The sequence below is a fragment of the Ferrovibrio sp. GW821-FHT12B10 genome, from assembly GCF_058807515.1.
This window is the reverse complement of record NZ_JBXAQT010000001.1, coordinates 2,386,948-2,442,690: the sequence shown is the minus strand read 5'-3', so window position 1 is coordinate 2,442,690 and position 55,743 is coordinate 2,386,948. Positions and strand designations below refer to the sequence as shown.

General features: G+C 56.5%; 60 protein-coding genes (1 of these 60 only partly in view). 19 read left to right on the top strand and 41 right to left on the bottom strand.

From position 1 onward, the window contains the following. From AC1RRT_RS12345 to AC1RRT_RS12335, 3 genes are all read right to left on the bottom strand, one after another. A protein-coding gene (locus tag AC1RRT_RS12345; protein WP_493014102.1) for a hypothetical protein crosses the window boundary here: on the bottom strand, positions 1-435 show its 5' portion. The gene continues 270 nt to the left of window position 1, outside the view; only the first 435 of its 705 coding nucleotides appear in the window; the start codon lies at positions 433-435; its stop codon lies beyond the left edge, outside the window. 161 nt (positions 436-596) lie between these two features. After that, positions 597-1,514: a dienelactone hydrolase family protein gene (locus AC1RRT_RS12340; protein ID WP_493014101.1), complete on the bottom strand. Its 918-nt coding sequence runs from the start codon at positions 1,512-1,514 to the stop codon at positions 597-599. A gap of 74 nt (positions 1,515-1,588) precedes the next feature. Further along, on the bottom strand, positions 1,589-2,521 hold the full coding sequence (locus tag AC1RRT_RS12335; RefSeq protein WP_493014100.1) for an Ivy family c-type lysozyme inhibitor: 933 nt from the start codon (positions 2,519-2,521) through the stop codon (positions 1,589-1,591). A 141-nt stretch (positions 2,522-2,662) separates the two neighbouring features. On the opposite strand from AC1RRT_RS12335, the gene AC1RRT_RS12330 reads away from it, so the two are divergent. After that, positions 2,663-3,049 carry a helix-turn-helix domain-containing protein gene (locus AC1RRT_RS12330; RefSeq protein WP_493014099.1) on the top strand — a complete coding sequence of 129 codons (387 nt, stop codon included), beginning with the start codon at positions 2,663-2,665 and terminating at the stop codon, positions 3,047-3,049. Here AC1RRT_RS12330 and AC1RRT_RS12325 read toward each other — a convergent pair whose 3' ends face one another. The 3 genes from AC1RRT_RS12325 to AC1RRT_RS12315 form a co-directional block, all read right to left on the bottom strand. Beyond that, positions 3,050-3,397, bottom strand: coding sequence for a DUF3768 domain-containing protein (locus tag AC1RRT_RS12325; RefSeq protein ID WP_493014098.1), 348 nt, complete (start codon positions 3,395-3,397; stop codon positions 3,050-3,052). Positions 3,398-3,470: 73 nt separating this feature from the next. Next, positions 3,471-3,701 (bottom strand): hypothetical protein, encoded by a 231-nt coding sequence (locus AC1RRT_RS12320; protein WP_493014097.1) that lies wholly within the window; start codon positions 3,699-3,701, stop codon positions 3,471-3,473. A gap of 123 nt (positions 3,702-3,824) precedes the next feature. After that, positions 3,825-4,400, bottom strand: a complete 576-nt coding sequence (locus tag AC1RRT_RS12315; RefSeq protein WP_493014096.1) for a tyrosine-type recombinase/integrase — start codon at positions 4,398-4,400, stop codon at positions 3,825-3,827. Between the two features lie 648 nt (positions 4,401-5,048). Between AC1RRT_RS12315 and AC1RRT_RS12310 the strand changes: the two genes are divergently transcribed. Then, positions 5,049-5,327 carry a hypothetical protein gene (locus tag AC1RRT_RS12310; protein WP_493014095.1) on the top strand — a complete coding sequence of 93 codons (279 nt, stop codon included), beginning with the start codon at positions 5,049-5,051 and terminating at the stop codon, positions 5,325-5,327. A gap of 131 nt (positions 5,328-5,458) precedes the next feature. Here AC1RRT_RS12310 and AC1RRT_RS12305 read toward each other — a convergent pair whose 3' ends face one another. From AC1RRT_RS12305 to AC1RRT_RS12285, 5 genes are all read right to left on the bottom strand, one after another. Next, positions 5,459-5,878, bottom strand: a complete 420-nt coding sequence (locus AC1RRT_RS12305; RefSeq protein ID WP_493014094.1) for a hypothetical protein — start codon at positions 5,876-5,878, stop codon at positions 5,459-5,461. Positions 5,879-5,901: 23 nt separating this feature from the next. Next, the gene (locus AC1RRT_RS12300; protein WP_493014093.1) at positions 5,902-8,277 is read right to left on the bottom strand and encodes an AAA family ATPase; all 2,376 of its coding nucleotides are present in this window, start codon (positions 8,275-8,277) and stop codon (positions 5,902-5,904) included. Next, on the bottom strand, positions 8,258-8,470 hold the full coding sequence (locus AC1RRT_RS12295) for a hypothetical protein (protein WP_493014092.1): 213 nt from the start codon (positions 8,468-8,470) through the stop codon (positions 8,258-8,260). The genes AC1RRT_RS12300 and AC1RRT_RS12295 overlap by 20 nt, the downstream gene beginning before the upstream one ends. A 385-nt stretch (positions 8,471-8,855) precedes the next feature. Further along, on the bottom strand, positions 8,856-9,344 hold the full coding sequence (locus AC1RRT_RS12290) for a hypothetical protein (protein WP_493014091.1): 489 nt from the start codon (positions 9,342-9,344) through the stop codon (positions 8,856-8,858). 12 nt (positions 9,345-9,356) lie between these two features. After that, positions 9,357-10,532 (bottom strand): hypothetical protein, encoded by a 1,176-nt coding sequence (locus tag AC1RRT_RS12285; protein WP_493014090.1) that lies wholly within the window; start codon positions 10,530-10,532, stop codon positions 9,357-9,359. A 119-nt stretch (positions 10,533-10,651) separates the two neighbouring features. On the opposite strand from AC1RRT_RS12285, the gene AC1RRT_RS12280 reads away from it, so the two are divergent. Next, a complete protein-coding gene (locus AC1RRT_RS12280; protein WP_493014089.1) occupies positions 10,652-11,191 on the top strand; it encodes a hypothetical protein in 540 nt (179 codons plus the stop codon). Positions 11,192-11,411: 220 nt separating this feature from the next. Continuing rightward, entirely contained in the window at positions 11,412-12,143 is a 732-nt protein-coding gene (locus AC1RRT_RS12275; protein ID WP_493014088.1) for a hypothetical protein, read from the top strand. 63 nt (positions 12,144-12,206) lie between these two features. Here AC1RRT_RS12275 and AC1RRT_RS12270 read toward each other — a convergent pair whose 3' ends face one another. The 16 genes from AC1RRT_RS12270 to AC1RRT_RS12195 all read right to left on the bottom strand — a co-directional run bounded on the left by AC1RRT_RS12270 (position 12,207) and on the right by AC1RRT_RS12195 (position 27,084). Then, positions 12,207-13,043, bottom strand: a complete 837-nt coding sequence (locus tag AC1RRT_RS12270; protein WP_493014087.1) for a protein NO VEIN domain-containing protein — start codon at positions 13,041-13,043, stop codon at positions 12,207-12,209. A 5-nt stretch (positions 13,044-13,048) separates the two neighbouring features. Beyond that, entirely contained in the window at positions 13,049-14,947 is a 1,899-nt protein-coding gene (locus AC1RRT_RS12265) for an SNF2-related protein (protein WP_493014086.1), read from the bottom strand. Continuing rightward, positions 14,947-16,251, bottom strand: coding sequence for a ParB N-terminal domain-containing protein (locus AC1RRT_RS12260; protein WP_493014085.1), 1,305 nt, complete (start codon positions 16,249-16,251; stop codon positions 14,947-14,949). The genes AC1RRT_RS12265 and AC1RRT_RS12260 overlap by 1 nt, the downstream gene beginning before the upstream one ends. A gap of 9 nt (positions 16,252-16,260) precedes the next feature. After that, positions 16,261-16,722, bottom strand: coding sequence for a BglII/BstYI family type II restriction endonuclease (locus AC1RRT_RS12255; protein WP_493014084.1), 462 nt, complete (start codon positions 16,720-16,722; stop codon positions 16,261-16,263). Between the two features lie 2 nt (positions 16,723-16,724). Next, positions 16,725-17,633 carry a DNA-methyltransferase gene (locus tag AC1RRT_RS12250; RefSeq protein ID WP_493014083.1) on the bottom strand — a complete coding sequence of 303 codons (909 nt, stop codon included), beginning with the start codon at positions 17,631-17,633 and terminating at the stop codon, positions 16,725-16,727. 268 nt (positions 17,634-17,901) lie between these two features. Then, positions 17,902-18,729, bottom strand: a complete 828-nt coding sequence (locus tag AC1RRT_RS12245) for a hypothetical protein (RefSeq protein ID WP_493014082.1) — start codon at positions 18,727-18,729, stop codon at positions 17,902-17,904. Between the two features lie 214 nt (positions 18,730-18,943). Further along, positions 18,944-20,590 (bottom strand): endonuclease NucS domain-containing protein, encoded by a 1,647-nt coding sequence (locus tag AC1RRT_RS12240; RefSeq protein ID WP_493014081.1) that lies wholly within the window; start codon positions 20,588-20,590, stop codon positions 18,944-18,946. Between the two features lie 142 nt (positions 20,591-20,732). Then, positions 20,733-20,960, bottom strand: coding sequence for a hypothetical protein (locus AC1RRT_RS12235; RefSeq protein ID WP_493014080.1), 228 nt, complete (start codon positions 20,958-20,960; stop codon positions 20,733-20,735). Between the two features lie 199 nt (positions 20,961-21,159). Further along, complete coding sequence (locus AC1RRT_RS12230) at positions 21,160-21,786, bottom strand: hypothetical protein (protein WP_493014079.1); 627 nt, start codon at positions 21,784-21,786, stop codon at positions 21,160-21,162. Positions 21,787-21,883: 97 nt separating this feature from the next. Continuing rightward, the gene (locus AC1RRT_RS12225) at positions 21,884-22,450 is read right to left on the bottom strand and encodes a hypothetical protein (RefSeq protein ID WP_493014078.1); all 567 of its coding nucleotides are present in this window, start codon (positions 22,448-22,450) and stop codon (positions 21,884-21,886) included. Positions 22,451-22,551: 101 nt separating this feature from the next. Then, positions 22,552-22,740, bottom strand: a complete 189-nt coding sequence (locus AC1RRT_RS12220) for a hypothetical protein (RefSeq protein ID WP_493014077.1) — start codon at positions 22,738-22,740, stop codon at positions 22,552-22,554. A gap of 132 nt (positions 22,741-22,872) precedes the next feature. Continuing rightward, positions 22,873-23,805 (bottom strand): SRA domain-containing endonuclease, encoded by a 933-nt coding sequence (locus AC1RRT_RS12215; RefSeq protein ID WP_493014076.1) that lies wholly within the window; start codon positions 23,803-23,805, stop codon positions 22,873-22,875. 99 nt (positions 23,806-23,904) lie between these two features. Further along, positions 23,905-25,266, bottom strand: a complete 1,362-nt coding sequence (locus tag AC1RRT_RS12210) for a hypothetical protein (RefSeq protein WP_493014075.1) — start codon at positions 25,264-25,266, stop codon at positions 23,905-23,907. A gap of 39 nt (positions 25,267-25,305) precedes the next feature. Next, positions 25,306-25,560, bottom strand: a complete 255-nt coding sequence (locus AC1RRT_RS12205; protein ID WP_493014074.1) for a hypothetical protein — start codon at positions 25,558-25,560, stop codon at positions 25,306-25,308. A gap of 436 nt (positions 25,561-25,996) precedes the next feature. Further along, a complete protein-coding gene (locus AC1RRT_RS12200; protein ID WP_493014073.1) occupies positions 25,997-26,680 on the bottom strand; it encodes an RES family NAD+ phosphorylase in 684 nt (227 codons plus the stop codon). Then, positions 26,680-27,084: an MbcA/ParS/Xre antitoxin family protein gene (locus tag AC1RRT_RS12195; RefSeq protein ID WP_493014072.1), complete on the bottom strand. Its 405-nt coding sequence runs from the start codon at positions 27,082-27,084 to the stop codon at positions 26,680-26,682. Before AC1RRT_RS12195 ends, AC1RRT_RS12200 begins: the two co-directional genes overlap by 1 nt. Positions 27,085-27,455: 371 nt before the next feature. Between AC1RRT_RS12195 and AC1RRT_RS12190 the strand changes: the two genes are divergently transcribed. Beyond that, the gene (locus AC1RRT_RS12190; protein WP_493014071.1) at positions 27,456-28,454 is read left to right on the top strand and encodes a hypothetical protein; all 999 of its coding nucleotides are present in this window, start codon (positions 27,456-27,458) and stop codon (positions 28,452-28,454) included. Between the two features lie 215 nt (positions 28,455-28,669). On the opposite strand, the gene AC1RRT_RS12185 is transcribed toward AC1RRT_RS12190, so the two are convergent. From AC1RRT_RS12185 to AC1RRT_RS12125, 13 genes are all read right to left on the bottom strand, one after another. Then, positions 28,670-29,353, bottom strand: a complete 684-nt coding sequence (locus AC1RRT_RS12185; protein WP_493014070.1) for a hypothetical protein — start codon at positions 29,351-29,353, stop codon at positions 28,670-28,672. Positions 29,354-29,424: 71 nt separating this feature from the next. Further along, positions 29,425-29,772: a hypothetical protein gene (locus AC1RRT_RS12180; protein WP_493014069.1), complete on the bottom strand. Its 348-nt coding sequence runs from the start codon at positions 29,770-29,772 to the stop codon at positions 29,425-29,427. 60 nt (positions 29,773-29,832) lie between these two features. Further along, a complete protein-coding gene (locus AC1RRT_RS12175) occupies positions 29,833-30,531 on the bottom strand; it encodes a hypothetical protein (RefSeq protein ID WP_493014068.1) in 699 nt (232 codons plus the stop codon). A 4-nt stretch (positions 30,532-30,535) separates the two neighbouring features. After that, positions 30,536-31,834 (bottom strand): tyrosine-type recombinase/integrase, encoded by a 1,299-nt coding sequence (locus AC1RRT_RS12170; protein ID WP_493014067.1) that lies wholly within the window; start codon positions 31,832-31,834, stop codon positions 30,536-30,538. A gap of 211 nt (positions 31,835-32,045) precedes the next feature. Next, entirely contained in the window at positions 32,046-33,446 is a 1,401-nt protein-coding gene (locus tag AC1RRT_RS12165; protein ID WP_493014066.1) for an HlyD family type I secretion periplasmic adaptor subunit, read from the bottom strand. Beyond that, positions 33,436-35,565, bottom strand: a complete 2,130-nt coding sequence (locus tag AC1RRT_RS12160; protein ID WP_493014065.1) for a type I secretion system permease/ATPase — start codon at positions 35,563-35,565, stop codon at positions 33,436-33,438. Before AC1RRT_RS12160 ends, AC1RRT_RS12165 begins: the two co-directional genes overlap by 11 nt. Positions 35,566-35,816: 251 nt before the next feature. Continuing rightward, positions 35,817-36,491: an amino acid ABC transporter permease gene (locus AC1RRT_RS12155; RefSeq protein WP_493014064.1), complete on the bottom strand. Its 675-nt coding sequence runs from the start codon at positions 36,489-36,491 to the stop codon at positions 35,817-35,819. Position 36,492: 1 nt separating this feature from the next. Next, positions 36,493-37,173 (bottom strand): amino acid ABC transporter permease, encoded by a 681-nt coding sequence (locus AC1RRT_RS12150; protein ID WP_493014063.1) that lies wholly within the window; start codon positions 37,171-37,173, stop codon positions 36,493-36,495. Then, positions 37,173-37,922 carry an amino acid ABC transporter ATP-binding protein gene (locus tag AC1RRT_RS12145; protein ID WP_493014062.1) on the bottom strand — a complete coding sequence of 250 codons (750 nt, stop codon included), beginning with the start codon at positions 37,920-37,922 and terminating at the stop codon, positions 37,173-37,175. The genes AC1RRT_RS12150 and AC1RRT_RS12145 overlap by 1 nt, the downstream gene beginning before the upstream one ends. Positions 37,923-37,954: 32 nt before the next feature. Further along, on the bottom strand, positions 37,955-38,803 hold the full coding sequence (locus AC1RRT_RS12140; RefSeq protein ID WP_493014061.1) for a transporter substrate-binding domain-containing protein: 849 nt from the start codon (positions 38,801-38,803) through the stop codon (positions 37,955-37,957). Between the two features lie 44 nt (positions 38,804-38,847). Continuing rightward, a complete protein-coding gene (locus AC1RRT_RS12135) occupies positions 38,848-39,798 on the bottom strand; it encodes an N-carbamoyl-D-amino-acid hydrolase (RefSeq protein ID WP_493014060.1) in 951 nt (316 codons plus the stop codon). Further along, positions 39,795-41,270, bottom strand: a complete 1,476-nt coding sequence (gene hydA / locus AC1RRT_RS12130) for a dihydropyrimidinase (RefSeq protein ID WP_493014059.1) — start codon at positions 41,268-41,270, stop codon at positions 39,795-39,797. The genes AC1RRT_RS12135 and hydA overlap by 4 nt, the downstream gene beginning before the upstream one ends. A gap of 141 nt (positions 41,271-41,411) precedes the next feature. Continuing rightward, positions 41,412-42,347 (bottom strand): LysR substrate-binding domain-containing protein, encoded by a 936-nt coding sequence (locus AC1RRT_RS12125; RefSeq protein ID WP_493014058.1) that lies wholly within the window; start codon positions 42,345-42,347, stop codon positions 41,412-41,414. A gap of 167 nt (positions 42,348-42,514) precedes the next feature. Here AC1RRT_RS12125 and AC1RRT_RS12120 point away from each other — a divergent pair, with 167 nt between their 5' ends. The 12 genes from AC1RRT_RS12120 to AC1RRT_RS12065 all read left to right on the top strand — a co-directional run bounded on the left by AC1RRT_RS12120 (position 42,515) and on the right by AC1RRT_RS12065 (position 54,263). Further along, the gene (locus AC1RRT_RS12120) at positions 42,515-43,174 is read left to right on the top strand and encodes an aspartate/glutamate racemase family protein (protein ID WP_493014057.1); all 660 of its coding nucleotides are present in this window, start codon (positions 42,515-42,517) and stop codon (positions 43,172-43,174) included. 5 nt (positions 43,175-43,179) lie between these two features. Then, positions 43,180-43,818 (top strand): flavin reductase family protein, encoded by a 639-nt coding sequence (locus tag AC1RRT_RS12115; protein ID WP_493014056.1) that lies wholly within the window; start codon positions 43,180-43,182, stop codon positions 43,816-43,818. Continuing rightward, complete coding sequence (locus tag AC1RRT_RS12110) at positions 43,815-45,233, top strand: FAD-binding oxidoreductase (protein ID WP_493014055.1); 1,419 nt, start codon at positions 43,815-43,817, stop codon at positions 45,231-45,233. Before AC1RRT_RS12115 ends, AC1RRT_RS12110 begins: the two co-directional genes overlap by 4 nt. 26 nt (positions 45,234-45,259) lie before the next feature. Next, positions 45,260-46,183 carry a dihydrodipicolinate synthase family protein gene (locus AC1RRT_RS12105; protein ID WP_493014054.1) on the top strand — a complete coding sequence of 308 codons (924 nt, stop codon included), beginning with the start codon at positions 45,260-45,262 and terminating at the stop codon, positions 46,181-46,183. Further along, positions 46,183-46,968, top strand: a complete 786-nt coding sequence (locus tag AC1RRT_RS12100; RefSeq protein ID WP_493014053.1) for an SDR family oxidoreductase — start codon at positions 46,183-46,185, stop codon at positions 46,966-46,968. Before AC1RRT_RS12105 ends, AC1RRT_RS12100 begins: the two co-directional genes overlap by 1 nt. Positions 46,969-47,144: 176 nt before the next feature. Continuing rightward, positions 47,145-47,903, top strand: a complete 759-nt coding sequence (locus AC1RRT_RS12095) for a FadR/GntR family transcriptional regulator (protein ID WP_493014052.1) — start codon at positions 47,145-47,147, stop codon at positions 47,901-47,903. 60 nt (positions 47,904-47,963) lie between these two features. Further along, a complete protein-coding gene (locus AC1RRT_RS12090) occupies positions 47,964-49,268 on the top strand; it encodes an ABC transporter substrate-binding protein (protein ID WP_493014051.1) in 1,305 nt (434 codons plus the stop codon). 71 nt (positions 49,269-49,339) lie between these two features. Beyond that, positions 49,340-50,236 (top strand): branched-chain amino acid ABC transporter permease, encoded by an 897-nt coding sequence (locus tag AC1RRT_RS12085; protein ID WP_493014050.1) that lies wholly within the window; start codon positions 49,340-49,342, stop codon positions 50,234-50,236. A gap of 4 nt (positions 50,237-50,240) precedes the next feature. Next, a complete protein-coding gene (locus AC1RRT_RS12080; protein WP_493014049.1) occupies positions 50,241-51,242 on the top strand; it encodes a branched-chain amino acid ABC transporter permease in 1,002 nt (333 codons plus the stop codon). Next, complete coding sequence (locus AC1RRT_RS12075) at positions 51,239-51,991, top strand: ABC transporter ATP-binding protein (RefSeq protein WP_493014048.1); 753 nt, start codon at positions 51,239-51,241, stop codon at positions 51,989-51,991. The genes AC1RRT_RS12080 and AC1RRT_RS12075 overlap by 4 nt, the downstream gene beginning before the upstream one ends. Further along, positions 51,988-52,659, top strand: a complete 672-nt coding sequence (locus AC1RRT_RS12070; RefSeq protein ID WP_493014047.1) for an ABC transporter ATP-binding protein — start codon at positions 51,988-51,990, stop codon at positions 52,657-52,659. Before AC1RRT_RS12075 ends, AC1RRT_RS12070 begins: the two co-directional genes overlap by 4 nt. 2 nt (positions 52,660-52,661) lie before the next feature. Next, the gene (locus AC1RRT_RS12065) at positions 52,662-54,263 is read left to right on the top strand and encodes a class I adenylate-forming enzyme family protein (RefSeq protein ID WP_493014046.1); all 1,602 of its coding nucleotides are present in this window, start codon (positions 52,662-52,664) and stop codon (positions 54,261-54,263) included. 275 nt (positions 54,264-54,538) lie between these two features. Here the strand turns inward: AC1RRT_RS12065 and AC1RRT_RS12060 are convergent, their stop codons facing one another. Beyond that, entirely contained in the window at positions 54,539-54,916 is a 378-nt protein-coding gene (locus tag AC1RRT_RS12060) for a response regulator (protein ID WP_493014045.1), read from the bottom strand. Between AC1RRT_RS12060 and AC1RRT_RS12055 the strand changes: the two genes are divergently transcribed. Beyond that, positions 54,903-55,076: a hypothetical protein gene (locus AC1RRT_RS12055; protein ID WP_493014044.1), complete on the top strand. Its 174-nt coding sequence runs from the start codon at positions 54,903-54,905 to the stop codon at positions 55,074-55,076. The two genes, AC1RRT_RS12060 and AC1RRT_RS12055, sit on opposite strands and share 14 nt — an antisense overlap. Before the next feature lie 2 nt (positions 55,077-55,078). Beyond that, positions 55,079-55,743 (top strand): HAMP domain-containing protein (locus AC1RRT_RS12050; protein ID WP_493014043.1); only part of this gene is annotated, 665 nt, incomplete at its 3' end.

The following is a 55,743-nucleotide window of genomic DNA, read 5'->3' as shown; positions in this document are numbered from 1 at the left end:
GAATGGCATGCCCAATTTTTTCAGCTTCGCCGGACGCGTATAAATGTGTGTCCGACCACGGGGCCCTGCATAAGAGGGCAGCGCCCGATAGCTACCACCCGGGCCGTAATGAGTCACATAGACATCGATATCATTGGGGATTTCGAGCGAAAAAGCATCGATAAAAGCTGCGATGTCCGGCAATGCATCGGCAACCAGCTTCTCAAACAGTGCAACGTCAATGACACGGTTGGGGTCTCCAATAACGGCACGATGGACTGATGCTATAAATTCAGGCCGCTTCGTGTCTTCTGGAGAGATATCATCTTCTCGCGTGTATGGCGGTGGAAGAGATACTTCATAGTCGTGTTCACGAAAGAACGCGAGATTACCCAATGCTGAAAGGCAATATCTAATATCGGCGTTCAGATCATTTTTAAGAATGTAGTTTAACATTGTATGCCTCCCTATTCGCTATTTTAAAATTGGAGACTAGCGAAAGCGAAGGCATAGCGCCTGAAAATCTCCTGGCCGGGGTCTGAACGGAGAAATCTACTCAGTCTGATTCTACTGAGTAAATCACCCTTCCATCCAGTAGTGGCTTGGCCAGCCTGCGATCAATTGATGCGCACGTTGAGCCCAAAAGTTTTGGCCACAAAGATCTTAAAGTCTTTGAGAGATTGCGGACGAGCATCTGGATCGGGGCCGCCTTTGACGCCTTTGGTCATGCAAGACTGCCATGCCCGCTGCAGTGCTCCTGTATTCTGAGCACCACCCTTCTCGGCGACCTTCAGACCTGTTGTCAGCTCAACGATACTGCCGTCTTCTTGCTCATCCATCACGCAGTTAAAGTAATTCTCGCCTTTGGGAATATCGTAGGCGGGGAACGCGCTATCAAAGCTGTGCATCGCGAATGGATATGCGACGAACTGGACGAGGCTTTGGTCTTTATTCATGTCGCGAATTTTGTTGGCCAGGCGCAGGCAGGTCTTAGGATTTACCCAGGTGTCGTCTTCGCCAACCATCACCAACATCGGCGCGCCAGTGCTTCCCACATCATAGGATTGGTTGACGCAGCCGGGGTAGAAAGCCACATGCAGCGCAAAGCGCGGGCCGTTGGGAGACAGCCAATCGGCCATTGCCTTGTACGAGGACTGCATCGCTGCAGTGCCGCCCTTGGAAAAGCCGACGACACCGATACGCCGCTTATCGACTTTTGGGTGCTTAGAGAGGAATTCCAAGACGCGGAAGGCATCGAGCATCATCTCGATATGCGAGACCTGAGACTGGTCGGCGACCGTGTCCTTAACGCCGCGATTGATGAAGGAGTTGGGGATGGCATAGCCAACGCCCATCTTCACCATATGAGCACCGTAGTAGTTATAATCCATGGTGCGCGTTACGCCGCCAGAACCATGCACTGTGACGATCACCGGGAACGGCCCCTCCCCGTCTGGCAACAACAGATCGAATGGTGTCTTTACGGGCCGATTTTGGTGTAACGCATCGACTTCATGGCGCTCGGTAGCTGCCACAGCCGACCCTGCAAGCAGTGTTACTAAGGCGCACGCGATTAAAGACCTCATCGAGACCTCCTCTGTCTATTTTTTTAGAACTTGCTCTGCCAGCTGTTGAAATTGGCTGTGAGCGCCGGCGTGGGTCGGAACTCGCCCTGGATGCCAGCGTCTTGAACATCGCCATCGTGGTAACTGACCGCGATTAGGGCGCCTGACTTGATGTCAAAGGCGAAGTAGCTTTCGTAATCACCGCAAGATTGCGGGGCACAGCCTGAGCCGACCAGATAACGCTCGTCGATCAGCTCGGTCTGACTGGCCACTTCGAGGCCGGCAATAAAGCCCCGGTATTTGTCGGCGAAGCTCGCCCCATAGACCTCCCGAACCTGGCGGTCAGTTATGACGTCATAGGGGTGTTTACCGATTAGCCCGGTCCATTGGACGCCTTGAGGCATCGCCGCTTGCTGGCGAGTGGACTGGACTGCCTGCACTGGCACATCCCGATCGACCACCTCGAAGGTGAGCATGAACTGGCCATTTGGCCGCGGCTCCATGCCATAGCGGACTATCATCGCATCAGTATTGTTGAGTGTAAGGCCAGCCTCGCACTGTCGGGTCTTGTCCACCTGCCCTTTGTCGCTGGTCTGGCCGACCTCGACGACACTCAGATGCATCTGCCGAGCGAACTGGGCGTTGTTGAAGGCTGCCGTTAGAGCAGTCTTGGCATCAGAGCTATTACAGGCGGGAAGACCGGCACGGTACTCATTGCCGAACAGTTTCAGGCCCAACCCAAGCACATGCGGTGCAACAAGCCAGATCAGGATAGCGACAGCCCCAGTCTGGACCGCCTTTTCCCAGACAGGCACTACAGCCACCTGCCCTTTGCGGTGCTTCTTGTAGAGGGTCTGCAGCCACAGCATGAGCAGGCCGAGCGGAGGCAGGAGCACGGATAGAACCGCGACAAACCACAGCCGCTGGCGCAATCTGACTGCTGCCCAATCGGGCATTTCGAGATCCTCGTTTTTCATATTTTCCCCTTCAGGCGCTTAGCAAACGCTCTCGATTCGGCCCTTTAAGTCGTACAGTCAGCCATTATACGAATCTATCATTCGTATTTATTGGCAAGTCAACGCCAATTACGGCTTAATAGGCCGTAGTACGCATACCTCATGCCGGTTGAAAACATCGGTATGAGAGAACAAGACCTTTTGATTCAGCTAGGCCGCCGCATTAAGACCCTGCGGAAGGGCGCCGGACTTTCCCAAGAGCAACTGGGCGATAAGGTCGGGCTTACGTATGAGTCCGTATCCAAGTTAGAACGCGGATTGAATTTCACCGGCCTTGGCACTCTGTTTCAAATCAGTAAGGCGCTGGATTGCGGTCTCCAGGACTTATTTAGTTGGGCGCCACAAAAGAAATTATCCGCTGACGAAGAACAGTTAGAGCGCGCAATTGAAAGGCTTCGCTCACTGCATCAATCCGATGAAGCTCCTTCGGCTGATGATATCGAAGAGCTGATCAGACTTATCAATCGCAAGAAGCGTAAAAAATCGTAATCAGTACTCCTCTGCCCGCATAAGCGTGAGCACCCTAGTGGTGACAGCGGGATTAGCCGGGTCTTCTGACCCGCCCTCCAGCTCTCGATCGTAGTAATCAATCTTCCAAAACAGCTTCACACTGCCAGCATGGACGGTGCCAAAGTCATGCTCGCCGTAAGGGTCATTATCTTCGCTGAACTCATCATAGCCGGCGACCTCTTGAAGGATCTGAGCCAGGGCGGCCGGCCCTAAGGCCCTTACTCCACCGGTCATCACAAAGCGGCCACCAATACCGGTCCTGCGGAATCGATCATTCAGCTCCCGAATCTTGACCACGCGCTCGTTCTCCTGCTGTTCATCGGACATGGTTTTCCAATCCCGCCAGATGCCTCTGGCAGGTCCTCTTTTGTTGGATTGTTGGTTGAGTTAGGTGGGCGCCTCAGGTACCCGGGAGAGCCCGCCAGTTGCGGTAGGCTTGGACGGCAAACTCGAGCTTGTTGACGGCGTCGGCGATGTCGCCGGCTTCCCAAGTGACGATCACGACGTCGGCCTCATCGGCCATCCAGTCGGCATAGTCTTCGATCGCAGCGGGGAGGAAGGTCCGTAAGCCCAATCGCTCGCCCAGAGACCGCTCGGGCTGTTCAGGGTCACCCGGAATCAGGTCAGTCATAGAAAGTCTCCTTTTCTGTGGACGCAGATATGCAATCGCCCCGATCTCGGGGCGCTGGGTCGTCTCAGGTTGTTGGATAGAGCCGCCTAGGCGGCCAGGTACTCAGACCCTACAGGAGGGCCACTAGACGACGCTTGGCAGCCCCGTCGCCTTCGATATACGCCTGGGTCTGCTCGATGGAGCGGTGGCCGGCGAGCTGCTGGACATCCCGGAGGCTGCCACCGGCCTTGAAGACCAGTTAGCTGCCCGGGTGATGAAGGTTCGACGCCCCGAGTGGGATGAGCAGCCCTCAAAGCCCAGAGTGCCGTAGAAGGCATAGAACCAGTTCACGACACTGCTGGCCCGCATACCCCCGCCCCGCTCAGACCGGATCACTGGCCCTTCAGGCATCCCCCGCCTGCCCCGCTCTCGCGGCATAATCTTCAGGAGGGCCTTCTGGATGTCTTTATGCATGGGAATGGTCCGGCCCGACCGCTTCTTGGCCGCCCAGTCATACAGCTCGATCCGATCAGCAAGACACCCATCGGCCGTCAGCACCATTTCCCAGGTCAGATTGGCAATCTCGCCAGCCCGCATTCCGGCCTTCACCGACAGAAGCAACATGGCCTGATCCCTTTGTGGAAATCGTCCATGCGCAGCCGCCTTCATCGCCCGGGTCAATTGGGCGTCACTGAGTATTTTTGCTTGTTTGCCTGCCATTTGGCTGTCCTTTCTACGAGCCGAATCACTCGCATAAGTAGTATGCCACAAGTCAAACCAAACGTCAATAGTTTATATTTATCAGTATTTTATGCCATAATTGGCCATGCGGCCGATTCGTGAAAACTTGGCAAAATCTTCAAAAATACCCGTATTGCGGGTTGCGTCGAACTGACCATGCGGCTCGTGCGCCAGCTGACTCCTTATGGCTGCGGCGTGGCCTCTGTGGCCATGCTGGCCGGGGTTAGCTACTGGACGGCCTGTAAGGCGATCTTTGGGCCTGAGCCGCCTGGCCGTCACAGCACGCATACAGCCGATCTTAGGCGCGGCCTAAGGCGGCTTGGTGTCACGTTGGCACCTCGCCTCATCCCTCTCGCCGGCAGGCCGCTATCAGCCTTGGCGGCCAATGCCGTCTTGAAGGTCAATCCGCGCCGAGATGGTTGGCATTGGGTGGCCTGGGATGCTGAGCGCCAACGGATTATCGACCCGCGCCAACCGCCCTATCAGCGATATCGGATCATATCTTATCTCGAGATTTCTCGGTGAACGGGATGCCGACAGGCCGCGAGGCCGGTTTGAAGTGTTCCTTGGGCCCCGTAAAAGCTCCCACCATACTAATCATCTGTGCAGCTAGCTTGAGGTGCACAGATGACCAAGCAATCCACTAAAGGACCAACGAAGCGCCAGGCAAGCCCTCGCTTACCCAAGCGGTTCAGAATTGCCGCTCACAGAAACCGGCAAGAGCTCGAGCAAGCTATCCATGACAGCTTTTATCGAGATCAGATCGACATGGACTGGGGAACTGTCTCGCGCATGGTCGTGGGGCTTTGCGGCCAGGTTGGCTTCAAGGAAGCGACCAAACTGCTTCTCTATCTGGCCGAAAGGACCCACCAAGGGTGGTTTGGGTCAACAGGCTATGACGAATGAACGCCTGTACTCATGAGAGATCGTCAGGTATCTACTGAGTTATGTTTTTAATAGTCATTTTGGTCGCGGCCGCGCATTATCCGCCCATAGCTCAGTGTCGCCATCGTACCGGTACCTAACTTCCGTTTCGATCATCGGATATGAACCAAATCTGCTTTCTTTTCACCAAGCTCCAGCCGGAATATATGCTGATAAAAGAATTTTCGCTTCAACCGGACCAGCACCTCTTCGTCAAAGCGTCTAGGCTCGTTATTCCAGAAACCTTTCATTTCGATTGCCACTAAATTCGGTCCTTCTCGCTTTCCTCTCGTATGAATAATAATATCCGGGACAATTCTTAAACCGTCCAAATCCCGCTTAGGATCAAATCCAGGCCCCTCTCTGTTATACTCTGCGTCAACATCCCAGCCGGAAAAGAGTGGCTTCAGATAGCTAGACAGATGAGTGGCGATAGTTCTTTCATGAGCATGCTGGGTGATCAAAGCGTGCTCATGCAGATAAAGCCCTTCGCAAGCACTGGCGATTTTTTGCTCTACTTCGCCCAGTTCCATTAGCATGTCATTTTTACCATGGCTTATTTTGCTGAATAGCGGAGGCAATCTTTCTCACATGCCCAATCATCATTCGATTGCTTGGATATTAGCGTATTGCACTTCGAACAATTCGCTGCGGCATACAGTCCTGCTAAATTGCTAGAAAATGCCCGAACCTCTGGCTCTGTCACCGGACTTTCCGAAGCGTTGTCGTGCGCCCCGCATTCATTTCGCACCCAAGCACTCGATTCCAAATCAGAAATCAACTGAGCGTTTGCTGCTGCGAACCCCTTATGTTTTTTAAGTTTTCTGCATAACGCTGGCCACATACTGCCTATATCGTGCTTTCGCTCGAAGCGGGCCGGGATAGCCACTTGCAGCCGCTCAGTCAGCCGCTTTAGAAGCCACTCAAAAAACCGACCGCCGGTACTAGACAAATCTACAGTCCGGCGACCTGAATGTGCCGCCACATTAACTATTACATCAAGGTCTGTTGAAGGATCTGAAAGTATAGGGCCGCGTGACAAATCCCAATCACTGATCGATATGTATTGGTAGTTGCTGGAACCAAATTCGCGCCTGAGCACGTCGTAAAATAGGCGATCATGCGTTGTGATCACTAACTGATGATCCGAGAACTCTTCTTTCAGAAGCTTCGCTATTCTTCCTCTATGTGCGGCATCAACTGAATGCATTACATCATCCAAGATTAGAATTTTAAATCTGCCTTCCTTCTCAGCTTCTTGTTTTCTCAGGGCAAGAAAATAACAAAGCCCCAGCGTATCTAAGTGCGATTCACTTAAATGCAAAAGCGGATGCTCCTGCGCCCCGTTGAAACCGGTCGTTATACCTACTGAGCCCTGACCGACCTGGCGCACTTCTAGCTTCGAAGTTGCAATACCCTCGCCCGGGTGAATCGCCTCATATAGTTTATTCGCTATGCCGGTAACACCGTTTAAAGCAGCCTGTACTGCCTGCTTTCTCGCTTCTACAGCATGACCGTAGACCTTATTTGCGATCGCTTGTTGCTCCGATACAATCTTGTATTGAGCTCTAGCCGCCTCCAGCTTTGGTAGATCAGCGATTATCCCCTCAGCTTGGCTCACCGCCGTTACTAGATGATTGCGACGCGTGCCACCGCCCTCCGCCTCTATTGCTGAAGTAACTCGGTCTATAATTGCGTCGTGAGATTGGATAGTCGCATCGATGCGACTCGATATGGCCTGCAGATCTGCGAGCGATGGCATAGGAATTTTAATCGCGGCAGACAAATCAGATAGCACTGCCTGCAGCTCTCCATAAACCTGGGGTGCCCCCTCTCCCATTACGGACTGCCAAAGACTGAAAAGCGCATTAACATCGGCAAGGAGCGGCTCAAGAGCTGCAGACAACGCATTCTTACGTTCATCAATTAGAACTCTAATCTGCAGGATTCTCTCGTCAGCTTTGATACGTTCATCAATCTTATGAACTAGCAGTTCACGCTCGATGGGCTGCTCACATAAGGGGCAGTTATCGAGCGATCCCTTGGCTATTGCTTGACGCCCCGCCACCAGAAGGTCGACAAGCACATCTTGCGTGCGACTTGCTATCTCCGCTTCAAGTTCACGTGCGGCGCCAATAAGCGACTTCACAAAGCCCGCTAAGTTCGTTGCCACACCCATTCTGCGGATATGCTGCTGTAGACCTCCTAGCGCACTCAGTCTTTCGGCCTTATCTTTACCACCAAGTTCAGCGTCGATCTGACTCTTCCGCTGCATTACATCACCTGATGTTGCGCAAATCGGGAGAGATACCTGCGCCAGAGTTTCATTCAATGCAGCAAGCAATCGTTCCTTATTGATCCCATCAGTTGCCTGCATGCTAAAAATCTGGCGCAAGCGTTGACTCTGAGTTCGCTCGTCTGTGCTAGCTATTGTTTTTCGTGTTTCCAGACCATCGGCCAATGCGCGGAGAGCGTTTTCTATAGAGACAAATTCCCCAAGATTGAAGAACGGCTCAAGAAGATCGTATCGGTTTCGAGGTACGGCATTTATGAAACTCAAGAGCATATGTCGCCGCAGCACAAAGCTCGACTTTGTCGCCAACTCCATCCATGCGGCTACGGGTGCATCCACCTTCCCAATAGGTGTACTTGATGAAAGAGAATTTATGGTCCCCGAGGCATTGAGATCAATAACTATGGCCGGAGCACCGTCGCGAACATGTGGGGCCGCAACTTCCCAACTTACCCCTTGTCTATTCTCTGGGTACAAAGAGGACTTCCTGGTCAATACATATTCGAGAGCATCCACAATGGAACTTTTACCCACTCCATTTGTCCCATAGATCACGAGCCCCCCCTCTCCGATTGAAAGATCGGGCCATGACTGGGGAATACCCCGCACACTTTTTGCTTTAAGTGTTTGGAGTTTCATTTTTCTGAACTCCTACTGCAGCAAGGGTTGCCTTAAAGGCCTTTAGTTGAGATGGGTTTCTGCCATCCAAGTCCTGAAGCAGGACAGCTTTCAGATCAGTGGCAATGTTGGGGTCAGCCTCAATCCGGGCCCGAAATTTCTTGAGGGCGATGACTGCAGGCGGTTCAAAATTACGTTCTGGTATTTCGGCCATCGGGCTATGAATCCTCATTTAGGATTCATCTTACGCGAGAGTCTTAGGAATGGAACGCCAACAATTCCGATCGGAAACAACCAAGTCAACTACACCAGAGTATCTAGACTTTTAACCCCCTTCCGATCCTACAGATTGGCCGATCCTGCGCACTATCAGTAATATGAAATCAAAGTTTGAATACAATCGCATGACGAAGCCTGAATATTAGATTTCAAGCAAATCGCTGATATCACTAGCTATAGGCGTCTATATGAGAACCACAGCCAGTAGATTTGTCTTCTTCAGGTTCCGCGGAGGTAAAAACCCCGACTTAACAAAAAGATACTCTTTCTCCGCCACGGCGAACTCTGCCCTGGGAAATAACTCCGCCATCTCATCGCTGTTATGAGAAAACTCTTACAACCAAATCCAATAATCTTTCCTGCATCATATCCTTATTTATGTCCTCCAGTTTTGCATCACCTATTGGACCAGATTGCCCACCTTTACTCGGCCCAATGGTACTCAGATGAAAACAAAACCGCTTTGCCTGCTTGTCGCATCTAACAGAGAGGTGTGGATACTCATATAGGGGATGTCCGCTACGCCCGAGTAATATGGTGAACTGAATCGCGGCGGGCAGAACTCTCTTATCCCGCCCATCTGGCCGTTCAGGCTCGAATGTCACTCGGCAATCGTACCCCCGCTTCTGCACGTGTTGTGAGATTTCCTCCATAGCCGGCAGCATAGTATCTCGAGCCACACGTTCAAATTCCTCAAGAAAAACCGCAGCATTATCTTCAGCTTGTTTTCGCCGTTCGTCCGCGATCTTCTTCGCCGCATCCACCTTATTAAAGACAGAATGTAGCTGCTCCTCCAATGCCTTCTTCATATATCCCTCTCGCTATTCTCTGCGGTTCAAAACGCCACGCATACACTGCTTGATAGCTTGATCAAGCTCGCGCATCCCTCGGATATGCAGATCAGTTACAGCAGCAGGTAAAACGATCTTCTTTTCATTGAGATCCTTGTCTATCCATTCGAATCCCCTTTCTACCGGCGAGAATTCCAACTCCGATGACAAAGGGTTGTCGCGATCGGCCAACCAACGGCCCATGTGCTTCAAATTAGATTCTGAGAAGAAAACGACCATCGATCTGATAGTTTTTTGCGCCTCTTCAAGTTCGCGCAACGCGATACTACCTTCACGAACAAATTTTCTAATATTTCGTACAAGCGTGGCATCCCCTCGCGGAGCGCGGCCATAGTCCTTAAGAGAGCTCGATATTTCACGAAGCTTTTTTTGTGCGCTCTGAATTCTTATCAAGGGTTCGGTATTCTCGGGCAGCAGCCATTGCGTACCGTTCAAAGTACCAACGGTCATCGTCACATACTGCATTGGGATATTTTGGTCAGCCCGATCGGCAGACCGATTAAATCGAGCCCAATCCTCAACCAAACGTTCGACATTTAAGCGCGATTCACCCAGGCGAATGCTGCGGTAGAGCTCGTGGAGAACGAGGTGAAATTTTCTAGATATTTCACTTCGCAGTTGGCGGCAGATATCGAGCGTCTGCCAGTCAGCCATCACGATGCGGTCGACAGCCTCGGATAGGGCTTGTGCTGCAACAATCGCCTCCGGCGCCACGCGTCGATAAAAGTCATCCCATATCCGGTTACTATACTGCTCGAAACCAGTTTTGATGACATGGTCGTCGAGGTGGTGTTCTTTGCAATCTTCACCGACAAGCCGCAACTTCCCGTCATCACATAAAATGACCCATCCTTCGTAGAATTTGTCTGCGTGATGGCAAAACGGGCAATCGTAGAGCTTGTCGCCGTTCTTGCGCTTATGGGTTCGCGCGAGAGGGATAATCGAACGGATGTAGCTATTGCTTGGCCTCGGCACCCAGGTTGCCTCGAGGGGAAGTTCTTCCGGTGATCGGCCAGCCTGGAGAAACTCTCTGACTAGGCTCTCCAGCTCCGCGACCATCGTTGCTGATGGCGCAACTCCAGGGGCGATCTGCGCGAGGATCACCTTTATGGGATGTATAGAGTCTGTATCAAGTACAAACATCATACACATATACATACTATATGTTGCTATGATGGGTCAATCACATCCATAAATATGGTATTCTATTCGGCAATGGAAAATAGTTATGAAATTACAAATACTTATTATGATGCCCGACCCCCGTGGCGGCCACCCTGCTGGCCAGTTGGGCTTCGCTTAACCAGGAATCTAGCTACACATCACCTTCGGGACACCTCATGCCTGAGCACGCCCAGCAATACTTCCCCAAATTCGTTGAACCCACCGTTGAAGAATTCCTTCGAGATCCAAGTGATGAGCGCTTAGCAACTCTTGCCTGCCTCATGCTTCAAAGCATGGCGGATCACTATTTTCATTCAGCGCCGAAGCCGGCTGATGGCCAAAGAACGCCTGAAGATTTTCGTATTGCCTTGGGTAAGTCTAACTTCGCGTATCGAACGGTGATGGATATCGCAAACGCAACAAAGCATTTCGCCCGCAAGAAATACGGCCTCGATTTCTCCGCCATTCAATCGAACGATATACACTGCGGCAACCTAAGATGCGGCTGGCCCATTAATGGCCAGTACGTCATGGTTGAGACTGGCACAGATGCTGAGTGGCTTGTTAGCCAACTCGTGGAAGCATCGATGGAGATGTGGCGATCAAAGCTCAACCTGCCGGCGGGTGCTACCCCAACCTAATCATCCGCCATACCCACCAGTAGATTTTCCCCGATGACCCTCCGGGGAAGTGTAACTCACCTCGATATTTTAGCCGATCTAAGCCGGCGTTAGTCTAGGTCAGGCAGATCTAAGCAGTCCCCTGCCGATGCGGAGAAAACCCTACTTAAAAATTGCAAAATATCGATTCTCTATTTAAATCTAGATTAATTTTTTTTCCGCCACCGCCTTACGTAAGACAATGACTGATAAAGCAGAAGAAGATAAAGAACGTGGAAATTTGCGAAGCGATTTTATCAAGCGGCTATTTGCAGTAGCGATAAGCGTAGGCTTTGCATCTGCATTAATTTCTATGAACTGGATTACGGCTGGGTCATGGCCGAGTGAGAAAGAATGGCAACAAGTCGCGATGCTTTGTGTCGGCCTTGTTGCGACAATATTAAGTTGGGATGGGTACTTACTTTCAATCAGAACGAAACCGCTACTGGATCATCCGAGATTTCTGATCGATATATTTTTGGTGTTTGTGTACTTGTTTCTACTTCTTTCAGCGAAGCAGCCAGTGTTTTTCTCCCCCACACTGGCCCTAATTTTTACCCTATATCTTGTTTGGGATATACTCACGATACGTCTTTACTATTCACAATATACGGCTATTGCGACGACCAAGCCGGCCGCATCTCTCGAGGAAATTTTCACCGTTTATCTTGCATCATTCAAAAGCGCTCCAGAAACTAGCGGCAGCCCAGCTGTAACAGTCCTTTGGTGGATATACTTCTTGTCCCTCGCCTTCATAGGCCGATCAAGCACAAGCGCCCCAGACGTATACATTATCTGTATCCTTACAGCGACCGGACTAGCATTCTTCAGATACGACAAGTCGCAAGCGAAATCGCGTAAATTTAATGCTCTGATGCGGGCTGCTTTAATCGCGATACTGCTAGCAGCTGCATTTTGGCATTTCCGATTTTGAATTTCTTACGACGTTTACTGAACGGAGTGCACCTGAGCTTAAACGCCCACTATTGTCTGCCTCCTAATTCTCCACACCTCCAGAGCGAAGTAATTTAAAAGACACGTCGACACTTCTCCAAGAGCCACCCCCCTGATTCATTGGCATATGCTCAACCATAGAAGGGGCTCTCCGCTCGAAAAAGCTCTTCGTCCGCATATCCCAGAAATGGAAGCAAAACATATCTTGCGCCCGCAAAGCGGCCGCCCATTCGTTTCGGGAAATTGTCGCAACGGGTGGATTAGCAGTAGATGACTTAACTTCAATCATTTTCTTGGTGGTTCGGCCTTCAACCAAGTCATATGAAAGTATGTCGTGGCCCGCAGTGTTATCGTCGATGGCTATCCAGTAAGGCTGCTCAGAAATACCCAACGCTTTAACCCTGTTGCATTCATATTCGTATGAGAGCCTCTCAGCTTCCCTTCCTTGGGAATGCATCTGTTCGCTTTTCGACGCGAAGAAGAAATTTGCGAGCTTATCCCACCACGCAACGACATCACTGGAGTTCGCGTCGCCCATTAAGCCGGCCGATCTGAAGCATTGCAGTTCGTCTCGCCCCAGACCGTTCGAAACATGCTTTCGACCAAGTCGGAATAAGCCGCACCAATCTGGACGGTGATGCAATATCAGAAATGAGAGTGTTTCTCTGTAACCGATCTCGGGATTGGAAAAATTCACCTCACCAGGAAGAAGCTCGTGGATTTCCAGTCCCGCTTCGTAGTCGACATTAAGGTAGTCAGCATCAACTCTCTTAATGAGATTAACTATGTCAGTGGTTCCGACATTTGGATTTTCTGTGCCATAACGGCGTATTGCCTCTACAGCATTGAAAGCGCCCATCGTCAGGTGCCGAGCGTTCATGCTGACTACTCGGATGAGCTTTCGTCGTAAGGAATTTTACCTTCAAGCTCTGCAATTAGATCGATAACGTCTTGTTCGTCCGTTTGATAATCAATTGGATCGGTAGCATTTTCTTCGTCGAAAGCAATCTCGTGTAGATCTTCGTCATTTAGTAGCTGCTGGAGCGCTCTTAATTTGGAAGCCAGGCGCCGACTTACTGAATAATCAATTGAACCCAGACCTGCAGGAACCCGGCTTTGGAAAATATGAATATTCGTAGTTACGTCGGGCGAGAGGCCAAGCCGGTGAATTCTATCCACAGATTGCAGGTAGTGCGTCGTCACGTAGCTTCGGTCAAGATAAAGTGCGTTATGGCATGCGTGATGAAGACTTATTCCCTCGCCGGCCGCGGCTGGGTTGGCGATTAATACCTGGCAGGAATCGTCAATATGGAACTTGCGAATGCGGCCTTCTCGAGTAGAGTCATCACTCTCGGCACCCGACGGCACCTCCCCGTAAAGAGATACTGGATTTAAGTCCGCCAGCTGTATTTCCATTTGCTGAATAGTGTCGGTGAATATCGTCCATATGACGGCCTTCTCACCGTCAGCCGCGAGAGTTCTCGCCATCTGCCCAACCGCCAACATCTTTGACGACGGACCTTCGCTAATCACTTGATCTACAATGCCTGATTCAGCAGTGGCTAACTTCGGGGCAATTGATCTCAGAGCAAGGATGGGATTGGATGAAAGCTGAAGCAATCGCATGACCGATCGCTTTGCTTTAGCCAAATCCATCGCTCGTCTAGTCGAAGCGCCACTAAAATCGCGGAGAAATTCGCTTCTGACCAGCCCATATAACGCCAGCTGCCCCTTCGCCATGTCTACGTGATGAAAATGACGTATGGGATCTGGGAGAGACAGTTGCCGCTTTGTTGTTCTTACGTAGAGATTCCCCAGAACTTCGCGCGGCGACTTACCTTGATCTAATGCAGCGTCAAAGCCGGCACCCGGCCACAAGAAGCTCAACTGCGCCTTCAAATCGTCTGGCGACTGGGGCATTGGCGTACCGGTCAATATGTCGCGACGCGCAGCAAGCGAAGCGACGTTGAGCAGATAAGCACCCCTTTGCGATTTATACCCAGCCTTCATACGATGCGCTTCATCCAGCACCAAGTGCACGGAATTTGTCGCCAAGTAGGCAGATATAATGTCAGGTATTTCGATCAGCAGGTCGTAGTTAATTACGAAACGCCGGCCACCGCTGGCTAATGCAGCTCGTATCTTATCTTTGCGACCAGATAAAATGACGAAAGGCTCCAAGCTGGAAGCAGGCGCATCGTCCTTGAAGCATTCCTCAATAACTTGCGACCAGGCCCCGAAAGCGGCTTTCGGACAGACGACCAGCAGATGCTGTCCGGGTTTGGCAACGAGGATATGCAAAGCCATGGTGACCGTGGTTTTGCCCGCTCCGGGAACAGAAAAATTTGCTCCATTCTCCAACGAGGTGAGATGGAGCAAATTGTCCATTTGAAATGGCTTCAACGTGCGGCGCGTGAATCCCGCAGCCTTAAGTTTCTCTTCCGCATCATGGCGTGAAAAGGCAGGCGTCGGATGCTTCGCAGATTCTCGCGCAACACGGTATTGGCGGGCGAATTCAGCGACCTTCTCTTTTGCACTTTCATCTGGCTTGAAGCGAAAATTCAATGACCGCTGCAGGGGCCCAAATTCACGCAGTAATGACAGAGCGGACGACCAAGAGAGCTTTATAGTACTAGGGGAAAAGACGTACGGCTCGCCAATCCCAAGCGCAAACTGCTGTATACGCTCCCATATACTGAGCGCAGCCGCTTCCCCATTAAACGAAAAAATAGCCGCTATTTCCGCAGGATCGTAAGAAATTCCGATGTGAGCGGGGTCGTCCATCACAACTTCTTGCCACGCTGATATGGCTGAAGTTTCGTAAGTATTGAGTTCGCTGAATTAAGTATCTCGTTTAGCTGCTTTTCAATCGCGCCGTACGTTGAAGGGGCTGCTGTCGTAAGGTCTATTTCAGCTAGCCGACTATTCGCTTCACGTAGGCGCAGCAATGCACTACGTCCGACATCTTCCGTTTTGTTTGACGCCAGAATGTCTTTACATACCGAGATAACCTCGTCTCGAATTTCATCCCGCCTTGCCACATTATCCAGTTCAGCAATCAAAGGCGCGTAACTAGTCTCTAGTTCATCACCAATATCAAATTCCAGAAGCTCAGCCGCGGCACTACTCGGCTTCTGTGTCAGCGGGATGGCAAGCCGGGTAGAAATTCGCTTGAGAGTGGCCTGAGCCTGGTCACCAAATGTGGCATTAAATGCGTAAACACGCTGTCCCAATGCTTCGCTATTCTGAATTAGGAACCAAGCGACACGCCTGCTCGCTTCTAGAAATTCGCCGCTCTTACCTTGAAGTTTTTTTGGAAGATCATAGAAAAACTGCTCATGATCTCGCACTCGACCGTAGTCTTTGGGTGATTTCAGCCAATCAGCCAGGTAAATATTCGCCTCATTCAAGGCCGCCAACGCAGCCTTAACGTCTTTAGGACGAATTCGCATTAACTTTGCAACTCGACCTTCATCCTTATTATGAGTGACTAGGCGTTGCACCATTAAACATTCGTCGATCCAGTCATAGTCTAACTTGGTCTCAGGCCGCATCTGCAGTCTAACTTCAATTTCGACTATCTGATCGGGCGTCAAATGCGGCAATACCGCACACTCAACGCTCTCATAGTGAGCGAAGTCAGCTGAATTTTTTGCATACAATTCGCGCATCGCCGCCAAACGACGATTGCCGTTCACAACAATGCCGCGAGGCGTAATCATAATTGGCTCGCGCTGCGCTTCTTCCTCTAAAACCTCCGCTATAGGAGTGATTGAGGTTGTCCCTTGTTGCGCAAAATCCCATAGAATCTTGTGCTGCTTTTGTTGCACCGTCTCATTTTCTTCTCCAGATGAGAAGTAATTTGCCGGTAAGCCCTCCCGGGTGATCTCTGCCAACTGCTCAGTCTGTGTTCGGCCGTTTGAAAGCCTGTACACCGGGAGTGCCAATGGGATCCTTATTACAGGAAGCTCTGTCGGCGTACCTTCAAAGACGTCATAAGTTTGAAATTTTCTAAGCGGTGTCTCGCTTTGCCGTTTAATAATTTGCTCTCGCTCATGCGGCGGCAAAATTTGAATATTATATTGCATAAAATGACCTCACTCGAATGCCACGAGCAATAATGGCGTCGTAATGATGCGATCGAATAGGCGAATTTCACCCCACAGCCGATCAGCATTGGCGACATTACTAGCTATTAAGTCGGCGGCTTGCTTTGACGGCACTGCGAGTGCGGCGGCACCAATCCGCCGCGTCTGATAGAGATATTCAAGCTTCATTAAATCATAGATGGCTCGACTGATGTTGCCGGTTTGAATTTGGAAGGCTACATCGCGGAAGGTTCCGGTGACCGTGATGTCGTGCTCGGGATTAATGCGGACATCATACGCCCAGCCAGCATTTGTCAGTTCATGCTGTAAGTGAGTTCTTACGCGTGAAGTGCAGCCAGGCTCAATGACGATGCTTGGCACCTCGAAGAGATCTGTTACCCAGTCAAATAGATCGCGCCGCTGCCATTCAGCGTCGCCGTGATGCAGAGAGTATGTTGCAGATAGCTTCACTATCAGCCCGCAATTGGTGGCTGGTAGATCGGCTTATTCATGGGGCGCGTCCGCAATAATCCTTCTTGTAAAGCGCTGATGCGCTCTTTTGCTATGTCAACGTATTCGGGGACAATGTCGCACCCGTAAGCATCTCGTCCATTCTTCAAAGCTGCGACCGCAGATGACCCAACGCCCAAATATGGATCGAGCACAGCATCCCCTTCGTTTGTCAGCGCAAGTACCAAGCGCTCAACCAAGCTTACGGGGAACTGACAAGGGTGGTCCGTCTTCTCAACATGGTTCGCTTTGACATTTGGTATGTCCCAGACGTCAGACGGATTCTTTCCTAATGGATTGCTAGACTTTTGCCCCTTCTTCGGCCCCTTAAAATGCTTCTTATTCGGATACTTTGACGGGATGCGAATGGGATCTAAATTGAAGGTATAGTCGTCAGACTTTGTAAACCAGAGGATTGTCTCGTACCTGCCAGACAGCCTGCGCTGGCAATGCAAGCCGTGACCAAAAGTCCATATAATCCGGTTCCGCAGCTGAAAGCGCTGCTTCTTGAACAAGTCGTAAAGCAATATATCCAACGGGAAGACTTCACCGTCGTGTATGTAATTTCCGACTTGCCAGCAAATTGAGCCGCCCGGCTTCAAAACGCGCTTTGCCTCGGCAATTGTCGTCGCCTGAGCCTCTAAATATGCGTCTATCGAAGTCCTTTTTTCATACGCCTTGCCGATATTGTAGGGCGGCGAAGTCACAATGAGCTGCATGCTTTCGCCAGGCAGCGACCTCATAAAATCAATGTTGTCACTGCAGCGGATTACGGCTTTCGGATTGGCATCCTTAGCTTGCCGTGATTTGAACTCAACGACATTCCCCTTTGAAAGGGGGTTCGACTGCCGATTTGCCTTTAACTTTCGCATCTTTGCTCACCCGTAGAATGAGTAAATTCTAGGAGCCTCCTCCGATTCGGCGCAACCCAGAAGTTGTAAATTCGTTGGAATTTCGCAAAAAAGAGGCGCTATCCGGATAATAACTCGCGCCTTACGCCGATGCTGTCCGGCGGCTCTGACTCAGTAGAATTTACCGGCCCTGGGACGCAGTAGATTTTCCATTTTACATGCTGGCCAATAGATTGCGCGGGTTACCCCCTCCTCGGCAGATTGCCGAACGCCCGTGGCTGATCTTTAGCTACCTCAAGCGGGGCACCAATAATTGTCTCCCGACATAGCGGAACGCGTTCAGCGCCTCAGGAATAGGTAGGCGAATTGAATGAGGGTTTGGACGATACAAAGTCAAAAATTTAATGTAGTAGCCCGGCCTATCGACCATCATGCGAGCCAACTGCCCCCAACCACTAGGTTGTAAATTTCCAACTAGTGCTCGACGTGTGGCGTTTACAGCAATATCTGCCAATTCGAGGCCAGGTTCTGCATCAGCGCTAAACCGAAAAGACTCATTCATTATCATCTTAGTGTCAGTTGTAGTCATGCTGGGATCGGCTCCCAGAAATTCCACCTGAAACGCGTCGGGTGTCGCATCAAAACGGTAGAAGTGCGTGTAGTCCCCTCCTTCAATTAGAGGAAACGGATTCTTCTTAGATTTTTCGGCAAGCGCCGCTACGACCAGTCCTCGCCACCAAGATTCAGACTTCGTGATTGTGAAATCCTTGGCATCAACGCACCAATGAAAATTTTGCAGTTCTTTTGGATTTCTTTGCGAGAAGTACCCTGTTGATTGAACAAGGGTTTCGTAGATCAATTCAAATATCATCACGGTCTGAACATATAGCGGCGATGACATCTGCTCCAATTGAGCGCGACGAGCAACTAAATCTCGGACTAGCTCTGGCGGATGCCGCTCCGTGAGGCCTTCTGTAAGTTTACCTATCTGAAGTTTTCGATGGTACTCAATCTCAGTATCCGTATGTTCTCCAAGATTGATAGCCACTGCTTCAAATAACGCACCGTTCTTAAATAAAATATCTAGAACTTTGGCGACTTGAGATTCATCGAGCATACTCCCCTTAACTTCCATTCGCCGTTTAGGAAAATGAGCTCGCAAATGAGCGTATTTCGACGATATTCTATCAAATGTGCCGTCGGGAATTATTAGTGCGCCTACTAGAGAGATTGTGCTCTTAAAGGGTGTTGCCTGGAACGCGCCAGATTCATCAATAAATATGCGCATACACAGTGCCATCGACCGCCAGGTTATTTTTTAGTAGGCGCCGTCACTTCAGCCGCCCTCTCTCCAATGATCCCCGCTTCAACTTGCTGCTGATGTAATCCAAATCATTTGTCGAGAGCGGCGTATAAACTACGTCTTCGCCGTCTGGGCTCGTACGTATCTCACCATACTCCTCTAAGGCAGCGCGTACAGATTCAGCATAGGCGGGGTTTTTCGCAGCAAACTCTGCAAGCGCATTAACCTTCGGACTAGTTCCATTCCAATCTGAACGTGGCGCTGATATTTGCCCGACTTCACCGTCTCCGGCAAGCCATAACAGGCACGGGTAAAACCCATGGCGCACTAGAACCCCAGGTTCTGGCTCATATTTGGTTCGCTGATACAAGACGAAGTGCGCAATTCTCGAAGAGCCATATGCATATTCTATCTCACCAATGGGATCACTTGGGCATGTCAGTTGATCCCAGCTCATATAGCCAATGCCAGTCAGCGCTATTTTTCCATTCGGAGCACGACATTCCAGGCGCATATATGAAAGTTGAAACCCTCCATCCTTAGATGCTTGAATCAAACGGCCAAAGAAGTTTGGCGCACGCCCCGCTGATACGGAAACCTCACTGCCATTATGGCTCTCAGCGAATTCGAAGAACGACACTGCGCCCTCCTCCCATTCCGGGCAAAACGAGATAAATTCCATAAACTCCTGTTTAACCGCTACGTACCGCATGCGATGGGATACTGCGGCAGACAAAATCACCTCATAGCGATTTACTTCTGCTACATCGGCTAATGTCTTCACCCCGCCGAGCATCTCTCGGAACCAATCCGCATCCATTACGACGCCAACTTCCTCCTTTCCAACGCTTACTAGCTCCACAACCTCGTATGATTTAAAAATATTCTCGCACTTCTCAGGCGTCGCCCAGGTGCGCAGGTGATGCTCTGCTATCGTTAAATCATTATGGCCTTCTGTAAGCCACTGCACTGCGGCTTCCTCAGGTTCCCAACCCGGCCACATGCCCACATAGTTCTGGTCAATCTGAATTGCATTTTGGAGGTCTTCGAGCCCCTCAAGGCTCAATCTCCAGACAGAAATAATCGATTTAAACTCGTCCCTGTCAGACGTTTTTTTTCTTAAGCACAGCGCCGCTGCTTCAAACTGACGAAGCATCCCACCTTTTCTACGCATAACATTAATATGCTCGAGCTGATTGGCGCCGCTTGAGTATGACAAAATCCTAGAAGTGGGTGAGAAGCTTCGCTCAAATGACACCTTGGTAGGCCGCTTCTCATGCAGTTCGACCAGCCCTTCCGAAGTATACTCAACCTCAAAGCCCTGAACTTTGTAACTTACTTCGCTCACAAAAAACGAGAATGCCTCAAGCAGTTCATGCCATGCTTCGGACACTACGATGCAGCGAATTTCTGCTGGTGAGGCGTTTCCCGTACTTTGGAGTAATACGATATATTTTGATAATTCATGCAGTGTCTGCCGGGCTGCGACGTCAGAGCGCTTTACCTCGATCACGACGATATTGTCGAATCTATCCCTAGCTAGAATATCTAAGCGGCCACTGGCGCCAATTCGCGACCTCAAAGATGCTTCGTTGGCAATTTTTACAAGACCATCCTCAATGAAGGAAAGATTATCACTGAGGTAGTCACGAAGCTCTGCTTCATTCTTAAACATTCCCCCCCCTATCTTTCCGCTACTTACGCAACGCTACTTCATGAATTTTGGAGAACTAGAATTCGTCAGTCACCATCAGTAGATTTTCCCTGATTGATCCTCGGTTATGAAAACCAGAGCATCACTCACATTCTCTGCTCTATCAGCGTAGTTTGCGGGCGTATCTTTTCTTCACTACCCGGCTGATGAAACTATTCAATCCGATACCAGCGGCTGCAAGTCGTTTCATTTCGGCAATATCTGCATGGCCCGCACTTTGATTATTATAAAGGTACGCAGAACCATCTCCGAACTCGACTTCTATGAAGTCCGGCCCGATCTCATAAAATGTGACGTTGGATTGGCCGCTTAAATTTCGATAGCGCTGCATACCCCCTCCAGTTGTTAAGAGCCAATCTCCTGGCTCAGTGCCCGCCCTAGCAAGCTAACAACGAAGGCCAATTGCACAACTGGAAACAACAATCATCATGCATACATCCGCAATCAACACTCAGTACAAAACCAACTCAGTAGATAAATCAGCAATTCGCTCCGTTAGGAGCTTAACTGGTCCGCCTCGGACCGCTTGACTATTTGACCTTACCATCGCCGCGACTCTTTGCCTCGGTCCTTTCACGAGACAACTGATAAAGCGCCTCGCATATTCCCAAAACGAGGGGGACCGCAATCAGTAACAAGCCAACGAACATAATTTTGACTCTATCCAGATTCCGAAATGGAGTGGTTTCATTGGCTAATTTCATAGCCCCGTTAATACTGGCGATCTGAGGTTTAATTCTTTCTATGACTGGATCAAGTTGAGGATTCTTTTGCCAATTCTCAGGTACACGCAATTCTACACCGGTGCGAATGTCCCCCAGCACAAAGTGGTTATCTAGGTTTCTAAAATCAAAACAGTTATTTTTAAGTTCTTGGGAAGAGAGATCTCCTGAGCATGCAATCGAACGGTTATAGGTCATATAAATTTTCAGATCGAAAAACTCCTGCATAGCGAAGTCTTTTCCACTGTCATTAAATTCACGAATGGTTTTCTCATAAGAAATGAAGGCCAGGAACAAACCTATTAGACCCAGACTGGCAGAGGTCAATTTTGCTTTGCGCCACCAGAGTGACTCTCTTTGACCATCTCTGAAGGCCTTCCGCCCTAAGTAGTAGAGAAGGCCGAGCAGAAATACGATTAGAATGACAAAAGTCACTCCTGCTATCTCATTTGATGTTATCTGCATTTGGTTTCAGTATTTATAGAGGCCATCAAGATCAACAATCTGCTGCATTCCAAATAAGGCAATGGCTTCATCGCTTTTCCAAAAACAGAAAATGCTCTCGATCTGGCTTTCCCTTGTCGCCGAGAACGGCCTCACATACTTCTCCCAATCTATATCCGGCCATCGATATATGTTTTCGATACGCCGATTCGCAGACTACTGCCTTTGATAATGCTTGCTCGTGCTTCATTACCCCATAGATTTCTGATAGCGGCGCCCAAAGCTGCATTGCAGCATACAGCCAGAAGACAAACTGGATAAGAACCAGAAATATTGGCGTAAGCTTCGCCCGCTTCGGATTTTTTCTTTCAAAATTATACTTCTTCTTTTCGTCCCCATGCTCACGAAGCACGGCAGCAGTAATATGCATGAATAGATAAGCGACGAATAAGCTGACAGAAGCATATAAAGCGCCGCGAGCACATATGCCGATAATTGTCGTGTAGAATTCTAGTAGGCCTGGCGCTTCACCAGCATTCCCCATTCCAGATAAACAAGCGACGGCAACACCGGAAAAACCAAAGAGTACATATTTGTTGGTAGTAAAAAGGCCTTTCCACGCCACACTCCAACCACTTGTCATAAGATCGTTCATTACATGTCCTTACTTTGCACGACCAAATTCTAATCATGATCTATGTAGCCGGTGAATTTTGCCGTCTCGCCCGCTATGTCTGAATGCATGATCTCTAGTTCCTATGCCTTTGTTTCAGTTGTGGCATCTACCGCGCGCATCACACGCAGCCACACACGCTGTATATCGAGATCACCAGACGCGAAGTACCGATCAGCCATCTTCGACGCCTCAATCACAGCCATATCGCCATGCCGCTCGATCATGATGCCGGCGCTCTCCCAGATGTCCCGCTCTGTATTCTCAGACATCTGTAATTTCGGCAGAGTAGATTTTACTTGTTTGCTCCGCACCAGTAGATCGCCCGTCTTTGATCCTGCCGAGTAGATCGCCCATCTTTCCTACTAAGAGCAGCTTTTTAAGCCGCCAGCGCAGACGAGCAGTTAGACCCAAATGCGCTGCTGAATGTCTTCGCCCTCTTGCCGCACTTCATGCACAAACTCCGCCCCGTCTGGGAAGATGAGCTGCATGCCATAGCACAACACATAGTCGACCAAGTCTTGCCGCGGCCGCTCAGGCAGCAGCACCGCGCCGGTGGCGTTGTCGATGAAGCGTGAGTAGTCGAGCAGCTGAGCCAAGGCCATACGAATGGCGCCACGCTCAACCGTGCCCTTTGCTTCGACAAGGAGGCGGAGGCTTGGAAAATAAACATCAGTGAAGAGCGGCTTTGCCTCGCCAGGGGGCAGTATCTGGTATCTCTGCGCCAAATGGCCTCGTGCGGCATAGTAATCCGAAAACCTCTGGACGAGCTTGGCCTCACGGCGCTCCGCCTCATATGGCTTGCGCGATGGCTCGACAACGGCCTTCTCAGTGTGAGATTCCTCGATCGAGACCAGCTTTAGAATATTCGGCGCGCCTGGCGTGATAGACACCACCGGCGAGGCAACAGTCTTCGGCCGCAGCCGAAAGACGATGACTTTACGGACTGGCCCTCCACCAGTTTCCGGCGCATCCGCCGTGTAGAATGGCCGCTTCTCGTCAATCTCGAACTCATCGACATATTCGACTGTACCGCGCGCACCAAAGAACAGGCGAAGAACTCGGCCTTCCTTCTTATGGTTGAGTATCGACGCATTGCCGAACTTCATGACTTGATCGCCACGCTGCCCCATCCCCGTGTAATGGAAGCAGCCATCCCCGTCCCAACGATCTATGTAGCCATGCGGCTCACCCGTCTCTGGATCACTAAATATGAAGATCGTATTGGACGTCGTAGACGGCGAAATGCCGCCCTGCCGGCTGCCGCCATACTGCTCATGCAGCAGCGTCCGCTTAATCTTGTCGCCTGGTGCATAAATCCAGATATTATCCGACACAGTTACCTCAAATAGACAGTTCGAGTCATTTCTTTCAGATTGGAGACAGACTCTACTTGAGAGATCGATACCGATTTCTATGGCCAGTAGAAAATTGGCCTAGTCAGCCTCGAACACCACGCTCTCCAACGGCTCAAGATCACTCAGTGGGGCGATGATTGAGCCGTCACCGAATGAGAAGCCGTTAAAGTCTTGGTCATCATAAAGCCTCTGCAGGCCCTTATTGCCGAGCAATTCTCGCCTCAGAGCCCGCTCAACGCTGCTTGTTCTGATGCCGACAAAAATGAACTGCTCTTTGAGTTCATCTGGCAGCCGCCGCGTCGCGGCAATGGTTTCGTTCAATGGCAGATCAACGCGGCCTTTTATGCCAAATACAGAGCCGACATACTCACCCTCTGTCGCATTCACTCTCACCACTTCGACCGGCATCACCGACCTTAGAATGGCCTCGTCGAGATGGTGCTGAGACCAAGTGCTACTGAGCTCGATATAGCGTCGATACTCTCGCTCTACTGACTTGCGATATCTCGTCGCTAGAGTTGATTTTAAACCAACATCCGACCCTGGCACCCAGACCCGCTCTTCCCCGCCAGGCTGCGAATAGGCCCTATCTGTCAGTATCGTCTCCGCTTTAGACAAATTTTGAGAGACTTCATTTGTACTGAGCGGCTTCAACGGGTTAGCCCGAACCCCGAGATCTGGCAATCCGAGGCCAGATAGCAAGCTCGCAACATGCGCACTTTGCACATCCAACGATGCCTGCTCTCTCTCGTCGCCCGTCGCTTGGTACCCCGGCGTATCGGGGTCAACGACACGAAACAAACTTCTGGTATTGATCCCTTTGGTCTCGTTGGTCCATTTAGAAAGGATCGCGTATCCTTTGACGCTATGCGGCTCCATATTTCCTGCCGCATTTCTACGCCACACAACCGTGTTCGCAATCTGCCCTAGCGCCGTCTGCAGCGGTCGCGGCAGAGTGAGCAGATTTCCATTTCCCTCCCTATGACGCCCCTTAGCCTCGACGATGACGACTTCGCCGCCATCCATATCGGCCTCGCTTTTTGCGCAGATCCAGTCGGCAATTTCCCCAGCTCCCAGGCGTAAGACCGCCAAATTGTTGGTGACCTGGTCATAGCCGCGCTGCAGCGCGTGAAATTCGGTGTACCCCTTAGCTTCCATATAGGCTCTGGCGAAGAAACGCCCAAACAAGCCTGACCACGCCGTACGCATTTCCCAGCCGACGCCCGGCCCGTTACTTTTCCATCTCAGAGGATCACCATTTCCACCGAGCAGCAGAGACCGAATGATTGCTGACATATGGGCGCCAGACCCACATGTCTGTATGAGCTCCTTCATGCCGACGGCACCAACCAAGCCAAGGTCAAACGAATATGCCGGCTGACCGTGATTGAGGCGCGTCGGCGCACCGATATTTGGATCGGTTTGCAGCAAATACTGCATTCTTCTCACGACTCACCCCCGATTTGACGCATATTCACCTTAGTTCATATGCTTTTTCTCTACGTCGTTTACGTTGGCGATCGCATGCACAACGCGCATCCACGTACGCTGCATGTCAATATCCCCAATCTCAAGATAGTGATCAGCCATCTTTGATGCCTCAATCGCCGCCATGTCGCCATGCCGAGCAATCAATATCCCTGCGCTCTCCCAGATGTCCCGCTCAGTGTTCTCAGACATCTTCAGCGTCGGCTCAGTAGATTTGGCTCGCTTCACTCTGATACGACCGCTCATTGGCCGTTTCTCCGGCGCCATGCGCGCACCATTTCATCATTAATGTCAGTTTTGTAGCAAAGCGGCGCGGCGCCACCCGGCTTCGAGTAGGCGCTCCGTTTCCCACAGTTCGCGCCATTACGCGTCGAGTTGTATGGACATGGGCAGCTACCGCTATAACTGCCGATCGAGTCTTGAATCATGCGATCGCGCACCTGATCATCCGTCAGATTTGATCGCGCAAGAGTCCCTTCGGCAGTCCAAATGGACACGCCTAAAGTGGCGAGCACCAATGCGATGCGCAGCACGAGTTCCCCCGAGACCTACCTACCCCGAAGCGATGCTAGCACAGGCTTTTTAGGCGATGACACATGTTTGGCTCATGCCGCAGCGACACCACAGCGGCCGTGAATACGCATACATTATTATGCTTTGTGCTGAGATTCAGACCGAAGTATTAAGCCTCCGGCATGACTCGCTTCTCGTAGACAAGGGAAATGGCTTGGCCGTCCCAGATGTAACAAAGGTGCCGCTCCTGGCGGACATTGGAGAGGCCCGTCGTGCGAAAAGCGGCAATGCACTCGCCGCCATCATGCCGAACACTGCTAAAGGCCATGCCATTTGATCCTGCGGCACGTAATTCTGCCGCAAGCTGCTGACCACTCGCATAATTGGAGGCGTGATAGACGAGCGGCAGATCTGCCTGCTGGCCTCGAATATCGTGATAGTCAGCGTCAGCATCGACGAGATACACGCGCATATCTAGCTCCATACGAGACTCCTTGGTCGCCCGCATGAATTCTTCGCGATGATATTTCGTCTCGGCGATGGCCGTCTCAAGCTCTTTAGCCGCGTAATACACGCCGTATGAGCCATCAGTGAAGCGGCTACCATCTGGGTTCAGATGCGTAAAGGCGGCCATAATGATGCTTGAGCCCGGCCCACCGACCCGTTCCTCAGGCGGCACAAGCTGAAGGTCGCCAACCTCGTCGCGAAGACGGGGATTGGTCATATTTTCCAGCTCGATAACCGCGTCCCAGTCGGCAGGATCTGCGACGCGTTCAAAAAGCTGAATCGGGGGAAAGCGGCTTGGAATTATGCGCCAGCTTGGCTTCCAGCTGATGCGGCATACGCCTGCCATTACGACCAGCCACCCCGCTGAGCGTCCACATACTGGCGCACCACGAATAGATCAGCCACCTGGCCAGACAGCATACGATCGAGCGCAGAGCGGCCGCCAAAGGTTGGGGCGGCATTGGGACGCTTTACCCAAGCATCAGCCGCTTTCTCGTCCGGCAACAGGATCTGCAGGGCTTTGTAGATGCCGAGGATGTAGGAGATTCGCTCCAGCGTATCCTTCGACAGGGTTACGTCGGGATCCTTTTTCCAGTTGAAAAAGGTCGAGCGGGTCGTTTGTCCGAGCAGCGTCATTTGCTGCTCAGCAGAAAGATCCCAAGCCTCCGCGATCCTGAAGAAGGTACGCAGGGCGGGACCAGATAGACCCTTTCGATTGAGCTGGGGGACAGCAATTGCCGGCCTCTCCATATCAGCCTCCTCACGTGACAGTATGGAATAAAATAGTATTGATTTGTACTTTTATCAATAGAATGTCTTATATCGGACTATATACCTATCCTTATTTATCAATAAGTTAAGGCCGATACTTAGAGTGAAGTCGCTGATGGGTGCAAAACCGGTTTAAAGCCCGCCTGGAGCGCTGCGAGCGTTGAAGGCGGTGTCAGGAGCTGGGCGCCCGCCAGAGCCTCAGAACAGGCCGCGTAGCCCGCTGCCGTCCATCGCAACAGCTGAGCACCCAACACCAAATAAGCTATGGGCCCCTTAGCGACCATGCAGCCATCAGGCAAACCCTCTGGCGGCGGGTGCAGCCGCTTACCACGGCCATCCAGGCGCTCGGCATGAAGGACCCGGTCCATATCGCCCGCATATGGCCTCCGCCACCCATATCCCTCCCCCCAGGCGTCCCTGAATTCGATCGCTCGCCGCCGTTGGCAGTAGAAACACGGCCTATGGCCGGCAGCCAAAGCCGTAGCCTCATCCAAGAAGAAAAGCTCAGTCCAGCTGCGCCCGCCCATGACTATTCGGCGCCGGCCCTTGAATTCGCAGAGGCAAATAATCCAGGCCCGCGTCGTCCAACGTCGATTGAGCAAGGTCCGGCTGGCAGGGTCATGGATGATCCCGCGGTTGCCAGTGAAGAGGCCACGCTCTGGGATGGCGACGATATCGCCAAATGGCGTCACACGATTCTGAAGCGGCATACCATGGCCAAATTCTTGGCGCAAAAACGCACCCTCTCCTGCATTTCCAAAACTGTAAAGGAAAGCAGCTGCGATTTCGCGGCTAAACAGGAGGATAATATGTTTGATGAAGAATACGAGGCACGTTGTCGTATCGCAAAATATCGGGCACGACGGGCGTTCATTTTATGGGTTAAGCAGATGAAGCTCCCGTGGTGGATCACGCTGAACACAAATCGCGACACCAATATCGAAGGCGTAAAGCGCAACATTGGCCATTTTCTTGCGCATGTTGATCGCTACTGCATTGGCAATCTCTACAGAAACCACCCCAAGAGAAGGACATTTCTTATCGGGCATATCGAAGACGGAACCTATTGGCATTGCCACGCTGGCATACGGCTGCCTGAGGAACTGAGAGTTCCCAAGAAGGAAATCGAAGTCATTCTGGGCGAATGCTGGAGACAAGTTGTTGCAAGCGGCAACATTCATCTTCGCTTCCCCCCGAAACCGAAAGACCGATACCAAGTTACCCGCTACTCAACAAAGCGATTTCGCGAAGCAGATTTCGAGGACCGGTTGGTCACTTCAACTATGTTTTGGCCGGATAAAGGCGGCCCAAACAGCAAGAAGAAAAATAAAACTGTACTAATGAAGTAAGAAGCCATCGCGTCGGCGCGAAGGATGCCAACCACTTCAGTGGGCCTGCCCCGTAGGCAACTGGCATCAGGACAGCAGAGGAATCTGCATTATGAAGACTTTAATATTGTTCTTCAGCTTCACGAACTTCAGAAACGATAAGATCACGAGATAGTTCTGAGCGGCGAAGCCGCGAAGAAAGAGCGCCGTTGCAAAACGGCGCTCTTTTACATGTCTTACTTAGATGGCTTCTTCTTCTTTGAGAACGCCACAACGGCACGCTGTTTTTTGACAGTCAGAAGTCGAACTTGCAGGCTGTGCTTCTGTGGATCTGCCGTTACGACAGCCAACATGCGGCGACGGCGCGTTAATCCTTGATACCGCTTCCTGGCAGAATCTGAGAACACTAGCTTTACGGCTTTGGTCGTTGAGTTCTTTTGATTCATGCGACGACCTAAAGACTCTATGGTCTCGGCGCCAGACAGTAGCTTCTTCCGCATCACAGCTGGAGAAAACCCAGCAATGATGGCGCCCCGCATCGCCTTGGCGTATTCAGAAACTCTTGTCGAATCGTCCGTCATGTACAGGCGAACAGCTCTGTGAGCGATCGACGTTGTGTCCCGGAATACAATCTTTTTCTCTTCGCACGCCGCAAGAATCGCCGACTTAACATCAGCCGTCTTTTCCGCAGCAAGCATAATCAAGTAACACTGACAAATCGCTTCGTAGAGAAGTGATTTCGAGCGGCGGTCAAATTTCCGGTACGCCTTTGCTCCAGAAGCAATGTCCAACGCAGCTACATTTAGGCTGAAATCATCAGGCACATGCGAAACAAGCCGCTTCAGGTTTTGCCGTTCGATGACATCGAGGTTTCGCTCCTGATCAGCGGGATCACGATACTCTTTCAGTGGATTAGACATTTTTGAGTCTCCATAACATGAGTGGGTGTCAGATTGAGGGCGCATGGAGATTCTCGAGCCGCACTACTAGATCACGGCTTTTTACTGATACGGCGGCCAAAGCGGGCGGGCTTGGAATTTTCCACCGCCTCTGGATCGCCATTTTCGGTAGAGTGCTGATCCCGGCCATTCATGACCGGATCCGTAGTCTTACGCGGACCCGCCGGCTGGTAATCGGGCAGCTCCTCAAGCCAGACGACCAATTCCCAAACCGGAATAATCGTCCGCCCTTGAAGCTTCTTTGCCTTTAGATTACCTGCCGCCAGGGCCTCGTAGACCAAGGACCGGCCACAATCGACGACATCAGCTGTGTGGCTGACCGAATAGCCTAAGTGGCCATTCGTCAGGGTCGCTATAATTTGAGCTCGTAAAACCGACATGACACTCCCTCGTTTCTGACACAACGAGGAGTGCACGAAGCTGAATTACCTGGAAATCCCTCACGAATTACCGAAAATACCCGAATTTCGTGACTCTTCCTGACGCCTTTTATAGTCACGAAATTCGACACGAATTTGGTTCTCGACTGTCATGGGCGCTAGTTTCAGATCCAACGACGGATGCGTCTGCTTAAACCATTTCACCAAATGATTGGCTTCTGCCTTTACAGAGCTCTCTAATTCATGCGCACCGCAACGGCGCGAGAATTCAGCCATGTAAAGCTTCTTGGCACCCGGTCGGCCACGTCCAGGTTTTTCACCAACTTTTTCTTCTGTTCCTGGATCGAATATCAGCAGCCCTGAGTAACGAACCTGCCGACCCTCTTTAGCTTTTGCTTTATGAAAATCGATTTTTAGCTTCTGCCAAAGGCTCTTTGGTATTGTTACTTCAGAGTTCTTTCCCTCTGGCACACCAGTAGCTTTTAGAGTTCCTGCAAATAACTTCTTTCGCAGTATCTCTTCTTTGGTGCTCACAATTTTCATGGCCGCCGAGAGCCGCTCCACCAATGCCTCATTGTTAGCAGCCTTCGCCCGGCGCAGCGCGGCCCTTACCAATGCAATACGGCGCGAGGGTGGGATCTTTCGCTTACCTGCAAGCCCTAGCTCGGCAATGGCGTCCACTTCTCCCCGCCACTCACTGTATTCATCGGGCGTCAATTCTTCCATTAACGCTTCATCTAACATCCACCAGTCCGTCACTGCCCTACCCCTTAGATATTAACCTCAGCGGCGCTTGTGACTGCGTTGTCTCATTGGCGCCAAATCTCGGCGCCGTCTGCCGCAGGACTGACCTTACATAGTCATTTGCCAGATGCCCATAATGCTGCTCGACCATGCGGGTGTCGCGGTGGCCGAGATTCTGGGCAACCACCATAAGAGGGGCACCGGCCATAATGGTCAGGCTGGCCCAGGTGTGCCGAAGCTCATGGAAGGTAAATTCAGTTTCGATCCCCGCTCGTGCCAGAGCCGCTTTGAATGCTCGTGCATGCAGATCGCGGCGCCAAGACGAGCCGTCCATTTTCCGCAGGAGCTGATCAGTGGGCGTCCGGCCGACGGATTGCTGATCAAAGAATGCTGCGGCCTCATCATTCAAAATGATGTGCCTAGACTTGCCACTCTTGCTGTCCCGAATAAGCAGGGTTCCGGGGGTGCGGACATAATCGCGCACCTCCAAAGCACAGAGCTCGCCATAGCGAGCACCCGTCAGCAGAGCGGCCTGCACAAGCTCGCGCAGCCCTGGCCCGCAGGTATTAAGGAGCCGCTGGGCCTCTTCCACACTCAAGAAGCGAGAGCGTTGGCGCTCGACCCCTGGGAAGGGCTGTACGCGGCTCCAGGCGTCGTTATGCGCAATCAAGCCATCTCGCCAGGCCAGATTGAGTGCTGCCTTTAGAATTGTAAGCTGCCGGTTGGCCCGAAGCTGGCGTTTGCGGCGCGCCTCACCTGCGCTTGGATCTTCTTCCCGATAGCGGATCTTCGCCCCTCGACGCGCCCTGAGCCGCGGCGGCTCTTTGGCGATGCCTTCGTGCCAGGACCGGATCATAGTGGTCGTCAAATCAACACAATCGGCCTTGCCAAGCTGCGAGACGATGTAAGCATTGGAGTACACTTGGACATGACGATGCGATTTTCTACGCACCTTCATGTATTCCAAATATCGCTCCATGACATGAGCAACAGTCAGTTTACCTGTCCATGGCATATCACTGCCACGCGCTGACGTCGTTTTAATCCATGCCTGGGCTTTGGTCTGAGCCTGCTCAAAGCTCAGTGACGCATTGCCATCGGCATCAAGACTGTCATCGGCCGCGCCGAGTGCACGATGTAGCTGCTTGCCTAGCCGATCGCGAAAACGCGCAATCCAAGTGCCGTTGTCGGAGTTGGTTCGGCGATAGCCGAGATAGCAACCTTTCGCGATCTTGAGCCAATGCGGCTCAGTGCGAATGATGAGCTTACGGCGCGCTTCACGCGTATCGATCCGACTGCCACGAACGAGGCGAGCCATGATGTTCTCCGGTCGGTTTTGGCACTGAAAAAATACGAAAAAACCATGTGCAGATGGTCCCGTATTGTACCAAACGCCCTAGAGATAAGTCATTGATTTTAATACGTCTGTAGGCGTCCGCAGACGTCCGGTAGTAAGCTTCCCAAGCTTACGACGGGGGTTCGATTCCCCTCACCCGCTCCAGCTCCCCCATATTCAGCTGACGACCGTCTCACCGCTCGCGCAAGGTCTCATGCCTGTAGCGCGTGATCGGCGACAGTACGTAATCGATGATGCGGCGACGATCCGTCTTGATTTCAGCCGACAGCGCCATACCGGCGCCCAGCTCGATCTGCCGGCCTTCGATATCGATCGTGTTTTTCCCAAGCTCGATCCGCGCCGGATAGATCAGGCCACGCTTTTCGTCCTGCACCGCATCGCGCGATACCGAAATCACACGCCCCGGCAGGGTGCCGTATTTGGTGAACAGGAAGGTTTCGAGCTTGATCGATGCCTCCTGTGATGGCACGACAAAGCCGATATCGCGATTGAGCAGCATGACCTCTGCTTCAAGCGTCGCGGTTTCGGGCACGATCACCATCAGTCCCTGCGCCGGAGTGACGACACCGCCCAGCGTGTTTATGGCCAACTGCTGCACCACACCATCGATAGGCGCCGTCAGCGACTGCAGGTCGCGCCGCTGCGACGCCTTCAGCAGTTCTTCCTCCAGCACCGCAATGCGACGCCGCGCATCGGTATGCTGGCCCAGGATCTGCTTGGCGTATTCAGACCCCATCTGCGCACGTTGCTTGCGCAAACTGACCAATGTCGACTGATTCTGCTCGCGGCGATGATGCAACCCCTGCAGATCCTGCTGCAGCTCGACCAGCTGCTGCTGCAGCTCGAGGGCCGTCAGGCGTGAGCCGTAGCCTTTTTCCGCCAGCGATGCACGCGCCTCGACCCGCTCTTTCAGCAGCGGCATAGATTGCACGGCGCGGGCGATGCTGGCCTCGATCGCCTTGCCTTCGGCCTGCGTCTTACTGACTTCGGCCTCCAACGCCGCCAGCCGTGACAGATGCTCTTCCACCTGGCTGAGCAGCAGGGTGCGGTTCATCACCACCAGGCTGGCCGGCACACCCGGCGGAATCTTGTAGTATGTCAGCGGGTCTTCCGGATGGATCGCCGCCTCCAGACGCGCCGCCTCGATCTCAGTCGATGCCAGTTCAGCGGCCGCACGCCGCACATCCGCGTCAGTGCTGGTCGCGTCCAACTCGATCAGGATGTCGCCCGCCTTGACCCGCTTGCCATCCTGCACATGGATGGCCCTGACCACGCCGGTCTCCAGCGGCTGGATGATCTTGATCTTCCCGGTGGGCACGGTCTTGCCTTCGGCGACGGCGACGACGTCAAGCTCGCCGATGAAGGACCAGACCAGCCCCAGGATCAGAAAGGCTGCCAGGGCCCAGAATGTCAGCCGCACGGTCGGTGAGGCTGGCGTCTCGAGCACCTCGATGGCCGCCGGCATGAATTCGGTTTCGTCCCGCCCGCGCGACACCTGCGGACCACGCTTCTTCTCGTCCGCCAGGGCGGCTTTCACGATCGAAAAGGCATGGCGGATCGCCTCAAACGACATGGAGTCCTCCCGCCTGCTGACGCATCATGCTGGCAAACCGTCCGCTCTGGCGCATCAGCTGGTCCGGCGTGCCGTCCTCGACGATCTGCCCCTGCTCGATCGTGATGATGCGATGGGCATTGCGGACGGCAGACAGGCGATGCGCGATGATCAGCACCGTGCGTCCGTGACAGATCTTTTCCATGTTGTCCTGGATCGCCGCTTCCGATTCGACGTCGAGCGCGCTTGTGGCCTCGTCGAAAATCAGGATGCGGGGATTGCCGATCAGCGCACGCGCAATGGCGATGCGCTGACGCTGTCCGCCCGATAGTGTCGCACCGCGTTCACCCACCACCATGTCATAGCCCTGCGGCAGCGACATGATGAAGTCATGCGCGCCGGCTAGCTGCGCGGCGGCAATGACGCGATCCAGTGGCGCGCCGGGATCGGCGAGTGCTATATTCTCGCGTATCGTGCCGGTGAACAGCGTATTTTCCTGCAGCACGACGCCGATCATGCGCCGCAGCGACGACGGGTCAATGAGCGACAGGTCAAGATCATCGACCGAAACCTTGCCGGCTTCAGGCACATACAGCCGTTGGGCGAGCTTGGTCACCGTGCTCTTACCCGACCCCGATGGTCCGACAATACCGACCACCTGCCCCGCCTCGATGGTGAGCGAGAAATTGCGCAGGACTTCGGCGCCGTCCGTGCGATACCGGAAGGTCACTCGGTCGAAGGCGATGCGGCCTTTCAGCACCGGCAGCGACTGACGGCCGGCACTCACGCTGGTCTCGGTGCGCGTGTTCAGGATATCGCCGAGCCGCTCGATCGATAGCCGGGCCTGCTGGAAATCCTGCCATAGCTGGGCGATGCGCAGGATCGGGCCACTGACACGGCCAGACAGCATATTAAAGGCCACCAGTTCGCCCACCGTCAGATGCCCATCGATCACCAGTCGCGCGCCGAACCACAGGGTCAGCGCCAGCAGGATCTTGTTGATCCACTGGGCAATCTGGCTGGCGATATTGGACAGATTGCCGACGCGGAAGGCCGAGCGCACATAGGCCGCCAGCAGCTCTTCCCATTTACGCTGCATCTGCGGCTCAACCGCCATTGCCTTTACGGTCTCGATGCCGGAAATGCGCTCGACTAGGAAGGCCTGGTTCTCTGCTCCGCGCGCGAACTTGTCATCCAGCCGTGTCTTCAGGACCGGCGTCACGAACAGCGACAGCGCGATATAAAATGGAATCGCGCCGATCGTGATCCAGGTCAGGAATGGGCTGTAGAGAAACATCACGAAGATGAAGACCCCGGTGAAGACCAGGTCGACGACGACGGTGATGGTCGATCCGGTGAGGAAGTTCCGGATATTCTCGAGCTCGCGGACGCGCGCCACGCTGTCTCCGACCCGCCGCGCCTGGAAATAGGCGAGCGGCAGGCCCATCACATGGCCGAACAGCTTGGACCCAAGCTCGAGGTCGATGCGATTGGTGGTATGGGAGAACAGATACGATCGCGTCGCGCCGAAGATGGCCTCGAAGGTGGCAATGGCGACCAGGCCAAAGACCAGCACGTCGAGCGTCGACAGCGACCGGTGCACCAGGACCTTGTCGATCACCACCTGGAACATCAGCGGCGACACCAACGCCAGAACCTGGATGAAAAAGGAGCCGAACAGGACCTCGCCGAACAGCCGGCGGTATTTGACAATGGCGGGAATGAACCAGGTGACGTCGAAACGCCGCTGGCTGCCGGCCAGATCGGCCCGGGTCGCCACCAGGAGAAGGCCGCCATCCCACAGCGCCTCGAAATCCTGGCGGGATATGGATTGCGGACGGCCATCCGGCGCCTTGACCACCAGCGCCGCTTCCTGGCCTGGCTCGTTGCGCACGGCGGCCAGCACGATGAAGCGGCCATCCTTGCAGCAGGCGATGGCCGGCAGCGGCGTCGATGCGAGCCGCGCCCAGTCGGATTTTATCTTGCGGATCTTGAGATCGAGCCGCTTGCCGGCGCGCAGCAGGTCCGTCGCGTCGATCGGCGCGTTCGGCCGTCCGTACTGGTGCCTGAGCTGATCAAGATCGCTCGGGCGCCCCAAGACCCGCATCACGACGCTGAGGCAGTAGAGTCCCGTATCCACTCCGCCGCCAACCCCTGGCTCTTCCTGAACCATCAGGCTTACCCCACCCCGTCACAACCGTTCACAACCCCGTGGGATTGTTTCATATCCCAGAAGCTGCAGGGCCGCCATTATTAAGCGCGGAGCCATGAATAAATAACACTAATACGGGCGGGTTATGGGGATGCAACCCTACAATGGCTAGTAGTGGAGTTTCCGGGACAGCCAGGGACACACATCTGGTGGATGATGATGCCCATCCAGGTCGACGCTTACCGAGACATCATGTTCTTGTGTTCGAGTCGGCTAAGCCAGCGCACCAGCGGCCAGAGGATGGCGAGGTAGATCAGCGCCGCCAGCACGATGGGCGACGGATTGTAGAGCAGCGACTGGGCATCACGCGCCACCCGCAGCAATTCAGGTAGCGCGACCACGCTGGCCAGCGTGGTCAGCTTCACCACTTCGATGCTGTTGCCGATCAAGTCGGGCAGCACATTGCGCACCGCCTGCGGCACCACGACATGCATCAGGGCCTGCAGGCGCGTCAGGCCGGTGGAGCGCGCCGCCTCCATCTGGCCTTGCGGCACACTGAGCAGGCCGGCGCGGAAGATTTCGCCGTAATAGCTGGAATTGTTCAGCAGGAAACCGAGCGCCACCGCCAGCAGCTTTGGCATGTCGATGCCGAGGAAGGGGAAGCCGAAATAGATGAAGATCAGCAGAACCAGCGGCGGCAAGGCACGGAAGACATCGACATAGACGGCGACGAGGATGCGCACCAGGCGGCTTTCGCTCTGGGTGGCGATCAGCGCCACTGCCAGGCCGCCGACCAAGCCAAGCGGGATCACCAGCAATGACAGGCCGACAGTGGTCAGCAGACCCTGCAGCAGGAAGGGCAGCACCTGCTGGAAGATCTCGATATTGAAGAAGTTGCGCAGGAGGGCGTCCATGTCACACCCGCCACTGCCAGCGGCGCTCCAGGCGCCGCGCGCCCAGGATCACCGGGATAAAGATCACCAGATAGGCACCCGCCGCCATGGTCAGCGGCGTCGGATTGCCGGCATTGCTGGTGGCCGAATGAGCATTGTTCAGCACCTCGCTGAGCGCCACCACCGAACCGAGCGCGACATTCTTGCTGATCGCAATCACACGATTGGTCAGCGGCGGCACCGCCACGCGGAAAGCCTGCGGCAGGATCACGTCGGTCATGGTCTGCCACCAGGTCAGACCGGTCGACCGCGCCGCTTCCGACTGGCCGCGTGGGAGGCTGAGGATGCCACCCCAGATGCATTCCTCGGCATAGGCCGCCAGCACCAGCGACAGCGCGAGCCAGGTGGCGGTGAAGGCCGACATGGACAGGCCGATCAGCGGAAAGGCGAAGAAGAAAATGATGATGATGACCAGCGGCGGCAGCGCTCGCATGATGTCGACGAAAGCGATGATCGGCAGCGACAGCCACGGGCGCTGCATGGCGCGCAGGATGGCAAGCCCCAGGCCGAAGACCAGCCCGGTGACCGAGACCGCGATGCCGACGCCGGCGGTGACGCCCATGCCGACCAGGATATCCGGCCAGTAGCGCGCCGCGACATCGGCGTTAAAAAAGGTGTGCAGGAAACGGTCAAGGCCATTCATTATTCGCTGCCGCCGGTATAGCGCGCGAGAAACGCCTTGGTGCGGTCATGCTGCGGCGCGCCGAAGACATCGGCCGGCGCACCCTGTTCCACGATCACGCCGGCATCCATGAAGATGACCCGGTCGGCGGCGGCGCGGGCAAAACCCATCTCGTGGGTCACCACCAACATGGTCATGCCGGCTTCGCGCAATTGCCGCATCACTTTCAGCACCTCGCCCACGGTTTCCGGGTCCAACGCGCTGGTCGGTTCGTCGAACAGCATCAGCTTGGGCTGCAGCACCACGGCGCGGGCGATGCCCACGCGCTGCTGCTGGCCACCAGATAGCTGGCCCGGATGCACATGCGCCTTGTCGGCGAGGCCGACGCGCTCCAACGCCGCCATCCCGAGATCATTGGCTTCGCTGCGTGATTTTCCCTGCACCTTGCGCAGAGCCAGCGTCACATTGCCCAGCGCGGTGAGGTGCGGATAGAGATTGAACTGCTGGAACACCATGCCGATATGCTGGCGCACCGTGTTGATATCGACCTCAGGACGGGTGATGTCGATGCCATCGACCACTACCTGCCCACTTGTCGATTCCTCCAGCCGGTTGCAGCAGCGCAGCATGCTGCTCTTGCCCGAACCGGAGGGACCGATGACGCAAACCAACTCGCCCGGCCAGACCCGCAGGTCGATGCCGCGCAACACGTCGAGGGAGCCGTAGGCTTTATGCAGGCCTACGAGCTCCAGGATCGGCGAAGGACTCATAACCTCTGACAGCTTTTAAATTGCAGCAGGGCTTACGAGCATTTCAGGGTGACAGGTGTGGCGTCGTAGCCATCCATGCCCGGCACGCCATGGCCCGGCGCGATCACCACGGCCGCCGCATCCGGACCCGGCTTGAAGCCGAACCACTTTTCGGCGGTCTTGGCGACGAACCCGTCCTTCTTCATGCATTTCAGCGCCATCGAGGCAGCATCGCGGCCAGCCTTGTCATCGCCGCGGAAAGCCAGGCCCCAGACCAGACCGGTGGTGATGGTATAGCTGGTCTTCACTTCGGGATTCTGCTTGGCAGCCCAAGCCGACACCGTGTTGCCGCCAAGATTGGCATCGGCACGGCCGGCCTGCACGGCCTGCACGGCATCGGAATTGCTGCCATACACATCATACTTGAAGCCGTATTTCTCGGCGTTATCGCGCGTCCAGGTCTCATAGGCCGAGCCCTTGTTGACTGCGATGGTCTTGCCCTTCAGGTCTTCCAGCGCCTTGATGCCGGGCGCCGACTTCTTTTCCACGAAGGTGAAGTCGGTGTTGAGATAGCCCTCAGTGAACAGCATCGTCTTGGCGCGTTCCGCCGTCACAGTCACCGGCGCCAGCACGAAATCGTATTTCTTGGCGTTCAGGCCAGGCACCAAGCCAGAGAATTCCGTGCCCTCGATCTCGATCTTCTTGCCCAGACGCTTGGCCAGTTCCTCGCCTAGCTCGATGTTGAAACCCTGCAGGCCGCCGCCCAGCTTGACCATCGCATGCGGGGCGAAGGTGGCATCGACGCCGGTCTTCAGCACCTGCGCCATGGCCGGCAGGCTCATGGTCGTCAGCGCCAGCGTGGCTGCAGCCACCAGACCCAGGTTCAGCTTTACATATGTCATGACAACCCCCTGTTATGAAGATGGATGGAACGTGAAGCGAAAACTCAGTCGGGCGCCTGGCCCAGCGGCGCGCCAGCGCCAGTGCGCTCGACGATCAGACCGTAATGCTCCGGCCGCCGGTGCTTGGCGAAATTGAACACGTGCTCGCGGAAGGTCTCGCCCAGCGCGAGATCGATATTGGCGAAAATCAGTTCATCCGCCTCGCCCTGGGACTGCGCCACGATCTCGCCGGTTGGCGCGACGATGGCCGAGCCGCCGATCATATGGAAGCCGTCCTCCGAACCGCATTTGGCGGCGGCGGCGACCCAGAGGCCGTTCTGGTAGGCATTGCCCTGCAGCGACAGCAAGTGATGAAACATGCGCAGATGTGGCGGTTCGCTCCAGTGGATGTTCCAGCTCGGCGTGTTGTAACCCAGCGCCACAATCTCGGCGCTCTGCAGCCCCATGACGCGATAGGTCTCAGCCCAGCGGCGGTCGTTACAGATACACATGCCGATGCGCACGCCCTGGGTGGTCCAGACCTTGAAGCCTTCGTTACCGACCTCGAAGAACTTCTTCTCCAGATGCTGGAACGGCGCCTGCGGCTTATGATCGGAATGGCCTGGCAGATGGATTTTGCGATAGCGGCCGACGATCTTCGCATTCTCGTCGGTGAGTATGGCGGTGTTGAAGCGGCGGCCATCCGGCGTCAGCTCCGCATAGCCGAGATAGAAGCCGATCTTCAGCTCGGCCGCCAGGTCGAAGAGCGGCCTGGTTTCCGGCCCCGGCATGCTGCGCTCAAAGAAACGTTCGACGGCCTCGTCCTCGGTCATCCAGTAGCGCGGGAAAAAAGTCGTCAGCGCCAGTTCGGGGAAGACGACGAATTTCGCGCCGCGACTATCCGCCTCGTGCAGCAGCGCGATCAGGCGCTTGACCACGGCGGCGCGGCTGTCAGCCAAATGGATGGGGCCAAGCTGGGCGACTGCAAGGCCAAAAGGACGCTTCAGGCCGCTCATGCCGGACCTCCCATGCCCACCAGGCTGCGCAGCATCTGGCGCGCCACGGCGGCCGAGATGCCGGTCGGGTTGGCCAGCATGTCGGAGGGTTTGCGCTTGAGGAACCGACCCGAACCGCGTTCGGCATTCAACGTGTTGTTCTCCACCACCACACGGCCACGGCTGATGACGATTTCCGGCCAGCCCTTCAGCTGGCGACCTTCATAGGGCGTGTAGCCGACATTGTCGTGCAGCATCGACGCGGTAACCGTGACCTCCCGCCCCGGGTTCCAGATGCCGATATCGGCATCGGCGCCAACGGCGATGGCGCCCTTGCGACCGGCAAGACCGTACATCGCGGCATGATTGGTGGCGGTCAACGCCACGAATTCCTGGATGGTGATGCGACCGGCCATGAAACCCTCGGAGAACAGCAGCGGCAGGCGCAGTTCAAGGCCCGGCACGCCATTGGCCATTTCCTTGAAGGTGGTGGCGTCGCCCTTGGGCAGCTTGCCGCTCTTATCGAAACGATACGGCGCATGATCGGAGGAATACGTCAGCAGCGTGCCGTCCTTCATGCCAGCCCAGACCGCCTCCTGCGATTCCTTGTCGCGCGGCGGCGGCGAACAGCAGAACATCGCGCCGTCCAGTCCGTTGCGATCCAGGTCTTCGGCCGTCAGGAACAGGTATTGCGGGCAGGTCTCGGCATAGACCGCCGCGCCGCGCGCCTTGGCGTTGCGGATGGTGTGAATCGCCTCCTGGCCGGAGACATGCACGATCAGCAGCGGCACGCCCAGCAGGCGCGACAGCGCGATGGCGCGGTTGGTCGCCTCGCTCTCGGCAATCGGGTCATGCGCCACGGCATGGTATTTCGGCGCGGTATGGCCCTGCTCCAGCAGGCGATGCGCCAGCCAGCGGATCATGTCGTGGTTTTCGGCATGCACCATGACCAGCGCCTGCTCGCGCGCGGCCACAGCCAGCACGTCGAGCAGCTGATGATCGTCCAGCCGCAGCTTGTCATAGGTCATGTAGACCTTGAGCGAGGTGATCCCATCGCGGATCGCCTGCGGCAGATCGGTGTTCAGCGCGGCATCGTCGGGGTTGGCGAGAATGAGATGGAAACCGTAATCGATCACCGCCTTCTCGCGCGCCAGCCGGCTGTAATCAGCCACCACCGCGGGAATCTTCATGTCGCGATGCTGCGCGGCGAATGGAATGATGGTGGTGGTGCCGCCGAAAGCGGCCGAGACCGTGGCCGAATAGAAATCGTCGGCGCACATGACGCCCATGCCCGACAGCTGCTCGACATGGCAGTGGCTGTCGATGCCGCCGGGCAGAACCCAGCGACCACCGGCATCAATCTCGCGCTTGCCCGGACCGAGGCGTTTTCCCACGGCGGCGATGATGCCGTCGCGCACTGCAACATCGGCTTCGAATACGTCGCTTGCGGTGGCGACGCGGCCGTTGCGCACCACCAGATCGAAATCGCCCATGCGCCCCACTTAAAAGCTGGACAAAACAGCACTCAGTGCCTGTCGGCGGGGAAATTCTCGCAATGCAGCACCAGAATGTCGCATGCCGGTTTGTCATCCGCCCTTAACACGATGTTAAGGGGCGCGACTGGCGTTCAGCCGTCAATGCCGCAGCGTTCCTTCCGGTACCTCGTCCTGCAGGGAAAAGCCGTTCACAGCCATCAGCTTGCGCAGGATTTTCACGAAGGTCTGCGCAAGTTGCGACATCGGTTCGAACCGCAGGAATGCCAAGTTGGCCATCAGTACCGGCGCATCCGTCACCGGCCGCGACACCAGATGACCGTTTGGCCAGTTGTGCAGCGAGAATTCGTCCACCAGCGCCACGCCGGCGCCCGCTGTCGCCAGCGCACAGGCGCTTTGCGGCGAACCGACTTCGATGGTGACCTTGAGCGGCAGTCCGGCGCGATGGAACATCTGCGCCACCATGCGACCATAGGGCGTCTCCGGATCGTAGCCGATCAGCGGATAGACCTGCAGATCAGCCAAAGTCAGCTCGGTTTTCTGCGCCAGCGGATGGTTCTCGGGGCAGACGCAGCAGACCCGGCTCTGGCCCAGCGCCTTGGTCTCCAGATTGGGATGATCGATCGGCGTGCTGATCACGCCGATATCGGCCTGGTGGTTCAGCAGGCGGTCCTGCAGCGGCGCATAATTGAGGAAATTGAAGGTGACCTTGGCATCGGTGTATTGCCCGCAGAGCGTGGCGATTGCCTGTGGAATCAGCACATGGCCGATACTTGGGCTCGACACGATGTGCAGCACGCCCTGGCGCCGTTCAGCCAGGGAATGCGCGACTTCGTTGACCCGCTGCACGCCGTGGTAGACATGATCGACCTCGCGGAACAGGCGTTTCGCCTCAGGGGTTGCATAAAGCCGGCCCTTGATCCGCTCGAACAGCGGAAAACCCACCCGCGTCTCGGTATAAGACAGCAGGCGGCTGACGGCTGGCTGCGAGACATGCAGGACTTTCGAGGCCCCGCTGATCGAGCCTGTGCTCATCACGGCGCGAAACACTTCGATCTGTCGAAGATTCAAGGACATGGCGGCCTCCCCGGCCCGATTTTTCTTATGGTCATCGCATGATGCACCAAAATCAGCCCCGCCCATAACATCGCGTTAAGGGCAGCCGACAAATACGCAAGGACCATGCCACCCACAGGAGCCGCAGACCGGCATAGACTGTCTTCCGACTTCTGCGGGGCAAGGCCATGACATCCAGCATCATCGTCATCAATCCGAACTCGAACGAAACAGTCACCGCCGGTATCGATGCGGCGATGGAGCCGCTGCGCATTGCTGGCGGCCCAGCCATCCGCACCCTGACGCTGAAAGAAGGCCCGCCCGGCATCCAGACCCAGCGCGACGTCGAATCTGTCACCCTGCCGTTGGCGAAACTCGCACAATCGCTGGAAGCCGAAGCCAGCGCCTTCGTCATCGCCTGCTTCAGCGATCCCGGTCTGCATGTGGTGCGTGAAGCCGTGAAGAAGCCGGTGCTGGGTATCGCCGAATGCGGCGTGCTGACCGCGCTGACCATGGGGCACAGCTTTGGCGTCATCGCCATCCTCGACGGTTCGATCCCGCGTCACCTGCGGCTGTGGGGCGCCATGGGCGTGACCGACCGGCTCGCCGGTGAACTTGCCATCGGCCTGACCGTGGCCGAACTGGCCGAGCGCGACCGCACGCTGAAGCGCATGATCGAAACCGGCAAACGCCTCCGCGACGAACGGCAGGCCAACACCATTGTCATGGGCTGCGCCGGCATGGCGGTGTTCCGCGAACCGTTGCAGGATGCGCTTGGCCTCCCGGTGATCGAGCCGACCCAGGCCGCTGCCACAATGGCGCTGGGCCGCGTGCGCCTGGGCTGGTAACCGGCATGGATATCGCCGCCGCCGACCTCTCGCCCGACCGCATCTACAAGCTGCTGGTCAGCACGGTGATGCCGCGCCCGATCGCGCTGGTCTCGACTCTGAATGCCGATGGCGGCACCAATGCCGCGCCGTTCAGTTTCTTCAACGTGTTCAGCAATGCACCGCCGCTGCTGGTGATCGGCATCGAAGGCAGCAAGCGCGAAGACGGCAAGCCGCACAAGGATACGGCGCGCAACATTATCGAACGCGGCGAATTCGTGGTGAACCTGGTCAGCCATGCGATTGCCGAAGCCATGGTCGCCACCGCCATCGATTTCCCCGAAGGCATGAGCGAGTTCGAGGCCGCCGGCTTCACCCCGCGGGCATCGAAGCAGATCGCGACGCCAGGCATCGCGGAATCGCCCGTCAGTTTCGAATGCCGGCTCTTCAGTACCCAGGCCTTGCCTTTTAATCGCAGCCTGGTGACCGGCGAGATCCTGCATCTGCACATCGCCGACGCCGCCATCGACGACAAGCTGCATGTCGATGCCGACGCCCTCGACCTGGTCGGCCGCATGCATGGCGCTGGCTGGTACACCCGCACCCGCGACCGGTTCGAGATTCCGCGCATGAGCGTGGCCGAATGGCAGGCGAAGCGCAAATGAGCGGCACGGCTTTGCTCGACCAGCTGGCCGGCATTGTCGGTGCGCCCCATGTGCTGACCGAAGCCTCGACCCAGGAAGCCTATGTGGTCGACTGGATGAAGAAATATCGTGGCCGCGCGCTGGCCGTGGTACGGCCGGCCAATACGGCGGAAGTCGCCGCCGTGCTGCGCTGCTGCAACGAGGCGCGCGTCTCCGTGATCCCGCAAGGCGGCAATACCGGCATGGCCGGCGGCGCCACACCCGATGACAGCGGCCGGCAGGTGATCCTCAGCCTCGGCCGCCTGAATGCGATCCGCGAGATCGATCCCGTCGGCAACACGATCACTGTCGAGGCCGGCTGCATCCTCGCCACCGTCCAGGCAGCGGCACGCGAGGCCGGGCGTTTCTTCCCCTTGAGCCTGGGCGCCGAGGGGAGCTGCACCATAGGCGGCAACCTGGCCACCAATGCCGGCGGCATCGCCGTGCTGCGCTATGGCAACACCCGTGAACTGGCGCTGGGCCTGGAGGTCGTGCTGGCCGATGGCCGCATCTGGGACGGCCTGCGGGCATTGCGCAAGGATAATACCGGCTACGACCTGCGCGACCTGTTCATCGGATCTGAAGGCACGCTGGGCGTGATCACGGCCGCCGTGCTGAAGCTGCATGCCGCCCCAGTCGTGCGCACCACCGCCATGGTCGCGCTCCCCGATCAGGATGCGGCGCTGAAGCTATTGTCGCGCCTGCATGGCCGCGCCGGCGACCGCCTCACCGCCTTCGAGTTCATGACCCGCAATTGCCTGGAACTGGTGCTGCGGCACGTGGCCGGCACCGTAGCGCCCTTTGCCCCGCTCCCGCCGGCCATCGTGCTGGCCGAGCTCAGCGATACCGACACGGATGCCGACATGGCCACTCTGCTGGAGAGCATCCTGGCCGATGCCATCGCCGCACAGGAGGCCGACGATGCCGTGATCGCCCAGAGCGGCGAACAGGCCAAGGCGCTGTGGCGCCTGCGTGAAGGCATCTCGGAGGCACAGGTCCGTGCTGGCAAGACCATCAAGCATGACATTGCCCTCCCCATCGGCCAGCTCACGGCCTTCATGCGCGACTGCGAAGCCGCCATCGAGGCCGCCATCCCCGGCCTCAGCTTCCTGGTCTTCGGCCATCTGGGCGACGGCAACCTGCATTACAACCTGCAGCGCGCCGCCCATATGACGGATGACGCTTTCTATGCCCTCACCGGGCGGCTGAACGCGGTGGTGCATGATCTGGTCAACCGCTATCGCGGCAGCATCAGTGCCGAACATGGCGTCGGCCAGCTGCGTCGCGACGAGCTGCCGCGCTACAAGCCCGCCGTGGCCATGCAGATGATGCACGACTTGAAATCCCTGTTCGACAGCAACCGCATTCTCAATCCGGGCAAACTGCTCCAATCATAACCGCTCGCTGCTTATGAGGTCTCTCAATGGCTAAACTCGACGAAACCGCCAAGGGCGTCTACATCATCTCGGTCACCCCTTTCACCGACAACGGGGCGCTCGACCTGGATAGCACCGACCGCATGGTCGATTTCTACATGGACCAGGGCGTCACCGGTTTCACCCTGCTCGGCATGATGGGCGAAGCCCCCAAGCTGACATTGGCTGAATCACGCAGTTTCGTGCAGCGCGTGCTCAAGCGCCTGAACGGGAAGGTGCCGGTGGTGGTGGGCGCCTCCAGCCCCGGCTTCGCCTCCATGGCCGAGCTGACCAAGGCCGTGATGGACGACGGCGCTGCCGGCGTGATGATCGCGCCGCCCGGCATGCTCAAGACCGACGACCAGATCGTCACCTATTACGAGAATGCCGTGGAAGCCATCGGCAGCGCCGTGCCCTTCGTGGTGCAGGACTTTCCACAGACAACCAACGTGCATATGGCGCCGGCGGTAATCGCCCGCATCATCAAGGCGCTGCCCTCCTGCGTCATGCTGAAGCATGAAGACTGGCCGGGCCTGGCCAAGCTGAGCGCGCTGCGCGCCATGAAGGACTTGCGCCGGGTGAGCATCCTGGTCGGCAATGGTGGCCTGTTCCTGCCCGAGGAGATGGAGCGCGGCGCCGATGGCGCCATGACCGGCTTCGCCTTCCCGGAAATGATGGTCCAGGTGGTCAAAGCCTATCAGGAGGGCAAGCCCGGTCGCGCCCGCGACATCTTCGACGCCTATCTGCCGCTCGCCCGCTACGAGCAGCAGCCCGGGCCCGGGCTGGCGATCCGTAAATATGTGCTTCAGAAGCGCGGCGTGATTGCCTCGGCGAGCCTGCGCAAACCCGGCCCGAAGCTGAGCCCTGTTGAGGTCGCTGAGATCGAGGGCATGATCGCGCGCCAGGACAAGCGTCTGAAGGAGATCGGCTGATGGATCTGGGACTCACCGGCAAGCGCGCCCTGGTGCTGGGCGCCAGCAGGGGCCTCGGTGGCGCCGTTGCCCGCTGCCTCGCCCGCGAAGGCGCTACTGTCGTGGCGGCTGCGCGCAGCATCGACGACACCAAAGCCTGGATCGCCAGGGAAACGCCGGATGTGGCTGCGCGCCTGAGTGCGCACCCGCTCGATCTTGGTGACCGTACGTCGGTCGACGCACTGGCCGATGCCATGCTCAAGAACGGCGGCGTCGACATCCTGGTCAACAACAGCGGTGGACCGCCGCCGGGTGCTGCGGCTGATATACCGCTTGAACTGTGGCAAACACAGTTCGCCGCAATGGCCGGCCATATCTTCCACCTGACCGGCAGGCTGCTGCCAGTCATGCTGGAGCGCGGCTGGGGCCGCGTCATCACCATCGCATCGTCGGGCATCGAGCAGCCGATCGCCAATCTGGCGCTGTCCAATGGCCTGCGCATGGCCATTCTGGGCTGGTCGAAGACACTGGCAGCCGAAGTGGCCGCCAAAGGCGTCACCGTCAACATGGTGCTGCCCGGCCGCATCCATACCGACCGCGTCGATCAGCTCGATCAGGCTGCGGCGACGCGACAGGGCAAAAGCCGTGACGACATCGCCAAAGCTTCACAGGCGACGATTCCGGCGGGCCGTTATGGCCGACCAGAGGAATTCGCCGATGCCGTTGCCTTCATAGCCAGCGCACGCGCCAGCTATATCACTGGCACCAAGCTGCGCGTCGATGGCGGCATGATCCGCGGCATCTGAGGTCGAAGTAACGGCGTTTCCCTTCAGCCGCGCCATATTATCTGCATCATGCGCGCAGCAGTTATCCACAGTGCAGTTGCGAGTAGAGTCTCGCAATGCAGCACGCATGACTCCGCTTGACTCGCTTTGCCTCCAACACCCATCGTTCGGTTGTTGGACAATTGGGCAGGCAGAGTGTGACTTTCACCAAGCTGGACATTATGCCGGCCTACAAAATGGTCTCGCGCACCATCGAGCAGCATATTCTCGAGGGCCGGCTGCGGCCCGGCGACCGTCTGCCCAGCGAACCCGACCTCGCCGCGCAGTTCGGCATCAACCGCGCCACCGTGCGCGAAGGCATCCGCCAGCTCGAGCAGGAAGGCTATCTGCAGCGCGCCGCCGGACGGCGGCTCTTTGTCTCACTCCCGGGTTATAACGACCTTGCGCCGCGCGCCTCCCGCGCCTTGGCGCTGCAGCGCGTGAGCTTCCGCGAATTATGGGACGTTGCCGTGCTGCTGGAGCCGAAAGCGGCCCGATATGCCGCCACCATGGCGAATGAAACCGATATCGCGGCTCTGGAAGAGAATGTGGTCGCGACGGAAAACGCTGTCGCCGCCAACCAGCCCTTCACACAGCTCGACACCGAATTCCACGCCATGGTGGCGCGGATTTCCGGCAACCGCGTGTTGGAGCTGTCGCGCGAAGCCGTCGGTCTGCTGTTCTACCCGACACTGAACGCCCTGCTGCCCTACCTACCCCAGGCCGGGCACCGCAATGTGGTGGGCCACCGCAAGATTCTGGAAGCCATCCGCCGCCATGACGCCGACGAGGCCGAGCTGTGGATGCACAAGCAGATGATCGACTTCCGTCGCGGCTACGAGCTGGCCGGACTGGACATGGATGCTCCTGTTGCATGGACGGAGCATGCGCGTAGCGGGGAGGCGCCCACGCAGTAGCAGTCGTCGCCACATATTGCCTTTGTCAGAACAATAAAATCCAATCAGGAGGAAACCATCATGACCAAGGGTACGTCCAGACGCGTAATGACCGCCGGCGCCATACTGGCCGCCGGACTGTTTGCCGCCGGTGCCGCGCAGGCGCAGCAGACCTTCAAGATCGGCATTGTCACCTTCCTGTCCGGCCAGGCCGCCGAAAGCTTTGGCGTGCCGGCCTGGAACGGCGGCAAGGTGCTGATCGATGAGCTCAACAAAGGCGCGGCTCCGGCGCCGTATAACAAGGTCGGCTTCGGCGGCCTGAAGATCGAACCTGTTGTCATCGACGAGAATGGCGGCGCCACCAAGCAAGTGCAGGAGTTGCGCAACCTCTATCAGCGCGACAATGTCGACCTGGTGATCGGCTATGTCGGCTCGGGCGACTGCCTGGCCGTCGCGCCGGCGGCCGAGGAATTGAAGCGCCTGCTGGTGCTCTACGATTGCGGCACGCCGCGCATCTTCGAGGATGCGAAATACGAATACGTGTTCCGCACGGCCGCCACCGGCACCATGGATAACGTGGCGCTGGCCCGCTACCTGAAGAACAGCAACGCCAAGATCGACAAGTTCAGCCTGATCAACCAGGACTACGCCTGGGGCCATGATTCGCGTTCCGATTTTATCGGTGCACTGGCGACCATCTATCCTGACGCCAAGATGGAGGCCGATTTGCTGCCGGCTTTCGGCGCCGGCCAGTATGGCACCGAGGTCTCGGCGCTGATGCGCACGACCTCGAATGTCGTGCATTCCTCGCTCTGGGGCGGTGACCTGCAGGCCTTCATCCTGCAGAGCGCGCCGCGCGGCCTGTTCAAGAAGGCGACCGTGGTGCTTTCTGCGGCCGATCACGCCATCCCGCCGCTGGGCGACAAGATGCCGGAAGGCGCAATCATCGGCGCCCGCGGCGCCTATGGCCTGATGGCGCCGAAATCGGCGCTGAACGACTGGTTCTGGAAGATCTATCAGGCCGAATACAAGGTCTATCCGGTGCAGGCGCCCTATCGCATGGTGCAGTCGATCCTTGGCGTGAAGAGCGCCATCGAGAAGGCGATGGACAAGAATGGCGGCAAGAAGCCGACCACCGAGGAAATCGCCGCCGCGCTCACCAACCATGAATGGGACTCGCCCGGCGGCCGCATCCGCATGGCGAATGGCAATGGCCATCAGGCGATCCAGGACATCGCCATCGGCAAGACCAAGTGGAATGCTTCGACCAAGTCGATGGAACTGGTCGACATCCAGCGCTTCCCGGCCGAATGCGTCAATCCGCCGCCCGGCGTGAAGGGCCAGGACTGGCTCAAGGGCGGCATGCAGGGCGCCAAGTGCAACTGACCTAACCCAACCGGTGCAGGCCGGCAGCGGTTCAACCCGCTGCCGGCCGTCATCGACCGACAGGACGTTCCATGGACCTGCTGCTTACCATCGTGATCGACGGTGCGATCTATGCCTCATGGCTGTTCATCGTCGCCCTCGGCCTGACGCTGATTTTCGGCGTACTGAAAATTCTCAACATCGCCCATGGCAGCTTCTACGCCATCGGCGCCTACGCCGCCGCCAGCATCGTGGGGCTGTTTGCTGCGCAGAAATACGCGCCGGCCTTTTCGCTGGTCGCGCTGCTGCTGGCCGCCGTGGCGGTCGCCATCATCGTCGGGCCGCTGCTCGAGCGCCTGCTGCTGCGCCGCTTCTATGGCCGTGACGAGGTGCTGCTGGTGCTGGTCACCTATGCGCTGTTCCTGATCCTGGAGGACGTCGCCAAGCTGATCTGGGGCGTCAACCCCTATTACGTCACCGAGCCCTACAGCCTGTTTGGCGATGTCAGCCTCGGCAGCCTTTTCTATGTCGGCTACGACCTCGCCATCGTGGCGGTCGCGCTGATCTGCGGCATCGGCGTCTGGTACGGCCTGAACCGCACCGTGCTGGGCAAGATCGTGCTGGCCGTCATCCACAACGATGAAATTGCCGCCAGCATGGGCATCAACATCAGCCGGGTCTATCTCGGAGCCTTCAGCTTCGGTGTCTTCCTCGCAGCGCTCGGCGGCGCCTTCACCGCGCCGATGATCTCGGTGCAGCCGGGCATCAGCGTCGGCGTCATCATCGTCAGCTTCGCCGTGGTCATCATCGGCGGCCTGGGCAGCATCGGCGGCGCCGCCATCGGCGCGCTGATCGTCGGCCTCGCCCGTTCGGCCGCCGTGCATATGTGGCCGGCCGCCGAACTGTTCAGCATCTACATGGTGATGGCCGCCGTGCTGATCTTCCGCCCCGAAGGCCTGTTCCAACGTGTTGTCGCCCGCAGGATCTGAACCCATGTCGCGCACCCTGCAATCCACTCTTCTGTATGCCGCCGGACTGGCGGTTCTTCTGCTGGCCGGCATCGTGCTGCCCAACTGGCTGCTGTTCCTGCTCACCATGGCTGCCAGCCATGGCGTAGTCGGCCTGGGCCTGATCGTGATGATGCGCGGCGGCGTGGTCTCCTTCGGCCAGGGCCTGGTCTTTGCCATCGGCGGCTATGTCGCCGGACTGGCCTATACGCGCTACGGCGTCACCGATGCGCTGGCCTTGGTCGTGCTGGGGAGCCTGGTCTCGGCGCTGGCCGGCGCCATCGCCGGACCGCTGCTGGCGCGCTATCGCAGCATCTTCTTCGCCATGCTGACGCTGGCACTGTCGATGGTGCTCTATGGCGTGCTGGTCAAATCCTCCAGTGTCGGCGGGTCGGATGGCTTCAACCTGCCCCGCCCCAGTTTGCTCGGCCTGACGGTCAACGAGACCAATGCCGACTACATCTTCTTCGCGCTCAGCGCCACCGTGGCCACCATCCTGACCTTCCTGGTCACCATCTACTGCCGCTCGAGCCGCGGGCTGCTGTCGCTGGCGATCCGTGACAACGAATTGCGGGTGGAATATCTCGGCACCTCGGTGCGCAGTGCCATGGCGGTCAACTTCATCATCGCGGCGGCGCTCGGCGGCACCGGTGGCGCGCTGACTGTGATCGCGCTCGGCCATATCGACCCGAACTTCTCCTACTGGACCACCTCGGGCGAATTCGTCTTCATGGCGATCCTCGCCGGCCATGCCAGCGCACCGGCGGTGTTCCTCGCCTCGCTGCTGCTGGAACTGGTGCGATCCTTTTCCAACAAATATTTCCCCGACACCTGGCAACTGGCGCTCGGTCTCTTCCTCTTGCTGATCATCCTGTTCCTGCCCAAGGGTGTCGGTTCGCTCTGGGCCCGACCAGAACGGCTGCCGCACCGGGCTGCCGAGAAGGCGCAGGCGGCGGCCCGCCGCAATGCCACGGAGGCCGCGGAATGAGCCAGTATGTTCTGCAGGCCGAAAACCTCGGTAAGACCTTCGGTGCGCTGGTGGCGGCCGAAAATCTGTCTCTGGCCATACCCGCCGGGCAGCGCGTCTGCCTGATCGGCAGCAATGGCGCCGGCAAGACCACCTTCGTCAACATGGTCACCGGCTATATCAAGCCCAGCAGTGGCAGCATCAAGCTGGACGGCCAGGAGATCACCGGCCTCGGCCCGCGCCAGATCGCCCAGCGCGGCGTCTGCCGCTCGTTCCAGATTCCACAGCTCTGCCTCGAACTCAGCGCCGCCGAGAATATCCTGGTGGCACTGACCGTGGCGCGAAAAGGCGCGCTGTCCTTCTGGCGCGGCGCTTACGATGCCTACCTCTGCGACGAGGCCATCAATATGCTGGAGCGCTTCGGCCTCGCCGGCCATGCCGAACGGCCGGTATCCGAACTGCCCGGCGGCGTGCGCAAGCTGCTGGATATCGCCATGGCGCTCTGCCGCGATCCCCGCCTGATCCTGCTGGACGAACCGACCAGCGGCGTCAGTGTGGATGAGAAATTCAGTATGATGGACACGGTACTGCGCGCCATGGACGGCAACCAACTGACAACGCTGTTCGTGGAGCACGACATGGACATCGTCTCGGCCTATGCCAGCCGCGTGGTCGCCTTCTACAGCGGCCGCATCATCGCCGATGGTGTGCCGGCCGAGGTCCTGGTCGATCCCGATGTACGCCGCTATGTGACGGGGAATGCAAAATGACCCAATCCCCGCTTCTTTCGATTGAAAACCTGCAGGTTTCGATCCAAGCCATCGGCGTGTTGCGCGGTTTTTCACTCGACATGGCGGCCAGCCAGATGATCGGCCTGATCGGCCGCAACGGCGCCGGCAAGACCACCCTGCTGCGCAGCATCATGGGGCACCTTCCCGTCGATGGCGGCGATATCCGGTTCAATGGCGCCAGCCTGAAGAAGCAGGAGCGCCATGCCCGCGCCGCGCTGGGCATCGGCTATATGCCGGAAGACCGCCGGCTGATCCCCGATCTCACCGTGGAGGAGAATATCCTCCTGCCGGTCTGGGTTTCGAAGACGCTGAAGAAAGCCGAACGACTGGATTTCGTATACGGCGTGCTGCCCGAACTGGCCGAGATGAAAGACCGCCGCGCCCTGCTGCTCAGCGGCGGCCAGCAAAAACTGGTGGCGCTGGCCCGCGCCTTGACCGTTGGCACGAAGCTGCTGCTGCTGGACGAACCTTTCGAGGGTGTGGCTCCGGCGCTATCGGAACGGCTGTCGGATGTGATCGCCGGCCTGCGCGGCACGGACCTCTCCGTGCTGATCGCCCAGTCTGAGCTCAACCACACGCAATCGCTGTTCGACCGCGAATATGTCATCGAGCGCGGCGCCAACGCAGCGGCACATAAGGCAGCTTAAACATGGCCTGGCAGCTTGCCCCCTCCATTGCCATTCGCAACGAAGCGCATTTCGGCGACCGCGTGACGCGCTGTTTCGTCGACCGCGCCGCTCATAGCTACGATATCTTCGCCCGTACAGTGCAGCAGTATCCTGATAACGAGGCGCTGGTGGCCGGCGATATCCGGCTGACCTACCGCCAGCTCGCAGACGAATCGCGGATCGTTGCCGCAGGTTTAGCCAAGGCCGGCATCCGGCCCGGCGACCGCGTCGGCATGTTGCTGGGCAATCGCGTGGAATTCGTCACGACCTTACTGGCCACGCTGCAGCTCGGCGCGATCTGCGTGCCGCTCGGCACGCGACTCCAGACGCCGGAAATCGCCTACATTCTTGATCATGCCGGCGCGTCAGTACTGGTGCATGAGGCCGATCTGGCCGACCGCCTGCCCACGGCAGCAGAGCTCCCCAAGCTGCGGCAACGCTATGCCGTCGGCGGCGCGGCACAGGGCTCACAGTCTTTCGAGACGCTGCGCCAACATGGCAAGGCCTCAGACATGCCCTCGCCTGCTGAGGAAGACACCGCTGTCATCCTTTACACCTCAGGCACCACCGGGCGGCCGAAAGGCGCCATGCTGGCCCATATAAACGTGGTGCATTCGGCGCTGCATTTTCAGTATTGCATGGCGCTCACACCGACCGACCGCTCGCTGCTGGCAGTACCGGCCAGTCATGTCACCGGACTGATTGCGATCATCGTGACGGCCTGGCAGGGCGGTGGCGCAGTGATCATGGTGTCGGAATTCAAGGCACGCGACTTCCTGCCACTCGCTGCAAAAGAAAAACTGACCCACACCATCATGGTGCCGACGATGTACAATCTTTGCCTGCTGCAACCCGACTTCGACCAGCACGATCTGTCGAGCTGGCGCGTCGGCGGCTATGGCGGCGCGCCGATGCCACAGGCCACCATCGCGGCTCTGGCGCAGAAGCTGCCGCAGCTCGGCCTGATGAACGCTTACGGCGCCACCGAGACCACCTCGCCCACCACCATCATGCCGCCAGCGATGAGTGCGGACCATTCAGACAGCGTCGGCCTCGAAGCGCCCTGCGCCGAGGTGATCGTGGTGGATGCCGAAGGCCGCGCGGTGCCTGCCGGCGAGACCGGCGAAATCTGGATTCGCGGGCCCATGGTGGTGCCGGGCTACTGGGAGAACCCGGAAGCGACAAAGCAGAACTTCACTGCCGGCTTCTGGCATTCAGGCGATATCGGCTCGATCGATGCCGATGGCTTCGTGCGTGTCTTCGACCGCGTGAAGGACATGATCAACCGCGGCGGCTACAAGGTGTTTTCCGTCGAGGTCGAGAATGTGCTGAGCCACCATCCCGGCGTGCTGGAAAGTGCCATCATCGCCAGGCCCTGCCCGGTGCTGGGCGAACGCGTGCATGCCTTCGTCGCCCGCAAGGACCCGGCGCTGACCGATGCCCAGTTGAAGGATTTCTGCGCCAGCCGTCTCGCCGACTACAAGGTGCCCGAGACCTTCACCCTGCTGGACGAACCCCTGCCGAGGAACGCCAACGGGAAGCTGCTCAAACGTGTGCTGCGGGATGCTCTGCCTACGGCCTAAGCGCCTGTAATCACGGGAACAATGCCGCTTCCAATGTAATCTTTGATTGCGCCGCACAACCCTGTCTGGTCGCTGCGCGGGCGGATTCAGGCGGGAATCCGCAATTTGGCATTTTTATGCGGTTTTCCGGGAACCCTTCCCGCTCCGCCTCGTTTGGGGCTTTAACGTGGGATTGGGGGATCGGGTTGGATGTCATATCCGGCCGCAGAAACTATGCCGACAGGCTGCGCATCGCATGGCGAGGCAGCAGGCCACAGCGATTCTTCCCAGCCCTCTTATCTCGATGCAGCCGTCGCATCCGGCCGGCCATTAACGCCGGCCGCGAGTCCGAGTCCAGCCAGGGCCGCGACCAGTTCTTCAACGAAATACGGCTTTCCCATCACCCGCACAGCCGGATCGCTGCCGAAGGCTTTCTGCAGATCGGCGCCGCCGTACCCCGTGGCCAGGATGAAACGGAAATTCGGCACCAGTTCGCGGAAGGCGGCGACCAGCGTATCGCCCTTCACATCCGGCAATCCGATATCGACGATAGCGCAGGCGAAGTCGCCCGGCCGCGCGCGGAACAACTCCAGCGCCTGCTTCCCGTTCGACGCTTCCTCAACCAGATACCCGGCCTCTTCGAGGTCTGGGACGATCGCCATGCGCAACAGCATCTCGTCCTCGACGAACAGAATTTTAGCAGGTGACATCGCGCTTGCCTTCTCGCGCTGGCCTCATGGCCCCGCGCTTCAGGCCGCCACCATCCGCTTTTTGCCCGCCGACATCAACCGATTTTCCCCTTTTGACAATCCAGTTCCCACCCGGATGACATGACCATGGCTCAGGTAGCAACCATCTCCACTCTGCAATCCCGCGAACTGCTCGGCGCCCTGCGTGCTTTCCGGCGCGGCGACTTCTCGGTCCGGCTGGCCGAGGATCTGACCGGGATCGACGGCGAGATCGCCGCTGCCTTCAATGATGTCGTGCAGATGAACTCGATGATGGCCAGTGAGTTCGAACGGCTTGGCACCGTGGTCGGCAAGGATGGCAAGATCAGTCAGCGCGGCGATCTGCCTGGCGCCACCGGCGGCTGGCATTCCTGCGTGTCCTCCGTGAACACACTGATCGGTGATCTGGTGCAGCCGACCGTCGAAGTAGCACGTGTGATCGGCGGTGTGGCGCGTGGTGACCTGTCACAGACCATGCAACTGGAAATCGACGGCCGCCCCTTGCGCGGTGAATTCCTGCGCATCGGCCGCACGGTGAACACCATGATGGGCCAGCTCGGCTCGTTCGCATCCGAAGTGACCCGCGTGGCCCGTGAAGTCGGTACGGAAGGCAAGCTCGGCGGTCAGGCTCGCGTGCGCGGCGTCGCCGGCACCTGGAAGGACCTCACCGACAACGTCAACCTGATGGCCGCCAATCTGACCGGCCAGGTGCGTAACATCGCCGAAGTGACCACCGCCGTGGCGAAGGGCGACCTGTCCAAGAAAATCACCGT

What these genes read in the sequence shown, in the direction of transcription:
- AC1RRT_RS12335 (WP_493014100.1), bottom strand. Translation starts at nt 2,521, where the DNA reads ATGAAAAACGAGGATCTCGAAATGCCCGATTGGGCAGCAGTCAGATTG.
- AC1RRT_RS12330 (WP_493014099.1), top strand. Translation starts at nt 2,663, where the DNA reads ATGCCGGTTGAAAACATCGGTATGAGAGAACAAGACCTTTTGATTCAG.
- AC1RRT_RS12325 (WP_493014098.1), bottom strand. Translation starts at nt 3,397, where the DNA reads ATGTCCGATGAACAGCAGGAGAACGAGCGCGTGGTCAAGATTCGGGAG.
- AC1RRT_RS12320 (WP_493014097.1), bottom strand. Translation starts at nt 3,701, where the DNA reads ATGACTGACCTGATTCCGGGTGACCCTGAACAGCCCGAGCGGTCTCTG.
- AC1RRT_RS12315 (WP_493014096.1), bottom strand. Translation starts at nt 4,400, where the DNA reads ATGGCAGGCAAACAAGCAAAAATACTCAGTGACGCCCAATTGACCCGG.
- AC1RRT_RS12310 (WP_493014095.1), top strand. Translation starts at nt 5,049, where the DNA reads ATGACCAAGCAATCCACTAAAGGACCAACGAAGCGCCAGGCAAGCCCT.
- AC1RRT_RS12305 (WP_493014094.1), bottom strand. Translation starts at nt 5,878, where the DNA reads ATGGAACTGGGCGAAGTAGAGCAAAAAATCGCCAGTGCTTGCGAAGGG.
- AC1RRT_RS12300 (WP_493014093.1), bottom strand. Translation starts at nt 8,277, where the DNA reads ATGAAACTCCAAACACTTAAAGCAAAAAGTGTGCGGGGTATTCCCCAG.
- AC1RRT_RS12295 (WP_493014092.1), bottom strand. Translation starts at nt 8,470, where the DNA reads ATGGCCGAAATACCAGAACGTAATTTTGAACCGCCTGCAGTCATCGCC.
- AC1RRT_RS12290 (WP_493014091.1), bottom strand. Translation starts at nt 9,344, where the DNA reads ATGAAGAAGGCATTGGAGGAGCAGCTACATTCTGTCTTTAATAAGGTG.
- AC1RRT_RS12285 (WP_493014090.1), bottom strand. Translation starts at nt 10,532, where the DNA reads ATGATGTTTGTACTTGATACAGACTCTATACATCCCATAAAGGTGATC.
- AC1RRT_RS12275 (WP_493014088.1), top strand. Translation starts at nt 11,412, where the DNA reads ATGACTGATAAAGCAGAAGAAGATAAAGAACGTGGAAATTTGCGAAGC.
- AC1RRT_RS12270 (WP_493014087.1), bottom strand. Translation starts at nt 13,043, where the DNA reads ATGAACGCTCGGCACCTGACGATGGGCGCTTTCAATGCTGTAGAGGCA.
- AC1RRT_RS12265 (WP_493014086.1), bottom strand. Translation starts at nt 14,947, where the DNA reads ATGGACGACCCCGCTCACATCGGAATTTCTTACGATCCTGCGGAAATA.
- AC1RRT_RS12260 (WP_493014085.1), bottom strand. Translation starts at nt 16,251, where the DNA reads ATGCAATATAATATTCAAATTTTGCCGCCGCATGAGCGAGAGCAAATT.
- AC1RRT_RS12250 (WP_493014083.1), bottom strand. Translation starts at nt 17,633, where the DNA reads ATGCGAAAGTTAAAGGCAAATCGGCAGTCGAACCCCCTTTCAAAGGGG.
- AC1RRT_RS12245 (WP_493014082.1), bottom strand. Translation starts at nt 18,729, where the DNA reads ATGCTCGATGAATCTCAAGTCGCCAAAGTTCTAGATATTTTATTTAAG.
- AC1RRT_RS12240 (WP_493014081.1), bottom strand. Translation starts at nt 20,590, where the DNA reads ATGTTTAAGAATGAAGCAGAGCTTCGTGACTACCTCAGTGATAATCTT.
- AC1RRT_RS12235 (WP_493014080.1), bottom strand. Translation starts at nt 20,960, where the DNA reads ATGCAGCGCTATCGAAATTTAAGCGGCCAATCCAACGTCACATTTTAT.
- AC1RRT_RS12225 (WP_493014078.1), bottom strand. Translation starts at nt 22,450, where the DNA reads ATGAACGATCTTATGACAAGTGGTTGGAGTGTGGCGTGGAAAGGCCTT.
- AC1RRT_RS12220 (WP_493014077.1), bottom strand. Translation starts at nt 22,740, where the DNA reads ATGTCTGAGAATACAGAGCGGGACATCTGGGAGAGCGCCGGCATCATG.
- AC1RRT_RS12210 (WP_493014075.1), bottom strand. Translation starts at nt 25,266, where the DNA reads ATGCAGTATTTGCTGCAAACCGATCCAAATATCGGTGCGCCGACGCGC.
- AC1RRT_RS12205 (WP_493014074.1), bottom strand. Translation starts at nt 25,560, where the DNA reads ATGAGCGGTCGTATCAGAGTGAAGCGAGCCAAATCTACTGAGCCGACG.
- AC1RRT_RS12200 (WP_493014073.1), bottom strand. Translation starts at nt 26,680, where the DNA reads ATGGCAGGCGTATGCCGCATCAGCTGGAAGCCAAGCTGGCGCATAATT.
- AC1RRT_RS12195 (WP_493014072.1), bottom strand. Translation starts at nt 27,084, where the DNA reads ATGGAGAGGCCGGCAATTGCTGTCCCCCAGCTCAATCGAAAGGGTCTA.
- AC1RRT_RS12190 (WP_493014071.1), top strand. Translation starts at nt 27,456, where the DNA reads ATGAAGGACCCGGTCCATATCGCCCGCATATGGCCTCCGCCACCCATA.
- AC1RRT_RS12185 (WP_493014070.1), bottom strand. Translation starts at nt 29,353, where the DNA reads ATGTCTAATCCACTGAAAGAGTATCGTGATCCCGCTGATCAGGAGCGA.
- AC1RRT_RS12180 (WP_493014069.1), bottom strand. Translation starts at nt 29,772, where the DNA reads ATGTCGGTTTTACGAGCTCAAATTATAGCGACCCTGACGAATGGCCAC.
- AC1RRT_RS12170 (WP_493014067.1), bottom strand. Translation starts at nt 31,834, where the DNA reads ATGGCTCGCCTCGTTCGTGGCAGTCGGATCGATACGCGTGAAGCGCGC.
- AC1RRT_RS12165 (WP_493014066.1), bottom strand. Translation starts at nt 33,446, where the DNA reads ATGTCGTTTGAGGCGATCCGCCATGCCTTTTCGATCGTGAAAGCCGCC.
- AC1RRT_RS12155 (WP_493014064.1), bottom strand. Translation starts at nt 36,491, where the DNA reads ATGGACGCCCTCCTGCGCAACTTCTTCAATATCGAGATCTTCCAGCAG.
- AC1RRT_RS12150 (WP_493014063.1), bottom strand. Translation starts at nt 37,173, where the DNA reads ATGAATGGCCTTGACCGTTTCCTGCACACCTTTTTTAACGCCGATGTC.
- AC1RRT_RS12145 (WP_493014062.1), bottom strand. Translation starts at nt 37,922, where the DNA reads ATGAGTCCTTCGCCGATCCTGGAGCTCGTAGGCCTGCATAAAGCCTAC.
- AC1RRT_RS12140 (WP_493014061.1), bottom strand. Translation starts at nt 38,803, where the DNA reads ATGACATATGTAAAGCTGAACCTGGGTCTGGTGGCTGCAGCCACGCTG.
- AC1RRT_RS12135 (WP_493014060.1), bottom strand. Translation starts at nt 39,798, where the DNA reads ATGAGCGGCCTGAAGCGTCCTTTTGGCCTTGCAGTCGCCCAGCTTGGC.
- hydA (WP_493014059.1), bottom strand. Translation starts at nt 41,270, where the DNA reads ATGGGCGATTTCGATCTGGTGGTGCGCAACGGCCGCGTCGCCACCGCA.
- AC1RRT_RS12125 (WP_493014058.1), bottom strand. Translation starts at nt 42,347, where the DNA reads ATGTCCTTGAATCTTCGACAGATCGAAGTGTTTCGCGCCGTGATGAGC.
- AC1RRT_RS12120 (WP_493014057.1), top strand. Translation starts at nt 42,515, where the DNA reads ATGACATCCAGCATCATCGTCATCAATCCGAACTCGAACGAAACAGTC.
- AC1RRT_RS12115 (WP_493014056.1), top strand. Translation starts at nt 43,180, where the DNA reads ATGGATATCGCCGCCGCCGACCTCTCGCCCGACCGCATCTACAAGCTG.
- AC1RRT_RS12110 (WP_493014055.1), top strand. Translation starts at nt 43,815, where the DNA reads ATGAGCGGCACGGCTTTGCTCGACCAGCTGGCCGGCATTGTCGGTGCG.
- AC1RRT_RS12105 (WP_493014054.1), top strand. Translation starts at nt 45,260, where the DNA reads ATGGCTAAACTCGACGAAACCGCCAAGGGCGTCTACATCATCTCGGTC.
- AC1RRT_RS12100 (WP_493014053.1), top strand. Translation starts at nt 46,183, where the DNA reads ATGGATCTGGGACTCACCGGCAAGCGCGCCCTGGTGCTGGGCGCCAGC.
- AC1RRT_RS12090 (WP_493014051.1), top strand. Translation starts at nt 47,964, where the DNA reads ATGACCAAGGGTACGTCCAGACGCGTAATGACCGCCGGCGCCATACTG.
- AC1RRT_RS12085 (WP_493014050.1), top strand. Translation starts at nt 49,340, where the DNA reads ATGGACCTGCTGCTTACCATCGTGATCGACGGTGCGATCTATGCCTCA.
- AC1RRT_RS12080 (WP_493014049.1), top strand. Translation starts at nt 50,241, where the DNA reads ATGTCGCGCACCCTGCAATCCACTCTTCTGTATGCCGCCGGACTGGCG.
- AC1RRT_RS12075 (WP_493014048.1), top strand. Translation starts at nt 51,239, where the DNA reads ATGAGCCAGTATGTTCTGCAGGCCGAAAACCTCGGTAAGACCTTCGGT.
- AC1RRT_RS12070 (WP_493014047.1), top strand. Translation starts at nt 51,988, where the DNA reads ATGACCCAATCCCCGCTTCTTTCGATTGAAAACCTGCAGGTTTCGATC.
- AC1RRT_RS12065 (WP_493014046.1), top strand. Translation starts at nt 52,662, where the DNA reads ATGGCCTGGCAGCTTGCCCCCTCCATTGCCATTCGCAACGAAGCGCAT.
- AC1RRT_RS12055 (WP_493014044.1), top strand. Translation starts at nt 54,903, where the DNA reads ATGCGCAACAGCATCTCGTCCTCGACGAACAGAATTTTAGCAGGTGAC.
- AC1RRT_RS12060 (WP_493014045.1), bottom strand. Translation starts at nt 54,916, where the DNA reads ATGCTGTTGCGCATGGCGATCGTCCCAGACCTCGAAGAGGCCGGGTAT.